This is a genomic window from Paenibacillus sp. NRS-1782, from assembly GCF_050467685.1.
Lineage (GTDB): Bacteria > Bacillota > Bacilli > Paenibacillales > Paenibacillaceae > Paenibacillus > Paenibacillus terrae_A.
Window position 1 is genome coordinate 1 of record NZ_JBITPH010000036.1, and the last position, 56,425, is coordinate 56,425.

67 protein-coding genes, 1 rRNA gene, 1 pseudogene and 1 other annotated feature are annotated in these 56,425 nt (G+C 46.1%); of the genes and pseudogenes, 68 read left to right on the top strand and 1 reads right to left on the bottom strand.

Annotation, left to right across the window (positions count from 1 at the left end; translation table 11 throughout):
- The first annotated feature begins 110 nt into the window (after window positions 1–110).
- The 68 genes from rrf to rpsI all read left to right on the top strand — a co-directional run bounded on the left by rrf (window position 111) and on the right by rpsI (window position 54,089).
- Window positions 111–227, top strand: a 5S ribosomal RNA gene (gene rrf, locus ACIFQM_RS13265).
- A gap of 161 nt (window positions 228–388) precedes the next feature.
- On the top strand, window positions 389–1,576 hold the full coding sequence (locus tag ACIFQM_RS13270; protein ID WP_430038491.1) for a GNAT family N-acetyltransferase: 1,188 nt from the start codon (window positions 389–391) through the stop codon (window positions 1,574–1,576).
- 569 nt (window positions 1,577–2,145) lie between these two features.
- Window positions 2,146–2,610 (top strand): CtsR family transcriptional regulator, encoded by a 465-nt coding sequence (locus ACIFQM_RS13275; RefSeq protein ID WP_430038492.1) that lies wholly within the window; start codon window positions 2,146–2,148, stop codon window positions 2,608–2,610.
- 63 nt (window positions 2,611–2,673) lie between these two features.
- The gene (locus tag ACIFQM_RS13280; protein WP_430038494.1) at window positions 2,674–3,198 is read left to right on the top strand and encodes a UvrB/UvrC motif-containing protein; all 525 of its coding nucleotides are present in this window, start codon (window positions 2,674–2,676) and stop codon (window positions 3,196–3,198) included.
- Window positions 3,199–3,227: 29 nt separating this feature from the next.
- Entirely contained in the window at window positions 3,228–4,292 is a 1,065-nt protein-coding gene (locus ACIFQM_RS13285) for a protein arginine kinase (RefSeq protein ID WP_430038496.1), read from the top strand.
- 44 nt (window positions 4,293–4,336) lie between these two features.
- Complete coding sequence (gene clpC, locus ACIFQM_RS13290; protein WP_430038498.1) at window positions 4,337–6,781, top strand: ATP-dependent protease ATP-binding subunit ClpC; 2,445 nt, start codon at window positions 4,337–4,339, stop codon at window positions 6,779–6,781.
- A 300-nt stretch (window positions 6,782–7,081) separates the two neighbouring features.
- The gene (radA, locus tag ACIFQM_RS13295; RefSeq protein WP_134912279.1) at window positions 7,082–8,455 is read left to right on the top strand and encodes a DNA repair protein RadA; all 1,374 of its coding nucleotides are present in this window, start codon (window positions 7,082–7,084) and stop codon (window positions 8,453–8,455) included.
- A gap of 12 nt (window positions 8,456–8,467) precedes the next feature.
- A complete protein-coding gene (gene disA, locus ACIFQM_RS13300; protein ID WP_014278336.1) occupies window positions 8,468–9,544 on the top strand; it encodes a DNA integrity scanning diadenylate cyclase DisA in 1,077 nt (358 codons plus the stop codon).
- Between the two features lie 54 nt (window positions 9,545–9,598).
- Complete coding sequence (gene pssA / locus ACIFQM_RS13305) at window positions 9,599–10,345, top strand: CDP-diacylglycerol--serine O-phosphatidyltransferase (RefSeq protein WP_430038500.1); 747 nt, start codon at window positions 9,599–9,601, stop codon at window positions 10,343–10,345.
- Window positions 10,346–10,535: 190 nt separating this feature from the next.
- Entirely contained in the window at window positions 10,536–11,621 is a 1,086-nt protein-coding gene (locus tag ACIFQM_RS13310; protein WP_430038502.1) for a PIN/TRAM domain-containing protein, read from the top strand.
- Between the two features lie 70 nt (window positions 11,622–11,691).
- Window positions 11,692–12,390 (top strand): 2-C-methyl-D-erythritol 4-phosphate cytidylyltransferase, encoded by a 699-nt coding sequence (gene ispD, locus ACIFQM_RS13315; protein WP_430038565.1) that lies wholly within the window; start codon window positions 11,692–11,694, stop codon window positions 12,388–12,390.
- Complete coding sequence (gene ispF, locus ACIFQM_RS13320; protein ID WP_430038504.1) at window positions 12,387–12,878, top strand: 2-C-methyl-D-erythritol 2,4-cyclodiphosphate synthase; 492 nt, start codon at window positions 12,387–12,389, stop codon at window positions 12,876–12,878. Before ispD ends, ispF begins: the two co-directional genes overlap by 4 nt.
- A gap of 24 nt (window positions 12,879–12,902) precedes the next feature.
- Entirely contained in the window at window positions 12,903–14,363 is a 1,461-nt protein-coding gene (gene gltX, locus ACIFQM_RS13325; protein WP_430038506.1) for a glutamate--tRNA ligase, read from the top strand.
- Between the two features lie 485 nt (window positions 14,364–14,848).
- On the top strand, window positions 14,849–15,529 hold the full coding sequence (gene cysE / locus ACIFQM_RS13330; protein ID WP_430038508.1) for a serine O-acetyltransferase: 681 nt from the start codon (window positions 14,849–14,851) through the stop codon (window positions 15,527–15,529).
- A 24-nt stretch (window positions 15,530–15,553) separates the two neighbouring features.
- Complete coding sequence (gene cysS, locus ACIFQM_RS13335; RefSeq protein ID WP_430038510.1) at window positions 15,554–16,957, top strand: cysteine--tRNA ligase; 1,404 nt, start codon at window positions 15,554–15,556, stop codon at window positions 16,955–16,957.
- On the top strand, window positions 16,954–17,412 hold the full coding sequence (locus tag ACIFQM_RS13340) for a Mini-ribonuclease 3 (protein WP_430038512.1): 459 nt from the start codon (window positions 16,954–16,956) through the stop codon (window positions 17,410–17,412). Before cysS ends, ACIFQM_RS13340 begins: the two co-directional genes overlap by 4 nt.
- Window positions 17,413–17,471: 59 nt before the next feature.
- Complete coding sequence (gene rlmB, locus ACIFQM_RS13345; RefSeq protein ID WP_404521548.1) at window positions 17,472–18,218, top strand: 23S rRNA (guanosine(2251)-2'-O)-methyltransferase RlmB; 747 nt, start codon at window positions 17,472–17,474, stop codon at window positions 18,216–18,218.
- 4 nt (window positions 18,219–18,222) lie between these two features.
- The gene (locus ACIFQM_RS13350) at window positions 18,223–18,744 is read left to right on the top strand and encodes an NYN domain-containing protein (protein ID WP_430038515.1); all 522 of its coding nucleotides are present in this window, start codon (window positions 18,223–18,225) and stop codon (window positions 18,742–18,744) included.
- A gap of 177 nt (window positions 18,745–18,921) precedes the next feature.
- Window positions 18,922–19,566 carry an RNA polymerase sporulation sigma factor SigH gene (gene sigH, locus ACIFQM_RS13355; RefSeq protein WP_014278325.1) on the top strand — a complete coding sequence of 215 codons (645 nt, stop codon included), beginning with the start codon at window positions 18,922–18,924 and terminating at the stop codon, window positions 19,564–19,566.
- Window positions 19,567–19,899: 333 nt separating this feature from the next.
- A complete protein-coding gene (gene rpmG / locus ACIFQM_RS13360) occupies window positions 19,900–20,049 on the top strand; it encodes a 50S ribosomal protein L33 (RefSeq protein WP_023990562.1) in 150 nt (49 codons plus the stop codon).
- Window positions 20,050–20,069: 20 nt separating this feature from the next.
- Window positions 20,070–20,261: a preprotein translocase subunit SecE gene (gene secE, locus ACIFQM_RS13365; RefSeq protein ID WP_044647199.1), complete on the top strand. Its 192-nt coding sequence runs from the start codon at window positions 20,070–20,072 to the stop codon at window positions 20,259–20,261.
- Window positions 20,262–20,283: 22 nt separating this feature from the next.
- Window positions 20,284–20,817, top strand: coding sequence for a transcription termination/antitermination protein NusG (gene nusG / locus ACIFQM_RS13370; RefSeq protein WP_014278324.1), 534 nt, complete (start codon window positions 20,284–20,286; stop codon window positions 20,815–20,817).
- Between the two features lie 73 nt (window positions 20,818–20,890).
- Window positions 20,891–21,316 (top strand): 50S ribosomal protein L11, encoded by a 426-nt coding sequence (gene rplK, locus ACIFQM_RS13375; protein ID WP_014278323.1) that lies wholly within the window; start codon window positions 20,891–20,893, stop codon window positions 21,314–21,316.
- 88 nt (window positions 21,317–21,404) lie between these two features.
- Window positions 21,405–22,097: a 50S ribosomal protein L1 gene (gene rplA / locus ACIFQM_RS13380; RefSeq protein WP_014278322.1), complete on the top strand. Its 693-nt coding sequence runs from the start codon at window positions 21,405–21,407 to the stop codon at window positions 22,095–22,097.
- Window positions 22,098–22,165: 68 nt separating this feature from the next.
- Window positions 22,166–22,317, top strand: a sequence feature (ribosomal protein L10 leader region).
- Between the two features lie 72 nt (window positions 22,318–22,389).
- The gene (gene rplJ / locus ACIFQM_RS13385) at window positions 22,390–22,893 is read left to right on the top strand and encodes a 50S ribosomal protein L10 (protein WP_430038518.1); all 504 of its coding nucleotides are present in this window, start codon (window positions 22,390–22,392) and stop codon (window positions 22,891–22,893) included.
- 67 nt (window positions 22,894–22,960) lie between these two features.
- Complete coding sequence (gene rplL / locus ACIFQM_RS13390) at window positions 22,961–23,326, top strand: 50S ribosomal protein L7/L12 (protein WP_025685943.1); 366 nt, start codon at window positions 22,961–22,963, stop codon at window positions 23,324–23,326.
- Window positions 23,327–23,475: 149 nt separating this feature from the next.
- Window positions 23,476–24,090, top strand: a complete 615-nt coding sequence (locus tag ACIFQM_RS13395; RefSeq protein ID WP_430038520.1) for a class I SAM-dependent methyltransferase — start codon at window positions 23,476–23,478, stop codon at window positions 24,088–24,090.
- A gap of 342 nt (window positions 24,091–24,432) precedes the next feature.
- Window positions 24,433–27,978, top strand: a complete 3,546-nt coding sequence (gene rpoB / locus ACIFQM_RS13400) for a DNA-directed RNA polymerase subunit beta (protein WP_430038522.1) — start codon at window positions 24,433–24,435, stop codon at window positions 27,976–27,978.
- A gap of 145 nt (window positions 27,979–28,123) precedes the next feature.
- Window positions 28,124–31,738: a DNA-directed RNA polymerase subunit beta' gene (gene rpoC, locus ACIFQM_RS13405; RefSeq protein WP_430038524.1), complete on the top strand. Its 3,615-nt coding sequence runs from the start codon at window positions 28,124–28,126 to the stop codon at window positions 31,736–31,738.
- A 229-nt stretch (window positions 31,739–31,967) separates the two neighbouring features.
- Complete coding sequence (locus tag ACIFQM_RS13410; RefSeq protein WP_430038526.1) at window positions 31,968–32,219, top strand: ribosomal L7Ae/L30e/S12e/Gadd45 family protein; 252 nt, start codon at window positions 31,968–31,970, stop codon at window positions 32,217–32,219.
- A 143-nt stretch (window positions 32,220–32,362) separates the two neighbouring features.
- Window positions 32,363–32,785, top strand: a complete 423-nt coding sequence (gene rpsL, locus ACIFQM_RS13415) for a 30S ribosomal protein S12 (RefSeq protein ID WP_007432587.1) — start codon at window positions 32,363–32,365, stop codon at window positions 32,783–32,785.
- Between the two features lie 50 nt (window positions 32,786–32,835).
- Window positions 32,836–33,306 (top strand): 30S ribosomal protein S7, encoded by a 471-nt coding sequence (gene rpsG / locus ACIFQM_RS13420; protein ID WP_007432586.1) that lies wholly within the window; start codon window positions 32,836–32,838, stop codon window positions 33,304–33,306.
- Between the two features lie 47 nt (window positions 33,307–33,353).
- On the top strand, window positions 33,354–35,432 hold the full coding sequence (fusA, locus tag ACIFQM_RS13425; RefSeq protein WP_430038527.1) for an elongation factor G: 2,079 nt from the start codon (window positions 33,354–33,356) through the stop codon (window positions 35,430–35,432).
- 94 nt (window positions 35,433–35,526) lie between these two features.
- On the top strand, window positions 35,527–36,717 hold the full coding sequence (gene tuf / locus ACIFQM_RS13430) for an elongation factor Tu (protein ID WP_430038529.1): 1,191 nt from the start codon (window positions 35,527–35,529) through the stop codon (window positions 36,715–36,717).
- 340 nt (window positions 36,718–37,057) lie between these two features.
- On the top strand, window positions 37,058–37,366 hold the full coding sequence (rpsJ, locus tag ACIFQM_RS13435; RefSeq protein ID WP_005544556.1) for a 30S ribosomal protein S10: 309 nt from the start codon (window positions 37,058–37,060) through the stop codon (window positions 37,364–37,366).
- Between the two features lie 32 nt (window positions 37,367–37,398).
- Window positions 37,399–38,022 (top strand): 50S ribosomal protein L3, encoded by a 624-nt coding sequence (rplC, locus tag ACIFQM_RS13440; protein ID WP_430038531.1) that lies wholly within the window; start codon window positions 37,399–37,401, stop codon window positions 38,020–38,022.
- A 26-nt stretch (window positions 38,023–38,048) separates the two neighbouring features.
- Entirely contained in the window at window positions 38,049–38,672 is a 624-nt protein-coding gene (rplD, locus tag ACIFQM_RS13445; RefSeq protein ID WP_013312160.1) for a 50S ribosomal protein L4, read from the top strand.
- Complete coding sequence (gene rplW, locus ACIFQM_RS13450) at window positions 38,672–38,962, top strand: 50S ribosomal protein L23 (RefSeq protein WP_013312159.1); 291 nt, start codon at window positions 38,672–38,674, stop codon at window positions 38,960–38,962. The genes rplD and rplW overlap by 1 nt, the downstream gene beginning before the upstream one ends.
- 30 nt (window positions 38,963–38,992) lie before the next feature.
- Window positions 38,993–39,823, top strand: a complete 831-nt coding sequence (gene rplB / locus ACIFQM_RS13455) for a 50S ribosomal protein L2 (protein ID WP_134912313.1) — start codon at window positions 38,993–38,995, stop codon at window positions 39,821–39,823.
- A 72-nt stretch (window positions 39,824–39,895) separates the two neighbouring features.
- Window positions 39,896–40,174 (top strand): 30S ribosomal protein S19, encoded by a 279-nt coding sequence (gene rpsS / locus ACIFQM_RS13460; RefSeq protein ID WP_044647210.1) that lies wholly within the window; start codon window positions 39,896–39,898, stop codon window positions 40,172–40,174.
- 36 nt (window positions 40,175–40,210) lie between these two features.
- Window positions 40,211–40,543, top strand: a complete 333-nt coding sequence (rplV, locus tag ACIFQM_RS13465; RefSeq protein WP_354455247.1) for a 50S ribosomal protein L22 — start codon at window positions 40,211–40,213, stop codon at window positions 40,541–40,543.
- 13 nt (window positions 40,544–40,556) lie between these two features.
- Complete coding sequence (gene rpsC, locus ACIFQM_RS13470) at window positions 40,557–41,222, top strand: 30S ribosomal protein S3 (protein ID WP_044647211.1); 666 nt, start codon at window positions 40,557–40,559, stop codon at window positions 41,220–41,222.
- 2 nt (window positions 41,223–41,224) lie between these two features.
- Window positions 41,225–41,659 carry a 50S ribosomal protein L16 gene (rplP, locus tag ACIFQM_RS13475; RefSeq protein WP_137060421.1) on the top strand — a complete coding sequence of 145 codons (435 nt, stop codon included), beginning with the start codon at window positions 41,225–41,227 and terminating at the stop codon, window positions 41,657–41,659.
- Entirely contained in the window at window positions 41,649–41,846 is a 198-nt protein-coding gene (gene rpmC, locus ACIFQM_RS13480; protein ID WP_014278310.1) for a 50S ribosomal protein L29, read from the top strand. Before rplP ends, rpmC begins: the two co-directional genes overlap by 11 nt.
- A gap of 50 nt (window positions 41,847–41,896) precedes the next feature.
- Window positions 41,897–42,160: a 30S ribosomal protein S17 gene (gene rpsQ, locus ACIFQM_RS13485; protein WP_430038535.1), complete on the top strand. Its 264-nt coding sequence runs from the start codon at window positions 41,897–41,899 to the stop codon at window positions 42,158–42,160.
- 34 nt (window positions 42,161–42,194) lie between these two features.
- Window positions 42,195–42,563 carry a 50S ribosomal protein L14 gene (gene rplN / locus ACIFQM_RS13490; RefSeq protein ID WP_007432573.1) on the top strand — a complete coding sequence of 123 codons (369 nt, stop codon included), beginning with the start codon at window positions 42,195–42,197 and terminating at the stop codon, window positions 42,561–42,563.
- Window positions 42,564–42,599: 36 nt separating this feature from the next.
- Window positions 42,600–42,953 carry a 50S ribosomal protein L24 gene (rplX, locus tag ACIFQM_RS13495; protein WP_013312155.1) on the top strand — a complete coding sequence of 118 codons (354 nt, stop codon included), beginning with the start codon at window positions 42,600–42,602 and terminating at the stop codon, window positions 42,951–42,953.
- A 31-nt stretch (window positions 42,954–42,984) separates the two neighbouring features.
- Window positions 42,985–43,530: a 50S ribosomal protein L5 gene (gene rplE, locus ACIFQM_RS13500; protein WP_430038537.1), complete on the top strand. Its 546-nt coding sequence runs from the start codon at window positions 42,985–42,987 to the stop codon at window positions 43,528–43,530.
- 76 nt (window positions 43,531–43,606) lie between these two features.
- Window positions 43,607–43,792 carry a type Z 30S ribosomal protein S14 gene (locus ACIFQM_RS13505; RefSeq protein ID WP_013312154.1) on the top strand — a complete coding sequence of 62 codons (186 nt, stop codon included), beginning with the start codon at window positions 43,607–43,609 and terminating at the stop codon, window positions 43,790–43,792.
- A gap of 31 nt (window positions 43,793–43,823) precedes the next feature.
- Window positions 43,824–44,222 (top strand): 30S ribosomal protein S8, encoded by a 399-nt coding sequence (gene rpsH / locus ACIFQM_RS13510; protein ID WP_014278308.1) that lies wholly within the window; start codon window positions 43,824–43,826, stop codon window positions 44,220–44,222.
- A 33-nt stretch (window positions 44,223–44,255) separates the two neighbouring features.
- Complete coding sequence (gene rplF / locus ACIFQM_RS13515) at window positions 44,256–44,798, top strand: 50S ribosomal protein L6 (RefSeq protein ID WP_430038539.1); 543 nt, start codon at window positions 44,256–44,258, stop codon at window positions 44,796–44,798.
- Between the two features lie 115 nt (window positions 44,799–44,913).
- The gene (gene rplR, locus ACIFQM_RS13520) at window positions 44,914–45,282 is read left to right on the top strand and encodes a 50S ribosomal protein L18 (protein ID WP_010348806.1); all 369 of its coding nucleotides are present in this window, start codon (window positions 44,914–44,916) and stop codon (window positions 45,280–45,282) included.
- 27 nt (window positions 45,283–45,309) lie between these two features.
- Complete coding sequence (rpsE, locus tag ACIFQM_RS13525; RefSeq protein ID WP_013312151.1) at window positions 45,310–45,807, top strand: 30S ribosomal protein S5; 498 nt, start codon at window positions 45,310–45,312, stop codon at window positions 45,805–45,807.
- Window positions 45,808–45,819: 12 nt separating this feature from the next.
- Complete coding sequence (gene rpmD / locus ACIFQM_RS13530) at window positions 45,820–46,005, top strand: 50S ribosomal protein L30 (RefSeq protein ID WP_430038542.1); 186 nt, start codon at window positions 45,820–45,822, stop codon at window positions 46,003–46,005.
- Window positions 46,006–46,048: 43 nt separating this feature from the next.
- A complete protein-coding gene (gene rplO, locus ACIFQM_RS13535; protein ID WP_013312149.1) occupies window positions 46,049–46,489 on the top strand; it encodes a 50S ribosomal protein L15 in 441 nt (146 codons plus the stop codon).
- A complete protein-coding gene (secY, locus tag ACIFQM_RS13540) occupies window positions 46,489–47,787 on the top strand; it encodes a preprotein translocase subunit SecY (protein ID WP_025685931.1) in 1,299 nt (432 codons plus the stop codon). The genes rplO and secY overlap by 1 nt, the downstream gene beginning before the upstream one ends.
- A 90-nt stretch (window positions 47,788–47,877) precedes the next feature.
- Window positions 47,878–48,522 (top strand): adenylate kinase, encoded by a 645-nt coding sequence (locus tag ACIFQM_RS13545; protein WP_430038544.1) that lies wholly within the window; start codon window positions 47,878–47,880, stop codon window positions 48,520–48,522.
- Between the two features lie 5 nt (window positions 48,523–48,527).
- Window positions 48,528–49,067 carry a M24 family metallopeptidase gene (locus tag ACIFQM_RS13550; protein ID WP_430038546.1) on the top strand — a complete coding sequence of 180 codons (540 nt, stop codon included), beginning with the start codon at window positions 48,528–48,530 and terminating at the stop codon, window positions 49,065–49,067.
- A gap of 9 nt (window positions 49,068–49,076) precedes the next feature.
- Complete coding sequence (locus tag ACIFQM_RS13555; RefSeq protein WP_430038548.1) at window positions 49,077–49,385, top strand: KOW motif-containing protein; 309 nt, start codon at window positions 49,077–49,079, stop codon at window positions 49,383–49,385.
- A gap of 2 nt (window positions 49,386–49,387) precedes the next feature.
- Complete coding sequence (infA, locus tag ACIFQM_RS13560; RefSeq protein WP_006212898.1) at window positions 49,388–49,603, top strand: translation initiation factor IF-1; 216 nt, start codon at window positions 49,388–49,390, stop codon at window positions 49,601–49,603.
- Between the two features lie 118 nt (window positions 49,604–49,721).
- Window positions 49,722–49,835, top strand: coding sequence for a 50S ribosomal protein L36 (gene rpmJ, locus ACIFQM_RS13565; protein ID WP_003333770.1), 114 nt, complete (start codon window positions 49,722–49,724; stop codon window positions 49,833–49,835).
- A 21-nt stretch (window positions 49,836–49,856) separates the two neighbouring features.
- Window positions 49,857–50,225 (top strand): 30S ribosomal protein S13, encoded by a 369-nt coding sequence (gene rpsM / locus ACIFQM_RS13570; protein WP_007432560.1) that lies wholly within the window; start codon window positions 49,857–49,859, stop codon window positions 50,223–50,225.
- Between the two features lie 19 nt (window positions 50,226–50,244).
- Window positions 50,245–50,640, top strand: a complete 396-nt coding sequence (gene rpsK, locus ACIFQM_RS13575) for a 30S ribosomal protein S11 (protein ID WP_013312144.1) — start codon at window positions 50,245–50,247, stop codon at window positions 50,638–50,640.
- Between the two features lie 135 nt (window positions 50,641–50,775).
- Window positions 50,776–51,720, top strand: coding sequence for a DNA-directed RNA polymerase subunit alpha (locus ACIFQM_RS13580; protein WP_014278300.1), 945 nt, complete (start codon window positions 50,776–50,778; stop codon window positions 51,718–51,720).
- Window positions 51,721–51,754: 34 nt separating this feature from the next.
- Window positions 51,755–52,120: a 50S ribosomal protein L17 gene (rplQ, locus tag ACIFQM_RS13585; protein WP_013312143.1), complete on the top strand. Its 366-nt coding sequence runs from the start codon at window positions 51,755–51,757 to the stop codon at window positions 52,118–52,120.
- A gap of 150 nt (window positions 52,121–52,270) precedes the next feature.
- Window positions 52,271–53,056, top strand: coding sequence for a tRNA pseudouridine(38-40) synthase TruA (gene truA, locus ACIFQM_RS13590; RefSeq protein ID WP_430038550.1), 786 nt, complete (start codon window positions 52,271–52,273; stop codon window positions 53,054–53,056).
- Between the two features lie 182 nt (window positions 53,057–53,238).
- Complete coding sequence (gene rplM, locus ACIFQM_RS13595; protein ID WP_014278298.1) at window positions 53,239–53,676, top strand: 50S ribosomal protein L13; 438 nt, start codon at window positions 53,239–53,241, stop codon at window positions 53,674–53,676.
- A 20-nt stretch (window positions 53,677–53,696) separates the two neighbouring features.
- Window positions 53,697–54,089, top strand: coding sequence for a 30S ribosomal protein S9 (gene rpsI, locus ACIFQM_RS13600; RefSeq protein WP_013312140.1), 393 nt, complete (start codon window positions 53,697–53,699; stop codon window positions 54,087–54,089).
- 363 nt (window positions 54,090–54,452) lie between these two features.
- On the opposite strand, the pseudogene ACIFQM_RS13605 reads toward rpsI, so the two are convergent.
- Window positions 54,453–56,149 (bottom strand): annotated as a pseudogene (locus ACIFQM_RS13605) (NAD-dependent malic enzyme).
- Window positions 56,150–56,425 lie beyond the last annotated feature (276 nt).

Sequence of the window (56,425 nt, forward strand, 5' to 3'; positions counted from 1 at the left end):
TAACCTTGAAGGTATGTAGAAGATACATACGACAAGCGCATGGATATTCATTCACACAATTAGTGATGAATTGAATACCCGTACGGAAGAATTTACGATGTAAATTCATGTTTGGTGGCGATAGCGGAGGGGTTCCACACGTACCCATCCCGAACACGACCGTTAAGCCCTCCAGCGCCGATGGTACTTGGACCGCAGGGTCCTGGGAGAGTAGGACGTCGCCAAGCAAAAGTCAAAATAACCATGATCTCTTTTAGATTGTGGTTATTTTTTTGTGTTTTTACTATAACATCTGTTCCTAAGGTTGACAGAGAACGAAGGCTTTGCGACACTCTAAGGGTGTGATCTTTTCGAGGAAGTCCAAGTATACGAGCGAGGTGACGAAGTTATGGAAATCAGACAATTACAACGTGAGGAATTTGAAGCTGCTATAGAGTTATCTCAGTATGCTTTTCAGTTTACATTATCCCCCGAGGATCTAGAGAAATCGAAGAAGAAATTCAAACCAGAACAAACATGGGGGATATTTGGTGGAAATGAATTGAACGCGAAGCTGACTGTGCTACCGTTACAGGTATACATACAAGGTCAGGTTTTTGACATGGGGGGTATTGCTGGTGTGGCAACATGGCCGGAAAAGCGACGCGGTGGTCTGGTTTCACGCCTTTTAACGCATGTGCTTGAAGAGATGAAGGTCGCGGGACAGAGCCTTTCTTTTCTACACCCTTTTTCCTTTGCCTTCTACCGTAAATTTGGGTGGGAAACGTATATAGAATACAAAAAGTATATTATTCCGATTGATAAATTTCCTGCCAAGCTTAAAACCGAAGGTACGGTCAAACGGGATGTGAAAGATATTTCTGAGCTGGACCATGTGTATCAAGCATATGCTTCGCGTTATAATGGTACGCTGGTACGAGATAAGGAATGGTGGCAAGAGCGGACATTAAATAAGAACTACCGGACCGCAGTGTATTACTCTGAAGCAGGAAATCCTCAGGGATATGCACTCTACAAAATTGAAGATAAGCAGCTGAATTGCGACGAACTGGTATATCTTAATGAGACGGCACGGCGGGCGTTGTGGACGTATTTTGCAAATCATGATTCGATGGTAACCCAGGGTAAATTCATTTACATTCCGGCCGATGACAATCTGCCATTTCTGCTAGATGATCCACGAATTCAGCAGGAAACAGTGCCTTATTTTATGGGCCGTATTGTTGATGCAGCTGCTTTTGTGGAGAAATATCCTTTTGAGGCCATTGGAGAGGAAACACGTTTGACCTTACATCTGACAGACCATTATGCTCCATGGAATGAAGGAATATGGACATTAACGGTCAACGCGGAAGGGCAAGGACATTTGGACAGAGTGGATTCAAGCAGTTCTTCTGAGGACGGCATAGAAGCTGACTTGAGTGTGGGAATCCAGTCGCTGACCACCCTGATGCTTGGCTATCAGCGGCCTGATGATCTGCATAAGTGGAGTCGTATTACAGGGCGCGGTGAGTCTGTGTCTGCATTAGAACGTGTAATACCGGTAAAACAAACACTCCTGCTGGATTTTTTCTAATTGGTAATGCTCTTAAATGTTCTTGAGCCTTCATTTTTTAGGAAGTCTGTCTTAAATACCTTGCATGAGGTGTGGATGATTTTAACGACATTTTTTCAGAACTCTTTCCGTAAAGGGAAGAGTTTTTCTTGTATTGTATAAAACATAATTAGATTGCGGAAAATGATATTGACCCCTTGGCAAAAATATATTTTGTGCTATAATGTGAATATAGTCAAAGAAAGTCAAAGTCAATGGAGCCTATCACGCTTCTTTTGATTGGTGTGAATACGCTGAGTTTTTAGCCGTATGCAATACATTGACCCTAACACAGCATGCAAAGACAGACCTGATTTGTAGATAAACGTCACTGTAATCTCATGAGCATGAGGGTAGGTGTATGATTTATTACGAATAAAGGTCACACTAGAAACTAAACGGGTGTTTTTAAGTGAGGTAGGAGGGCTAATTGGCCTCAATACTGGCTTAGATTCGTGACTTTACCGTTTGGTTAAGTTCAATATACGGCGGACTCTGTGGAGCGTGAAATGTACTGAATATTTGCGTTTCCGTTAGTGGAGGATGATGAAATGCGCAATGTTTCCGATATTATTGAACAATATTTGAAGAGCATATTGCTGGAAAGTCCCAAAGGTTTAGTGGAAATTCAGCGCAATGATTTGGCTGACCGCTTTTCCTGCGTGCCGTCGCAAATTAATTATGTAATCAGTACCCGTTTTACGCTGGAAAAAGGCTATGTGGTGGAAAGCAAACGCGGTGGTGGGGGTTACATTCGCATTCAGCGAATTCAACTGCCTGCTCAACATGCGATTCATACACATCTCCATCAAAGCATTGGAGAGGAAATTAGCCAATCGGCAGCGGAAGGGCTGATTTATCAGCTGGAAGAAGCACAATTTTTAAGTAAAAGGGAAGCTAGTTTAATGAAGGCTGCTTTATCAAGGGACACATTATTGCTGAAACTTCCCTATCGTGACCAGCTACGGGCAAGGTTGCTTAAGGCTATGCTAATTTCGTTGCTGGTGGCCAGATAGCGTGTGATTTAAGATTTAGATGTAGGGATTTGTAAAAATCCCGACGCTGAAGGAGGTGCTTTTATGCTGTGCCAAGAATGTAATATACGGCTGGCAACTTTGCATTTCACCAAAATTGTGAATGGCGAAAAGACAGAGTTTCATATTTGTGAGACGTGTGCGAAGGAAAAAGGGGAGATGATCCCTGGTACACCTAACGGCTTTTCAATTCATAGCTTGTTGTCGGGTATGCTGGATTTTGAATCCAGCACAAAGAGCCAGTCGCCAGGCCATAGCGGTCCGCAAAATCTGCAATGCAAGGATTGCGGTATGACTTATGCACAGTTCAGTAAGCTGGGGCGCTTTGGGTGTCCGTCGTGCTACCAATATTTTGATAGCCGCCTTGACCCTTTGTTCAAGCGTGTGCATGGCAGTACGAGCCATGTGGGCAAGGTTCCGGTTCGCACCGGAGGCCGATTGAAGGTTAAACGGCAAATTGATGATCTGAAAAAAGAGATGCAACAGCATATTGTACAGGAAGAATTCGAGTCTGCCGCTGAGCTTAGGGATCAAATCAGAAAGCTTGAAAAAGAAATAACTGAAGAGTAAAGTTTGTGAAGAGTAGGAGGGAATGCGTAATGCCCAATATCCGATTTACGGAAAAGCCGCTAAGTGATTGGATGCGTGGTGAAGCTGCGGATTCGGAGATTGTCATTAGCAGCCGGGTGAGAATTGCGCGTAACTTGCAGCATCTGCCTTTTCCGATACTTGCTACCAACCAGCAGTCGGAAGAAGCACTTCAACGCTTGACGGATATCCTTCAGTATGATGATTTAGGCCGCTTTGGTACCTTTCATACCCTGAAAATATCCGAGTTGGATGAGATCGACAAGCAGGTACTGGTTGAGAAGCATTTGATTAGCCCTAATTTGGCGAACGAATCTCGTAACGGCGCTGTTTTGATTAGCGATGATGAATCGGTTAGTGTTATGATAAACGAGGAGGATCATCTGCGTATCCAGTGCTTATATCCGGGATGTCAGGTTAGAGAAGCTTGGGAACGTGCTACGGTTATTGATGATGCATTTGAGGCGCATGTCGATTATGCATTTGATGATCGTAGAGGCTTTCTGACCAGTTGTCCGACAAATGTTGGCACAGGGATGAGAGCTTCGGTGATGATGCATCTGCCCGCATTGGTTATGACTCATCAGATTAATCGAATTTTATCCGCTGTATCACAGGTAGGTCTTACCGTTCGCGGTATTTATGGTGAAGGAAGCGAAGCGGTCGGCAATCTGTTTCAGGTATCCAATCAGATTACACTGGGACAGACCGAAGCGGAAATTATCGAAAATCTGCATGGCGTTGTACTGCAAATTATAGAGCATGAACGTTCCGCCAGGGAACGACTGATGGATGAGTCCATACTGCGGATTACAGATCGGGTGATGCGTTCATTCGGTATTTTGTCATATGCAGCGGTACTTGAATCCAAGGAGGCCGCACAGCGGTTGTCTGATGTACGTCTTGGCGTGGACTTGGGGATTTTGGAGCGTCCATCCACCTCAGCGATGAATGAGCTGAATGTGATGACGCAACCCGGATTTCTGCAAAAAAGCTTTGGTGATAAAATGAACACCGATGAGCGCGATATGTACCGGGCGAAGCTGATCCGGCAAAAATTAGGCACAACCCTTTAATATATAGAATGATCTGAAATACACACTGTGGAGGTGCAGGATATATGATGTTTGGAAGATTTACGGAACGCGCACAAAAAGTGCTTGCCTTGGCTCAGGAAGAAGCTGTTCGATTGGGACACAACAACATTGGCACAGAGCACATTTTGCTTGGCCTCATTCGTGAAGGTGAAGGAATTGCAGCGAAAGCCTTGGTTGGTTTAGGACTGGGACTGGAAAAAATTCAGGATGAAGTGGAAACGCTGATTGGACGCGGTCAAGAACAACCGACGAACATTGCCTATACTCCACGCGCCAAAAAGGTCATCGAGCTGTCTATGGATGAAGCTCGTAAGCTGGGCCATACCTATGTAGGTACGGAGCATATTTTGCTTGGTCTTATACGTGAAGGGGAAGGTGTAGCAGCCCGTGTACTGAATAACCTGGGTATCAGCCTGAATAAAGCTCGTCAGCAAGTCCTTCAATTGCTCGGCAGCAGTGAGGCTGTTTCCAGCCATCATGGTGCTCCAGCTAATGTCAGCACACCAACGCTGGACAGCTTGGCACGTGATTTGACGGCATCTGCGAAGGAAAACAACCTGGACCCTGTCATTGGGCGCAGTAAGGAAATTGAACGTGTAATTCAGGTGCTCAGCCGCCGTACAAAGAACAATCCGGTGCTGATCGGTGAGCCAGGAGTAGGTAAAACAGCAATTGCCGAAGGATTGGCGCAAAAAATTATTGCCAATGAGATTCCCGAAACGTTGCGCGACAAGCGCGTAATGACACTCGATATGGGCTCTGTGGTAGCAGGCACTAAATATCGTGGTGAATTTGAGGATCGTTTGAAAAAGATTATGGACGAGATTCGTCAAGCAGGAAACATCGTATTGTTCATTGATGAGCTGCATACGCTGATTGGTGCTGGTGGAGCTGAAGGTGCCATTGATGCCTCCAACATTTTAAAGCCTGCTTTGGCACGTGGCGAGCTGCAATGCATCGGTGCGACAACACTGGACGAATACCGCAAATATATTGAGAAGGATGCTGCTTTGGAACGTCGCTTCCAGCCGATTACGGTAGATCAGCCTTCTCCAGAAGAAGCTATTCAAATCTTGTATGGCCTGCGTGATCGTTATGAAGCGCATCACCGCGTGAAAATTACGGATGAAGCCATTGAAGCGGCAGTAAAATTGTCAGATCGTTATATCACCGACCGCTTCCTGCCGGATAAAGCAATTGACCTTATTGATGAAGCAGGTTCCAAGGTAAGGCTGAATTCCTATACGGTACCGCCAAACCTGAAACAGCTGGAAAACCGTCTGGAAGATATCCGTAAGGAAAAGGATTCGGCAGTACAAAGCCAAGAGTTCGAAAAGGCGGCTGCATTGCGTGATACAGAGCAGAAAATTCGTGAAGAGTTGGATGTTACGAAAAACCAATGGAAAGAGCAACAGGGACGTACAGATTCCGAAGTAACACCAGAGGATATTGCTCAGGTCGTTGCGATCTGGACAGGTGTTCCGGTTAGCAAGCTGAAAGAGGAAGAAACGCATCGCTTGTTGAACATGGAAGAATTGCTGCATGAGCGGGTCATTGGGCAGGATGAAGCAGTTAAGGCAGTTAGCCGCGCTATTCGTCGGGCACGTGCCGGACTGAAAGATCCGAAACGTCCAATCGGCTCCTTTATTTTCCTCGGTCCAACCGGGGTTGGTAAAACTGAGCTGGCACGCGCGTTGGCTGAATCCATGTTCGGAGATGAAAATGCGGTTATCCGAATCGATATGTCCGAATACATGGAGAAGCATTCCACGTCCCGTCTGGTAGGAGCGCCTCCAGGATATGTTGGATATGAAGAAGGCGGCCAATTGACTGAGAAGGTACGTCGTAAACCTTACTCCGTCGTACTGCTGGATGAGATTGAAAAAGCACATCCAGAAGTGTTCAACATTCTTCTCCAAGTGCTGGAAGACGGACGTCTGACGGATTCCAAAGGTCGTGTTGTCGATTTCCGCAACACACTCATCATCCTTACATCCAATGTGGGTGCACAGGCGATCAAACGTAACTCCACGCTCGGTTTTACAGCTGTTGTGGACGCTGGAGCGGATTATGATAACATGAAGGGCAAAGTGATGGATGAACTGAAGAAAAGCTTCCGTCCCGAGTTCTTGAACCGGATTGATGAAATTATCGTTTTCCATTCTCTCGAAGAAAAACACATTGCCGAAATCGTGTCCCTCATGTCCGAAGAGCTGCGTAAGCGTCTGAATGAGTATGGGGTGGACTTTGAATTGACAGACAAGGCTAAGGCATTCCTTGCGAAGGAAGGCTTTGATCCGGCGTATGGTGCGCGTCCATTGCGTCGTGCAATCCAGAAGCATATCGAGGACCGTCTGTCCGAGGAGTTGCTGTCGGGTAATATCACTAAAGGTGATTCTCTCTTTATTGATGAGGAGAACGGTGCATTGAGCGTTACGAAAAAGGATAACGTATCCGCGAAGTCATGAGCAGGCCATAAAAGTTAACGATAATCATCGGCTTTTGCCCAAAAAAGACAGAGGTATGCTAGGTTAACACAATAAAAGAGGTCCGAAAGGGTGTCACGCAGGCTGAAAAGCTATGGCGAGGGCACCCTTTTTGTGTATAAGTACTGTGGAGAGGTCGGATAAGAGCTTTGGAAAAGTTTGTGATACCGCTTTACGTCCGCCAAGCTTCAATGGTAAACTTTTATTGTTACAGCTCTTTCCGAGCTGTGTGAAGATAATCCGACATTGATCGTTGTCAAATAAGGAGCCAAGGAGCAAAGTATGGCTAAAGTGAAAACTAAATTTTCCTGTACGGAGTGCGGTTATGAATCGCCCAAATGGTATGGAAAATGTCCCGGATGCCAGGCATGGAATTCCATGGTGGAGGAAACGGAAAGCGTTGTAAAAACTCAAGGAATGGGTTCTTCCCTTCTTACTCATAGCACAAAAGATAAACCGCTCCCTATTATCGAGGTGGAGAGTGGCAAAGAAGCGCGAATTTTGACGGGTATTGGCGAATTGAATCGCGTGCTCGGGGGAGGCGTGGTGCCAGGTTCACTGGTTCTGGTGGGCGGTGATCCAGGGATTGGAAAATCTACGCTTATGCTACAGACATCGAATGAGCTGGCCTTAACCGGTTTAAAGGTGCTGTATGTGTCAGGTGAGGAATCAGTCCGTCAGACGAAGCTGCGTGCAGACCGTCTAGGTGCCTTGTCTCCCAACCTATACGTATTATGTGAGACGAATTTGGAGACGATTGAAGAAGCGGTGGACAGCTTGAAACCGGAGTTTCTGGTGATTGACTCTATCCAGACTGTATATTTACCTGAGGTAACGAGTGCGCCGGGGAGTGTAGCACAGGTGCGGGAGTGTACTTCACGTTTTATGCGGATTGCCAAGGGATTAGGTATTGCAACGGTGCTGGTAGGACATGTGACCAAGGAAGGGGCCATTGCAGGCCCGCGTCTGTTGGAACATATGGTCGATTGCGTGCTTTATTTTGAAGGAGAGCGTCACCATACGTATCGGCTATTGCGTGCAGTTAAAAACCGCTTTGGTTCTACGAATGAAATTGGTATTTTTGAAATGGCTGAAAGCGGCTTGCGTGAGGTGTCGAATCCTTCGGAGCTGTTTCTGTCCGAACGACCGCTGGGGGTGGCTGGTTCGACTGTTGTCGCCAGTATGGAAGGAACACGACCTGTATTGGTTGAGCTACAGGCGCTGATTGCGACCACGCATTTTCCTTCTCCACGCCGAATGGGTACAGGGGTTGACCATCATCGAATGGGATTGATTATAGCCGTGTTGGAAAAGCGGATGGGCATGTTTTTGCAAAATCAGGATGCGTATCTAAATGTGGCCGGAGGCGTAAAGCTGGATGAACCAGCGGTGGACCTGGCAATTGCGGTGAGTATTGCTTCCAGTTTTCGAGATGCGCCTACCAAGCCGTACGATGTGATTTTTGGCGAGGTGGGGCTGACGGGTGAGGTGCGTGCTGTATCCAGAGCGGAGCAGCGTGTGCGGGAAGCGGAGAAGTTGGGTTTTAAACGGGTGATTATGCCGGAGAAGAGTCTGAAGGGCTGGACGCATCCGAAAGGGATACAAATTGTAGGAGTAGGAACGGTGGCAGATGCATTGGCAGCCGCATTAGATTAGGGGGCAATGAGAATGAAAGAAGCGAGCCAACTGGATAAAATGAATGATTTGCTGCGGCTTGTGGCACCGGGAACTCCCTTTCGCGACGGACTGGAAAACGTGTTGCGCGCCAAAACGGGCGCTCTTCTGGTCGTTGGCTATAGCCCGGAGGTAATGGAGGTCGTGGACGGCGGCTTCTCGATTAACTGTGATTTTTCGCCGAACTATTTGTATGAACTGGCTAAGATGGACGGCGCAATCATACTGAGTGAGGATCTGAAACGGATATTATACGCAAATACGCAACTGATTCCCGACTCTTCCATCTCATCAATTGAAACGGGAATTCGGCACCGGACAGCGGAGCGGGTTGCCAAGCAAACTGGCAAGTTGGTCGTGTCCATTTCTCAGCGGCGTAATATTATTACGTTATACCAGGGAACGTTGCGATATGCGCTCAAGGAAATCGGGGTTATTTTAACGAAAGCTAATCAGGCCATTCAGACGCTGGAAAAGTATAGATCCGTGTTGGGGCAAGCCTCAACGAATTTGACGGCATCTGAATTTGAAGAGTTGGTGACTATGCCCGAGGTCGTAAATGTGATCCAACGGATTGAAATGGTGTTGCGCATCAAAATGGAAATCAAACGATTTATCAACGAGCTTGGGAATGAGGGCCGTTTGATTAGCATGCAGATGGATGAGCTTGTCAGTAATATTGAGGAAGAGGCTTGGCTGCTGTATAAGGATTATGCCAAAGACGATAGCGATGAGAAAATCCGTGGAATTATTTTGGGGCTCAAGCGTTCCACGGACGACGAGCTACTGGATGTGAATCATATTGTGCGTTTGCTGGGTTACCCGTCTTCGGCTGCGACATCAGAAGAATATATCGTGGCGCGCGGCTATCGGGTGCTGAACAAAATACCGCGTCTACCGAATGTAATTATTCATAATCTGGTGGAGCGGTTTGGACGGTTTCCGCATGTCATGACAGCGACGATTGAAGAACTGGATGAAGTGGATGGCATTGGAGAAGTCCGTGCACGTACCATTAAAGAGGGACTCAAACGATTGCAGGAACAGGTTTTCATTGACAGACAGATGTAAATGTAATACAGTGAAAGGATTATAATGGAACAATTCATATATTGAGGTGAAGAGATGATTACCAAGTCAATTCCGAACATGTTTACCTTGGGTAACTTGTTTCTCGGAATGATCGCCATTTTATTGGCCGTAGATGGAAAATACAGTCTTGCCGCTATTATGGTTATTGTCGCCATGCTGTTGGACGGACTGGATGGACGAGTGGCCCGGGCGTTGAATGCCCAGAGCGAATTCGGTAAAGAACTGGACTCCTTATCAGATATGATATCTTTTGGTGTAGCTCCCGCAGTTATTATGTACATGGTTGCTTTTCATGATGCTAACTCGGCTTTGGCCTGGACGGTTACGGCTATTTTTCCGATGTGCGGAGCGTTACGTTTGGCTCGTTTTAATGTACGTCCCGGTGTACCGGGTTATTTTACAGGCTTGCCGATTCCGGCAGCAGGTGGTGTGTTAGCCACTTTGTCCTTATTCCATAACGATATTTCCCTGTTATACATGTCGATTGCAATGTTGCTCGTCTCTTATTTGATGGTCAGCTCAATGAAATATCCGAACTTAAAAAAAGTGGGTCTTCCAAAGAAAGCGATCTGGATCGCTCCATGGGTTGTGGTTGTTGCCGTTGTACTGGCGGTTAAATTCCCGGATCAATTATCGAAGCTGATTTTCGTACCGTTGGTGCTGTATGCTTTGTATGGCATGAAACTTAATATCCGTAAGCTGTCACGTAGACGTGGGCGCGGTCGGGGACGCTCCACTCAGGAAGAACAGGATGATCAATATCGTCATTCACAGCATTAGTATTAAGCGAAAAAACAATTAAGCATTTATTTCCTTGGATCATTCAGGGAAATAAATGCTTTTTTTATGCATAAAAATCAAATACATAGGGTTAGTCGGGTGAAAATTGGATCATACTGGTAAGGAAAGTGGTGTATATCCAATAAATACAGGGTATATGAACAGAAAACAAAGGAGGTATAGAGACTCGATGTGGAGAAAGGCTATTTTAACTTTTACAGGTTTGTGCGGAGCGTGGTTCGGCTATACGTTATACCATCGGGTAGGAGGTATCGTATCATGGTTGCCCGATTGGTTGAGTGATGGTTCTTTAATGGGAATGGCTGTTTGGATGGTTGCGGGAGCTGTGTTGTTTATGGCTGGATGCTCACTTGCCGGAACAGCTGTGGCCAATCGATTACAACAGGGAATCGAAGGTTTGGTACGGATTCCGATGAACGAGATGATGGCAGGTGCGATTGGATTAGCGGTGGGCTTGATCCTTTCCTTAGCGGTTTACCCGCTCTTGTCATGGCTGGGGGCACCAGGTCAACTGATTCAAACGGCCGTTACCATCGTATGCGGATATGTGGGATTGATGGTCGGACTGGAAAAGCGGGACGAGCTGTCCTCATTTTGGAGTTCGGGTTTTTTTGGTCGAGGTACGGGCGTGGAAGAACGCAAGCTGGAGGAACATAAAATTTTGGACACCAGTGTTATTATAGACGGGCGTATTGCGGATATTTGCAAGACTGGTTTTATCGAAGGAACGATTGTTATTCCCGAATTTGTGCTGGAGGAGCTTCAGCATATTGCAGATTCGTCGGATTTGCTCAAGCGTAACCGCGGGCGGCGAGGTCTGGATATTTTGAATAAAATCCAAAAAGAGTTGGATGTAAATGTATTGATTTACGAAGGCGATTTTGAGGAGATTTCAGAGGTCGACAGCAAATTGGTCAAGCTGGCAAAGGTGCTACAGGGTAAGGTGGTAACGAACGATTTTAACCTGAATAAGGTGTGTGAGCTTCAAGGTGTATCGGTACTGAATATTAATGACCTGGCAAATGCAGTGAAGCCTGTAGTGCTGCCCGGTGAGGAAATTATGGTGCAGATTATCAAAGATGGTAAGGAGCATGGGCAAGGTGTGGCCTATCTGGATGATGGTACAATGATCGTTGTGGAAGGCGGTCGTGACTACATCGGTTCTCTGATGGAGGTGTTGGTTACGAGTGTACTTCAGACCTCTGCGGGCCGTATGATTTTTGCCAAACCGAAATTATTGGAAAAAGCTCAATAAACGCGGTATGATGAAGTAGATGTGTAATCATACGGATCGTCCAAGTGCGATCAAGGCAGGAGTCATTTCAATGAACAATCGGGTAGGAGTCGTCATTGTGGCGGCTGGGCGCGGCTCCCGTATGGGAACGCCGGAAAGCAAGCAGTTTTTGCTTTTGCGGGACAAGCCCATCTTCATACATACACTTGAGATATTCGCAGCCATGCCCGAAGTGAATGAAATGGTGATGGTGACGGGGGCAGAGGATGTCGAGCGCTGTCAAGAATGGATTCGTCAATACCGAATCGGCAAGGACGTGCAGGTGGTGGCTGGAGGCCGTGAACGTCAGCATTCCGTATATCGCGGTCTTAGGCATCTGCAAGCAGATTGGGTGATGGTGCATGATGGTGTGCGCCCACTCATTCAGCCTGAGCTTGTACGTTCATGTCTGGAAACAGCTATGCGTACCGGTGCTTCTGTAGCGGCGGTGCCTGTAAAGGATACAGTCAAGCAAGTGAACGGGGATGGTATCATTACAGCAACGCCGGATCGCCGAAGTCTGTGGAGCATTCAAACGCCACAGACTTTTCGTCTTTCCGATCTGCTGCGAGCTTACGAGGAAGCGGAGCAGGCAGGAGTTTTGGGGACAGACGATTCGATGCTGGTGGAGCGATTAGGTATTCCAGTCACTGTCGTTCAGGGCAGCTATAAAAATATCAAAATTACCACGCCTGAGGACCTGGATATGGCGGAGTTATGGGTAGATACAGAGGGAGAGGATATCAGATGATCAGAGTGGGACAAGGGTTTGACGTTCATCAGTTGGTGGAAGGAAGGCCGTGCATTATCGGAGGCGTAAATATTCCTTATGAAAAGGGATTACTGGGTCATTCCGATGCTGACGTGCTGTTGCATGCGGTTAGCGACGCCATTCTGGGCGCGCTCGGTCTGGGTGACATCGGGAAGCACTTTCCGGATAACGATCCGGAATTCAAGGATGCCGACAGTCTCAAGCTGCTGGAGCATGTATGGAGTTTGGCCAAAGAGCGGGGATACCGCTTGGGGAATATTGATTCTACGATTATTGCGCAAAAGCCCAAAATGGCATCTTATATCCCGCAGATGAATGAAGTTATCGCTCGTGCGCTGGAAGCAGAGGAACCTTCCCAAGTGAACGTCAAGGCAACTACGACGGAGCAGCTTGGCTTTGCCGGGCGGGGTGAAGGAATCGCGGCTCAATCGGTTGTCTGTCTTGTAAAGGGTATGCTATCATCTTGAGAACTTAGATTTGGAGGAGATTGTATGAACACGGTAGTTCGTGTACGTTATGCCCCAAGCCCAACAGGGCATCTGCATATTGGAAATGCCAGAACGGCATTATTTAATTATTTGTATGCTCGGAACCAAGGTGGCAAGTTTATTATCCGTATTGAAGATACAGATGTGAAGCGTAACATTGCAGGTGGGGAAGAAAGCCAGCTTAAATATCTGAAATGGCTGGGTATGGATTGGGATGAAAGCGTGGATGTCGGGGGAGAGTATGGACCTTATCGTCAGACCGAGCGCCTGGATATATACAAAACGTATTGGCAGGATCTGCTGGATCGTAGCTTGGCTTACCGCTGCTACTGTACCGAAGAAGAACTGGAACGCGAACGTGAAGAACAGACGGAACGTGGGGAGACACCACGCTACTCCGGGAAACACCGTGATCTGACGGAGGAACAGTGTCAGGCATTCGAAGCGGAGGGTCGTGTACCAAGTATCCGTTTTCGCGTACCAGAAGATCGCGAATATACGTTTAATGATATGGTCAAAGGCCAAATCACGTTCAATTCGAAGGAAAGCGGCGATTTTGTTATCGTCAAAAAAGATGGTATTCCGACATATAACTTTGCAGTGGCGGTGGACGATCATTTGATGAAAATATCGCATGTGCTGCGAGGCGAGGATCATGTCTCCAATACACCGCGACAATTGATGATCTTTGAAGCGCTTGGCTGGGAGCCTCCAATCTTTGGTCATATGACACTGATCGTGGGCGATGATCACAAAAAGCTTAGCAAACGCAACGAGTCCATTATTCAGTTTATGGAGCAGTACGACAAGTTGGGCTACTTGCCAGAAGCTATATTCAATTTTATTGCGCTGTTGGGTTGGTCCCCGGAAGGCGAAGAAGAAATTTATGACCGGGAGCAATTGATTTCGATTTTTGATCCCAACCGTTTGTCCAAAAGTCCGGCTGTCTTTGATACCAACAAGCTGGCTTACCTGAACAATCATTATATTAAAAAAGCCGATCCTGAGCGGATTGCCAGCATGGCGATTCCTCATTTGCAAGCAGCGGGGCTGTTACCGAATGAATTATCTGCGGAGCAGCAGGACTGGGCCAAGGCTCTTGTTCGCTTGTATCAGGAACAAATGAACTCTGCGTCCGACATTGTGGCTTTGTCTGAGTTGTTTTTCCGTTCGCATCTGGAGCTTGATACGGAAGCTGCGGCTGTGCTGGCTGAAGAGCAGGTTCCTGAGGTGCTTAAAGCTTTTGCTGGCAAGGTGGAAGCGAGTGAGGAATTTACGGCTCCACAAATGGCCAAGCTGATCAAGGAAGTTCAAAAGGAAACCGGCTTTAAAGGGAAACAGTTGTTTATGCCGATTCGTGTGGCCCTTACAGGTCAAACTCATGGACGAGATTTGAATGAAACGATCTTTTTGCTCGGACGTGACAAGGTACTGGACCGTCTCAGGGCACAAATTAAAGGCTGATATTTCTTGTCAATTTGTTGTCTTTTCGCTATAATGACTCCATTGATACGGATTGATATTTGCGTGTAAAGGCTGAGAACAGGAGAAGTACACTGCATAAGGGCATTTGCCAGAGAGGACGGCCGAGGGGAACCCCGGGGCTGGAAGCCGTCCAGATGACCTGCGGAGGAAATGCACCTGGGAGCCGTGCGCCCGAACCCTAATTAGCGTCGACTGCTGATATGGCAAGGGTGTGCCGAATCGTTCTCGTTACCGGACGCCAAAGACGGGCTTCTCTGCTTATATGCAGCAGGTGTGCCTGAAGCAGAGTGGGACCACGTTCATGCGTCTCTGCAGCTTAGGCTGCGGAGGCGCTTTTTCATTTTTTTCAGACTCAAGCTCGTTAAAGGTGGAAAATGTCGAAGTGTGCTGACGAATGTGAAAATTGGCGAAATATGGAGTTGTGTGAAGATGCGGCAAGGAAATGGGGGAAATAGGAGGGCGACATGTTCAGACATATCAAATCCGACATTCAAACTGTTTTGGATAATGATCCGGCCGCCCGGAGTAAGCTGGAGGTTGTTTTTACGTATTCCGGCGTTCATGCCCTTTGGGCACACCGAATCGCACATTGGTTTTATTTGCGAAAGTGGTGTACTCTAGCCCGTGTTATATCTCAGGTATCGCGGTTTATGACAGGGATTGAAATTCACCCCGGCGCTCGTATCGGAGATCGACTGTTCATTGACCATGGTATGGGAGTGGTCATTGGTGAAACCTGTGAGATCGGCGACGATGTTGTGTTATACCAGGGGGTCACTCTTGGAGGGACGGGGAAAGAGAAGGGGAAGCGCCATCCCACCATTGGGAATAATGTTGTTATAGGCTCCGGCGCAAAGATATTGGGCTCTTTTACAATTGGGGCGCAGTCCAACATTGGCTCCAACTCGGTTGTACTTAAAGAGGTTCCGCCAAACAGTACGGTGGTGGGGATTCCGGGGCGAGTGGTCAGACAGGATGGCAGACGTCCAGACCGACTTAGTCACCAACTGCCTGATCCGGTTGTGGATTCTATGCGGGAGCTTCAATTGGAAATCGAACGATTACGTGCAGAATTGTCTGATTTGAAGGATGAGCAATCTGATAAGAAACATCAGGTGACTCAAGAGAATAAACTACAAGGATAATTTTCATGAGGGAGGAATATAACGATGCCGCTTCAAATTTATAATACGATGTCGAGGAGCCGAGAGCCTTTTGTTCCACTGGAGTCTGGAAAGGTTAAAATGTATGTATGCGGACCTACCGTGTATGATTACATTCATATTGGTAATGCAAGACCTGTAATTGTGTTTGACGTGGTGCGCAGCTACCTGGAGTATTTGGGCTATGATGTGAACTATGTGGTGAATTTTACGGATGTCGATGATAAGCTGATCCGCAAAGCTAGGGAACTTGATATGGATGTTCCGGCAGTTGCCGAGAAATTTATTGCAGCCTACCATGAGGATCTGACAGGATTGAATGTCCCTGCCGCCACTATGAATCCACGTGTAACCGAGAGTATGGATCTGATTATTGATTTTATCAAGGAACTGGTAGATAAAGGATATGCCTATGAGAATGATGGCGATGTGTTCTATAGGACGAAAAAATTCAAATGCTACGGTCAGTTGTCGGGTCAGAATCTGGAGGAGCTTCAGTTTGGGATTCGCATTCATGTGGATGAACGTAAGGAAAATGCCGAGGATTTTGTACTCTGGAAGGCTGCCAAGCCAGGAGAAATTTATTGGTCAAGTCCTTGGGGCGACGGCCGCCCAGGCTGGCATATCGAATGCTCTGCCATGGCCCGCCACTATCTGGGGGATACGCTGGATATTCACGGGGGCGGACAAGATTTGCAATTCCCACATCATGAATGCGAATGCGCACAATCCGAGGTGATCACGGGTAAGCCATTGGCTCGTTACTGGATGCATAACGGATATATTCGCATTGATAATGAAAAAATGTCGAAATCACTCGGTAATGGTATTTTGGTTAAAGATTTGCGTGTTCGTCACAAGCCCGAGGCTTTACGTTATTTTATGCTGTCGACGCATTACCGGAATCCGTTAAACTACAATTATGAGACGATGAATCAGGCGGAGAACAGTGTCGAGCGGATTGCCAATGCAGTGGCCAACGTGCAGCATCGTTTAGCTAATGCGTTGAAGGGTAATGAAGAAGTATCGACCGAGTTGCAAACGAAGCTTGACGAAATTTTGCAGCAGTTTGTCGAAAAAATGGATGATGATTTCAATACGCCTGATGCGATTACTGCTGTATTCGAATGGGTTAGCGAAGCCAACCATTTGTTGCAGCGTGACGTGGTCAATCAGGCAGAATTGCAGGCGGTGCTGCATACCTTTCATTCGATGAATAATGTACTTCGCATATATTCGGAACCAAAAGAAGAGCTGCTGGATGATGAAATTGAGCAGTTAATTGCAGAACGTGTCGAAGCTCGTAAAACCAAGAACTGGGGCAGAGCCGATGAAATTCGCGATCTGCTCGCTGTCAAAGGAATCGTGCTTGAGGATACAGCGCAGGGTATGCGGTGGCGGCGAAAATGAGTGATAAGCCATTGAACATGGAGGCTTCGGAAGGTGCGGGAAACTGGTTCCCGTATCCTGCGTCCAAGCCAGCCCGCCTGATGCCGCCGATTGCACTGGCTTACATTGGCGATGCTGTGTATGAGGTCGCGGTGCGGCAATATTTGCTGGCGCAGCCCAATCTGCGCCCGAACCATTTACATCGGCGGGCCACAGGGCTGGTCTCTGCCAAGGCGCAGAGCCGTATGCTCGTGCTGCTGGAGACGGTGCTGACGGAGGAAGAACGTGATATTGTCAGACAAGGCAGAAATGCCAAGTCGGGAAGCCTGCCCAAAAATGCGGATGTACTTGAGTATCGTCATGCTACTGCGCTGGAGGGATTGTTTGGCTTTCTTTATTGTGACGGGCGTTTGGACAGAATGAGAGAATTGATTACGTATGGTATTGCACAAATGGAAAATACAGAAAAATCTTAATTTGGGAACGTCGGATCAAATGCGTCAAATATCCGCCGTTTCCCGGGAGGAAGCTAGATATGGAAGAGGAATGGATTGCCGGTAAGCATTCGGTAACGGAGGCGCTTCGCTCAGGCAGAACGATAAATAAGATATGGATTGCGGATAATGCACAAAAGCATCTGACATTGCCCATTACGGCTGAGGCTAAAAAAGCGGGGATCATTGTTTTACAGGTGGACAAGCGCAAGCTTGATCAAATGGTTCCAGGAATACAGCATCAGGGAGTGGTCGCACAGGCTGCACCTTTTGCCTATGCTGAAGTGGAAGAACTGCTTGCAACTGCCCGTAGTAAGGGAGAAGAGCCGTTTTTGATCCTATTGGATGAGATTGAAGATCCACATAATCTGGGGTCTATCCTTCGGACAGCGGATTGCACAGGGGCACATGGCGTAATCGTGCCGAAAAGACGTTCAGCGGCAGTAACTGTAACGGTGTCCAAAACATCAGCGGGGGCAGTTGAGTATGTTCCGGTGGCGCGTGTGAACAATTTGGGACAAACCATCGACCGTCTCAAAGAGGAAGGCGTATGGGTAGTTGGCACAGATGTGACAGCTACGGACCCGGTTTTTGGAAATGGTGTATTCACAGGGCCAGTTGCTATCGTCATTGGTAACGAAAATAAAGGGATGGGCCGTTTGATCCGCGAGAAATGTGACGTGCTCGTTAAGCTGCCGATGGCTGGGCAAATCAATTCCCTGAATGCTTCTGTAGCCGCAGGTGTCGTGATGTACGAAGTGTTGCGCGGACGACAGGCACGGGGCTAATGATATGGCTGACACGCGGGATGTTCTGCTTGTGGACGGTTACAATATAATTGGAGCCTGGCCCGAACTTTCCGCACTGGTACAATCTGGTATGCAGGAAGCGAGGGACAGACTGCTTGAACGACTCGCGGATCATCAGGCGTATTCCGGCAGAAGAGTCATCGTCGTTTTTGATGCTTACCGGGTGCCAGGATTGGGTAAAACGTATTCCCAGAGTAAAGTACAGATTTATTTTACTAAAGAAAAAGAGACCGCTGACGAGTGCATCGAGCGATTGGTTCGGGAGCTAGGCAGCCGGAGAAGAAGTATTTATGTAGCAACAAGTGATCAGGTGGAACAACATGTCGCTTTTGGGCAAGGAGCGCTCAGGGTGTCTGCGCGTGAGCTTCTGATTGAGATTGAGGAATCTGAAAAGGAAGTGAAAAAGCGGATAGAGCAGGATAGCGCTAAGTTGTCCCGCAATTCGCTGGATGTCAATCTGCGCCCGGAAATTCGAAAGCTGTTTGAGCGCTGGAGAAGAGAATAGTCCAGAGAATGAAAATCCATTCATTGGACACTTCCCCATTTTGAAACCATTTACAATTTTGTTAGCGCTCTTCTTTTTTAGGCTGTTGTGGTTGACGGTATCAGGTTACATCGCGTATACTTGTCGTATATTTGAGAGAGTAACGGGTATCTTGCGTTGCAGCCGGAGGGATTGTTAGTGAGTGTGGACCTCAAGGATATCATGTTGTCAAAGTTTGATTACAAAAATGATGAAGACATTGTCGGAGCAGTCCATGAAGGTGATGGGGAGGCACTGGAGTTTCTGATTAATAAATATCGGAACTTCGTGCGGGCCAAGGCTAGATCCTACTTCCTGATCGGTGCTGATCGCGAGGATATTATTCAGGAGGGCATGATTGGCCTCTACAAATCTATTCGTGATTTTAAGGGAGACAAGTTTGCTTCGTTCAAGGGCTTTGCCGAGCTGTGCATTACAAGACAGATTATTACGGCAATCAAGACGGCCACACGACAAAAGCACATTCCTCTGAATTCTTACGTATCTCTGGACAAGCCCATTTATGATGAAGAGTCGGATCGAACGTTACTGGACGTGATTTGCGGAACACAGGTAAGTGATCCTGAAGAGCTAATTATCAATCAGGAAGAGTTTGTGGGCCTTGAGGATAAGATGTCCGAGATTCTGAGCGAGCTGGAACGGAAGGTACTTATGCTGTATCTGGACGGACGTTCATATCAGGAAATTGCCGAGGACCTTGACCGCCACGTGAAATCTATTGATAATGCGCTGCAACGGGTCAAGCGCAAACTTGAAAAGTATTTGGAAGTAAGGGATAGCTGAAAGTAGAGGCTGGCAGGGAAAAGGCTCGAGTCTGAGTCTTTTTTTATTCGTTAAGGGCAGGATATGCAGGTTTATATGTGTTAAGAATGATTTATACTGAAAAAGATAAATAATAGATATCGCATGGATCTTGGAGAGGTTTTTCAGAGATGACTTTTAAAGGATGAACAGATGTTAAAATGCACCACAGCCGGGACCGCGAAATGTATACAAACATTCGTTGACATGCAAAACCGCGTGTGATAAAGTGTTTTAGGTAGGCCTAAATTCGCGGTTTTTTTTAGGATCAATTATGAGACTTCCGGTGTTGGATGTCTTCGGGAGGTGCACATCATGCGGGTAATTATTACTTTGGCTTGTACAACATGCAAACAAAGAAATTACACAACGACGAAAAACAAGCGTAATCACCCCGACCGCATGGAGATGAAGAAATTCTGTAAGTCCTGTAACGAACAGACTTCTCATCGGGAAACTAGATAGTTTTTGGAGGTGTAGTCGGCGTGAAACGCAGTTTCAAGTCTCTGTTTTCCTTTTTCTCTGAAAGCTGGGCTGAACTCAAGAAGGTTCGCTGGCCCAATCGTAAAGAACTGACCAACTATACGCTGATTGTCATTGGGACGATTGCGTTTGTCACGATTTATTTTTGGGTTCTCGATATCGGCATTTCCGCTGCGATCGAAGCGATTATCTAGGAAGGGTTCCAGGTGGCTTGATATGGAAAAAAGATGGTACGTCGTTCATACCTATTCAGGGTATGAGAACAAAGTCAAAGCCAATTTGGAGAAACGCGTTGAGTCCATGGGCATGGAGGACAAGATTTTCCGCGTTCTTGTTCCAATGGAAGAAGAACTGGTAACCAAGGACGGTAAGAAAAAGACCGTTATGCGTAAAGTTTACCCTGGTTATGTCTTGGTCGAAATGGTTCAAACTGATGACTCTTGGTATGTTGTGCGCAACACACCAGGTGTTACGGGATTTGTAGGATCAACAGGCTCGGGTTCCAAACCGACAGCTTTGCTTCCAGAAGAAGTTGAACAGATTCTGAAGCATATGGGCATGGTAGAGCCGAAACCGAAGATCGAATTCGATGTTAAGGAATCCGTGCGAATTAAAGTTGGTCCTTTTGCGAATTTTGTGGGCTCCGTGGAAGAAATTTTGGTTGAGAAGAGCAAGCTTAAGGTTCACGTCAACATGTTTGGACGGGAAACCCCGCTTGAGTTGGATTATACTCAGGTGGAGAAAATATAGATTTTTCTTACAGGTTTCTTGTGGGAGGATCATTAGGTCCGTCTACCACTATTGAGTCAAGGAGGTGTCATCCGTGGCAAAAAAGGTAATCAAAATGGTAAAACTGCAGATCCCTGCAGGTAAAGCTAATCCAGCGCCTCCAGTAGGTCCAGCTTTGGGTCAAGCAGGTGTCAACATCATGGCATTCTGTAAAGAGTTCAATGCTCGTACTGCTGATCAAGCAGGCCTGATCATCCCGGTTGAAATTTCGGTGTTTGAAGATCGTTCTTTTACGTTCATCACCAAAACTCCACCGGCTGCTGTGCTGTTGAAAGTTGCTGCTAAAATCGAAAAAGGTTCCGGTGAACCGAACAAAACGAAAGTTGCAACTGTAAATCGCGCTACCGTTCGTCAAATTGCTGAGCAAAAAATGCCTGATCTTAACGCAGCTTCCGTAGAATCGGCAATGCGTATGGTTGAAGGTACTGCTCGCAGCATGGGTATCACCATCGTAGACTAATTTTTATTAGTCTACGTGTGCCGGCAGTTTGACTGTCCGGCAAGTGTGGGAGGAATATCCGCTAATACCACATAAGGAGGAAAAGATTATGGCTAAACATGGTAAGAAGTACTTGGAAGCCGCTAAGCTGATCGACAGCGAAGCGACTTATGAGCCTTTGGAAGCCGTTGAATTGGTGAAAAAAGGCGCAACTGCTAAATTTGACGAAACTGTTGAAGCAGCAGTCCGTCTGGGCGTAGATTCCCGTAAACAAGACCAGGCTGTTCGTGGTGTTGTTGTCCTGCCGCATGGTACGGGTAAAACACAACGTGTTCTGGTATTTGCAAAAGGTGACAAAGTGAAAGAAGCCGAAGCGGCTGGCGCTGATTTTGTTGGCGATCAAGATATGATCAACAAAATTCAACAAGGCTGGTTTGAATTCGACGTCTGCGTTGCGACGCCTGATATGATGAGTGAGGTTGGTAAACTGGGGCGTTTGCTCGGTGGTAAAGGCTTAATGCCAAACCCTAAAGCAGGCACAGTTACTTTCGACGTTGCCAAGGCTGTTCAAGAAATTAAAGCCGGTAAAATCGAATACCGTCTCGACAAAGCGGGTCAAATTCATGCGCCAATCGGCAAAGCTTCCTTCAGTGCTGAACAACTGAACGAGAATCTTAAAGCTTTGATCGAAGCCTTGAACCGTGCGAAGCCAGCGGCTGCTAAAGGTGTATACCTGAAAAACATCGCTATTTCTTCGACTATGGGACCAAGTGCTCGTGTGAACGCATCTGTTTACAAATAATATTTTGATTGACACGTTCAATTGATTTTGTTATTCTGTAAAAGTTGTGAGTCCGTGTGACTGACCATTAAAGTTGAATATGCTTACCGTAGACAGTAGGTGCCTTCGGGCTTAATTTCCTACCGAGGTGTTATGATAGAACGTTTCATGTGACGGGCTCGTCCCGTCCATGTAGATTTATCAAGCCTTCGTACTCTACGGAGGCTTTTTTCATGCTCATGAAGATAGCTTTGGACGACCACCGGATAGGTTGGTCGAGCAGAGCGGATAAATTGATCAGGAGGTGTACAGTTTGGCAAATGCAAAAGTGATTCAAGCAAAACAAGAAGCTGTTGAAGTTGTAGCTGCAAAATTGCGCGAGAGCGTAACGACTGTGGTTGCTGACTATCGCGGTCTGAATGTTGGCCAAGTAACTGAGTTGCGTAAGCAGCTTCGCGAAGCAGGAATCGAATTTCAAGTGCTGAAGAACACGCTGCTCCGTCGTGCAACTGCGGCAGCAGAATTGACTGAACTGGACGCAGTATTGACAGGTCCTACTGCAATCGCGTTCGGTAAAGATGATGCAGTGTCTGCAGCTAAAATCTTGAATGATTTCGCTAAGAAAAATACTGCGCTGGAACTGAAAGGTGCAGTTGTAGAAGGTCGCGTTATCGGTGTTGAGGAAATTAAAGCGCTGGCAGAACTGCCATCCCGCGAAGGTCTCCTTTCCATGCTCCTCAGCGTGCTTCAAGCTCCTATGCGCAACATCGCGCTTGCGGTTAAAGCTGTTGCAGAAAAAGAAGAGCAAAGCGCATAAGTTAAGGATTAAAGCTGTTGTATAGCAGATTAAAACAAAAAATAAGAATTTAAATGGAGGTTCAACCATGAGTAAAGAACAAATCTTGGAAGCGATTAAAGGTATGTCCGTATTGGAACTGAACGATCTCGTGAAAGCAATCGAAGAAGAATTCGGCGTAACTGCAGCAGCTCCAGTAGCTGTAGCAGGCGGCGCAGCAGGTGGCGCAGCAGAAGCTGAGCAATCCGAGTTCGACGTAATTTTGACAAGCGCTGGTGCTTCCAAAATCAACGTTATCAAAGCAGTTCGCGAAATCACAGGTCTTGGCCTGAAAGAAGCAAAAGAACTGGTTGACAACGCTCCAAAACCACTGAAAGAAAAAATCGCGAAAGAAGAAGCTGATTCCTTGAAAGCAAAATTGGAAGAAGCGGGCGCTTCCGTAGAAGTGAAATAATTGACTGCTATCTAGCAGACAATGCACTAAAACAAACCCCTTGAGGTGATCTTCAAGGGGTTTGTTGCTGTAAATCGGCAGTACAAGCATGTCTGAAACGTGATAGTGAAGGCTATGATGGTATTACCAACCAAAGGAGGTGGTCATGAATGTCTGATCATTATTACTCCAAACGGCCAGAAACGGCGCATGAACGGCGGAGCCTCGAAACAGTGCTGCGGGGGCGGACATACCATTTTGCCAGCGATTCAGGTGTTTTCTCCAAGCAGGGAATTGATTACGGTAGCCGTGTGTTAATTGAGGCGATACAACTTCCTGCACAGGCTTCGGTGCTGGATGTAGGGTGCGGCTATGGACCGATTGGTTTGACGGCAGCGACGCTTGTACCGAATGGTCACGTTACAATGGTAGATATTAACGAGCGAGCCGTTCAACTGGCAATAGAGAATGCGGAACGGAATGGGATTACCAATGTGACCATAAAGCAAAGTGATCTGTTTGAGCAAGTGAAAGCTGATCGTTTTGACGTGATTCTAACAAATCCACCTATACGTGCGGGTAAGGAAACGGTTCATACCATTTTCGAGCTTGCTTATGAACATCTAAATGAAGGTGGAGCTTTGTGGGTGGTTATTCAGAAAAAGCAGGGTGCCCCTTCGGCAAGCGCTAAAATGGAGAGCCTTTTCGGACGTGTGGAGGAAGTTACGAAGGATAAAGGTTACCGTATTTTGAAGGCGGAAAAAAGTTTTAGAAAAATGCAATAGGACCATTGACTTGAATCCTGGTCTGTGATACTATTATAAAATGTCAGTATTAGGATGCCCTCCATGGCTTTAGTTTGATGAAATGTCAATAGGTTTATGCGTAGAAGGGGATAGTATCTATACCTATTACGTATAATACAATCATTTTGGGCAAATCTACAAGTGATGAAGATCTTCCGGTAAGAGGATTCTGCAGATACGTCGCTCTTTTTTCGAATGAATTCGAGTAAGGGCTTTTCTGTATTTGTGGATTGAATCTTCTGTCTGTGTCTTATTATAAGGTCACAAACAAAGGTTCGCAATGAATTTTTAAAGTGAGTAGACATGAGGGGTGAGTTTAAGTTGGCAGGACATCTTGTTCAATATGGTCGACGCACTCGGCGCAGTTATGCACGTATTAACGAGGTACTCGAGGTTCCGAACCTGATTGAGATCCAGCAAAAATCCTACGATTGGTTTTTGGAGGAAGGATTGCGTGAAATGTTTCGGGATATTTCGCCAATTCAGGATTTTACAGGAAATCTGATTTTGGAGTTTATCGATTATTCTCTCGGAGAACCCAAATATACCGTTGACGACGCAAAGGAACGCGACGTTACGTATGCAGCACCGCTTCGGGTAAAAGTCCGGCTTATTAATAAAGAGACCGGGGAAGTGAAAGAGCAGGAAGTATTCATGGGAGACTTCCCGCTGATGACTGATACGGGTACGTTTATTATTAACGGTGCGGAACGGGTTATTGTCAGCCAGTTGGTTCGCTCTCCCAGCGTCTATTTCAGCACAAAAGTCGACAAGAATGCGAAAACAACATACACCGCAACGGTAATTCCTAACCGGGGGGCTTGGCTCGAACTGGAGATGGATGCGAAGGACATTATCTATGTCCGGATTGACCGTACCCGTAAAATTCCGGTTACGGTGTTGCTGCGTGCGCTTGGCTTTGGCACTGATGCTGAGATTCTGGATTTGCTCGGCAATGACGAATATATCCGTAATACTCTTGATAAAGACAACACGGACTCTACGGAAAAAGCGCTGATTGAGATTTATGAGCGTCTTCGTCCGGGTGAGCCACCTACACTGGATAATGCAAAGAGTTTGCTCGTTGCACGCTTCTTTGATCCAAAACGTTATGATCTGGCCAACGTAGGCCGTTACAAAATCAATAAAAAGCTTCACATCAAAAACCGTCTGTTCAATCAACGACTTGCTGAGACTTTGATTGATACGACAACCGGTGAAATCATCGCTGAAGCAGGACAAATGGTGGATCGCCGCCTGTTGGACGAGATTTTGGCCCAGCTTGAGGAGTCGGTAGGACACCGTACGTATCATGTTGCTACTGGTGTGCTGGAAAGCAACGATATTCCTCTTCAAACAATCGACATATTCTCGCCGATTGAGGATGGTAAAGTTGTAAAACTGATTGCCAACGGAAATATTGATAAATCGGTTAAAAACATTACGCCTGCCGATATTATTTCCTCCATCAGTTATTTTATTAACTTACTTCACGGAATCGGAAGCACGGACGATATTGACCATTTGGGCAACCGTCGTTTGCGTTCTGTCGGTGAATTGCTCCAGAACCAGTTCCGTATCGGTTTATCCCGTATGGAACGCGTGGTGCGCGAAAGAATGTCGATTCAGGATGCTAATGTAATTACGCCGCAGGCGCTGATTAACATACGCCCAGTAATTGCTTCGATTAAGGAATTCTTTGGTAGCTCCCAGCTGTCCCAGTTTATGGATCAGACGAATCCGCTTGCCGAATTAACACACAAACGTCGTTTGTCCGCACTCGGACCCGGCGGTTTGACACGCGAACGCGCGGGTATGGAAGTACGTGACGTCCATCCGAGTCACTATGGCCGTATGTGTCCTATTGAGACACCAGAGGGACCAAACATTGGTTTGATCAACTCCTTGTCTACCTTCGCACGTATCAACGAGTATGGATTTATCGAAGCTCCTTATCGTTGGGTAGATCCTAAAACCGGAAAAATTACAGACCAAATTGATTACCTGACGGCTGATGAAGAAGATAACTACATCGTAGCCCAGGCAAATGAGGAACTGACAGAGGACAGCACCTTTAAGGAAGAAGTTGTCATTGTTCGTTACAATAAGCAGTCTGATAACATCATTCCAATGGCAAGTAGCCGTGTTGACTATATGGACGTATCGCCTAAACAGGTCGTGTCCGTGGCAACTGCACTGATTCCGTTCTTGGAGAACGATGACTCCAACCGTGCGTTGATGGGTTCCAATATGCAACGGCAGGCCGTTCCTTTGTTGATTCCGAAGTCTCCTTTGGTCGGAACAGGAATGGAACATAAGGCTGCGAAAGATTCTGGGGTATGTATTGTATCCAAATACGACGGTGTAATCGAACGTTCTTCAGCTAACGAAATTTGGCTGCGTCGCATCGAAACAGTAGATGGTTCTGAAGTGAAGGGCGACATAGTTAAGTATAAATTGCACAAATTTATGCGTTCAAACCAAGGAACATGCATTAACCAACGTCCGATCGTCAATAGAGGCGATGTGGTGAAAGCTGGCGATATTCTCGCAGATGGTCCTTCCACAGAGATGGGCGAGCTGGCATTGGGACGTAACGTTGTCGTTGCCTTCATGACTTGGGAAGGTTACAACTACGAGGATGCGATCCTTTTGAGTGAGAAGCTGGTTAAGGAAGATGTATACACCTCCATTCATATTGAGGAATACGAATCCGAAGCCCGCGACACGAAGCTTGGACCAGAAGAAATCACCCGTGATATTCCGAATGTCGGTGAAGAAGCGCTCCGTAATCTGGATGAGCGTGGAATTATCCGCATTGGTGCCGAAATCGGCGCAGGTGACATTCTCGTTGGTAAAGTAACACCTAAGGGTGTAACGGAGCTGACAGCCGAAGAGCGCCTCTTGCATGCGATCTTTGGTGAGAAGGCACGCGAAGTTCGCGACACTTCTTTGAGAGTTCCTCACGGAACAGACGGGATTGTTGTGGACGTCAAAGTATTTACACGTGAGAATGGCGACGAACTGCCACCAGGCGTAAACCAACTGGTTCGTGTATACATTGCTCAAAAACGTAAAATTTCCGAAGGCGATAAAATGGCCGGACGTCACGGTAACAAGGGTGTCGTTGCCCGTATTTTGCCTGAAGAAGATATGCCGTTCCTTCCGGACGGTACACCAGTACAGGTCGTTCTGAATCCGTTGGGTGTACCTTCACGGATGAACATCGGACAGGTGCTTGAAATTCATCTGGGTATGGCTGCAATGCGTCTTGGTATTCATGTGGCAACGCCTGTATTCGATGGTGCCAAGGAGTATGACGTGTTCGATACGATGGAAGAGGCAGGTATGCAGCGCAATGGTAAGACGGTATTGTATGACGGACGTACAGGTGATCGTTTTGAACGTGAAGTTACTGTCGGTGTCATGCACATGATCAAACTGGCGCACATGGTTGACGATAAAATCCATGCTCGTTCTACGGGCCCTTACTCTCTCGTTACGCAACAGCCGTTGGGTGGTAAAGCTCAATTTGGTGGTCAGCGCTTCGGTGAGATGGAGGTATGGGCACTGGAAGCCTACGGTGCGGCTTACACGCTTCAGGAAATTTTGACTGTCAAATCTGATGATGTGGTTGGACGTGTTAAAACATACGAATCCATCGTCAAAGGTGAAAATGTACCTGAACCGGGTGTACCTGAATCTTTCAAGGTCTTGATCAAAGAGCTGCAAAGCTTGGGTATGGACGTGAAGATTTTGTCTGGAGACGAACAAGAGATCGAAATGAGAGAGCTTGATGATGAAGATGATACAGCCAGCGACAAGCTGAGTTTGAATCTAGAAGGCTCTGAGGTTAGCGTAGAGTAGTCTCTGTCGCTGACTGAATCATATCAGCTTTGTTATATGCCTCGATCCATTCTCTACAGAATGGATCGAGCTTCTTGATACCGCCCGGTGCTGCCGGGCGGTATCAAACCTAAAAACTCAGGATTTGGTTAAGGAGGGTTGCTCCTTGTTGGACGTTAACAATTTCGAATATATGAAAATCGGGCTTGCTTCCCCCGAAAAGATTCGTTCTTGGTCCCGCGGAGAAGTCAAAAAACCGGAGACGATTAACTATCGTACGCTTAAACCGGAAAAAGAAGGACTATTTTGCGAGAAAATTTTCGGACCTACGAAAGACTGGGAATGTCATTGCGGTAAGTACAAGCGCGTGCGCTATAAAGGTGTTGTCTGTGACCGTTGTGGCGTTGAGGTTACCCGCGCTAAGGTTCGTCGTGAGCGTATGGGTCACATCGAGCTGGCTGCCCCTGTATCGCATATTTGGTACTTTAAAGGCATTCCGAGCCGTATGGGTCTTGCTCTTGATATGTCTCCAAGATCTCTGGAAGAGATCATTTACTTCGCATCTTATGTTGTAACTGATCCAGGAGATACGCCATTGGAGAAAAAGCAACTCCTGTCCGAGAAAGAATACCGCAGCTACCGTGAAAAATACGGCTACGGATTCCAGGCAGGTATGGGTGCTGAAGCGGTTAAGAAGCTCCTTCAAGATTTGGATATAGACAAAGAACTGGAATTTCTGAAAGAAGAGCTGCGTACAGCTCAAGGTCAACGCCGCAACCGTGCGATCAAGCGTCTTGAAGTGATTGAGGCGTTCCGTAACTCCGGCAACCAGCCGGACTGGATGATCATGGACGTGCTGCCTGTTATTCCTCCTGAGCTTCGTCCGATGGTACAGCTGGATGGTGGACGTTTTGCTACCTCTGACCTGAATGACTTGTACCGCCGTGTTATTAACCGTAACAACCGTCTGAAACGCCTGCTAGATCTGGGTGCTCCGGATATTATCGTACAAAATGAAAAACGTATGCTGCAGGAAGCTGTTGACGCCCTGATCGATAATGGTCGTCGTGGCCGCCCTGTTACAGGTCCGGGTAACCGTCCATTGAAATCCCTCAGCCACATGCTGAAAGGTAAACAAGGACGTTTCCGTCAAAACTTGCTCGGAAAACGTGTTGACTACTCCGGTCGTTCCGTTATCGTGGTAGGTCCGTACTTGAAAATGTATCAATGTGGTTTGCCGAAAGAAATGGCATTGGAACTGTTCAAACCTTTTGTTATGAAAGAACTTGTGAACAAAGGTCTTGCACACAACATTAAGAGTGCGAAACGTAAAGTAGAGCGTGTGAGCGCAGAAGTATGGGATGTGCTCGAAGAAGTAATCAGGGAGCATCCGGTTCTTCTGAACCGTGCCCCTACGCTGCATAGACTCGGTATTCAGGCGTTTGAACCGATTTTGGTTGAAGGTCGTGCAATCCGTTTGCATCCGCTCGTATGTACGGCATACAATGCCGACTTTGACGGTGACCAAATGGCGGTTCACGTTCCATTGTCTGCGGAAGCCCAAGCAGAAGCTCGTTTGCTCATGCTGGCATCCGGTAACATTTTGAATCCGAAAGACGGCAAACCTGTTGTTACTCCTTCCCAGGATATGGTCCTTGGTTCTTTCTATCTGACTATGGATAACAAAGAAGAAGAAGGTAGCAACATGATCCTTCGTAACATGAACGAGGCTATATCGGCTTATCAACGCGGTACAGCGGGTCTTCATGCTCGTGTAGCTATTCCGGTTAAAGCTTTGAATAAAACGAGCTTTACGGAAAAACAACAGGGTGCGATGCTGATCACCACGGTTGGTAAAATTATCTTTAATGAAATTTTCCCGGCCAGCTTCCCGTACATCAATGATGCTACCCGTGCTAACCTGCTTTATGGTACTGCGGAGGAATTCTTTGTTTACGAGAAGGGTGTAAATCTTACAGATGCGATTCAAAATGCTCCGCAAGCTAACGGGGTAGGTAAGGATTACCTTGGTAACATTATTGCCCGTTGCTTTGAAACTTACCATACAACAGAAACAGCTGTGATTTTGGATAAAATTAAACAGCTTGGTTTTACGTATTCTACTCGTTCAGGCGTAACTGTTGCTGTATCGGACGTTATCGTGCCAGTGGAAAAACAAGGAATTCTTAAAGGTTCTGAGGACAAAGCGCAAGTCGTAACGAATCAATACCGTCGTGGTTTGATTACGAACGAGGAACGCTATGACCGGATTATTGATATTTGGTCCAAAGCGAAAGATGATATTACCGAAGTGCTGATGAAGTCCATGGATCGCTATAACTCCATCATGATGATGGTAGACTCCAAAGCGCGGGGTAACAAATCACAGATTACCCAGCTCGGCGGTATGCGTGGTCTGATGGCGAATCCATCCGGTCGTATTATCGAACTCCCAATTAAATCGAACTTCCGTGAAGGTTTGACAGTACTCGAGTACTTCATCTCCACTCACGGAGCGCGTAAAGGTTTGGCGGATACAGCGCTACGTACGGCTGACTCAGGTTACCTGACTCGTCGTCTTGTCGATGTGGCGCAGGATGTTATCGTGCGTGAAGAAGATTGCGGAACGGACAAAGGCTTTACAGTAAGCCGTATTCAGGATGGTAAAGAAGTTATTGAGGATCTGTATGACCGTCTGGAAGGCCGTTATTGCTTTGAAACGGTACGTCATCCGGAGACTGGTGAGATTTTGGCTGGCCGCAACGAATTGATTGATTCCGACAAAGCGGAAGCAATTGTTAAAGCTGGTGTACAAAAGGTTCAAATTCGTTCTGTACTGAGCTGTCGTGCCAAACATGGCGTCTGCAAGAAATGCTACGGTCGCAATCTGGCTACTGGCAAACACGTTGAGATTGGTGAAGCAGTTGGTATTATCGCGGCACAATCCATCGGTGAACCAGGAACTCAGCTTACAATGCGTACATTCCATACTGGCGGTGTAGCGGGCGACGATATTACACAAGGTTTGCCGCGTATTCAGGAGCTTTTCGAAGCGCGTAATCCTAAAGGTCAGGCAACCATCAGTGAAATTGACGGTACAGTTAAAGAAATTCGTGAAGGCAAAGATCGCCGTGAGATCGACATTCAGGGTGAAGCTGAAACGAAAACTTATTCGGTTACGTATGGTTCTCGTCTGCGCGTAAGCGAAGGCATGACTGTTGAAGCCGGGGATGAACTGACAGACGGTTCAATCGACCCTAAAGAAATGCTGCGCATTAAAGGTATTCGCGGGGTACAGAACTATATCCTTCAGGAAGTTCAACGTGTATACCGGAATCAGGGCGTAGAAATCAATGATAAGCACGTGGAAGTTATGATTCGTCAAATGTTGCGTAAAATCCGTATCCTTGATGCGGGGAATACAACACTGCTTCCAGGCTCTTTTGTTGATGTGCACGAGTATGAAAATGCCAACAAGACAGCGATTCTCAGCGGTCAAGAGCCAGCGGTAGCCAAACCGGTTCTGCTTGGTATCACCAAGGCATCTCTGGAAACTGACTCCTTCTTGTCAGCAGCTTCCTTTCAAGAGACCACACGCGTGCTGACCGATGCAGCAATAAAAGGCAAAGTCGATCAGTTGCTTGGTCTGAAAGAGAACGTTATTATTGGTAAGTTGATCCCTGCAGGTACAGGAATGAACCGTTACCGCAGTGTGAAATTTGCCCAACCGGAGGGGGAGCAATCCTCGTCCGAAGAACTCGAACCGATTTCGGCCGAGTAATATAACGTTAACAAATGGCATGATGGGCCCGGAACATCTTTCTCTGATGAGCTTTTAGATTATGCTCTATTAGACGGTGTTCCGGTGCTTTTTTCTTGAAATGTATTGTATAGCTTTGTTAAGTAGACTATAGTCGATAATTTTCTTGACATTGCTTATAGTCAATGCTAATATAGCAAAGGTGCGTGAGCAGCCTATATGCTATTGTGTCTTTTCGGAGGAATGAGATATGTCTAAAGATCAGGGACTGCAAGATGCTCATGTCAAAATCGGTACCAAACAAACCATACGTATGGTCGAATTGGGCTTCGCCTCTGAAGTATATGTGGCAGAAGACGCAGATCCACGTCTCACTTCCAACATCATTGCTTTGTGCAACAAGCAAGGAGTCAAGGTGACTCTTGTAGATACAATGAAAAATCTCGGGGCAGCATGTGGGATTGAAGTGGGAGCGGCTATGGCTGCTATCGTAAAACAATAGGGTAAGGAACGTTTTTGTCTGAGAGAATGAATTCTTGGCGGCAAAGACTTTTCATTTGTTCTTTTATGAACCGCCTGGGTCTGTGGGCTTAGAAATGGTTTGTGAAGCAACAGGAAAAATTGAGGAAGGGGGTGGCAACCACAATGCCAACTATTAACCAACTGGTTCGTAAAGGACGTCAAGCCAAAATCGAGAAATCGAAATCACCGGCTTTGCAAAAAGGTTTTAACGCCTTGAAACGTGAAGCTACCGACATCAGTGCCCCGCAAAAACGCGGAGTATGCACTCGTGTAGGTACTATGACTCCAAAAAAACCAAACTCCGCACTTCGTAAATATGCTCGTGTTCGTTTGACGAACCGTGTAGAGGTGACTGCTTACATTCCGGGTATCGGACATAACCTGCAAGAACACAGCGTAGTGCTGATTCGCGGGGGTCGTGTAAAAGATCTTCCAGGTGTACGTTACCATATCGTTCGCGGTGCTTTGGATACTGCAGGCGTAAACAACCGCATGCAAGCTCGTTCCAAATACGGCGCAAAACGCCCTAAAGCTAAAAAATCCTAATGAATATAAACCGAATAAATCGGTTTAACATGTAAGAAAGGGGGATATCCATGCCACGCAAAGGTCCAGTTACCAAAAGAGACGTGTTGCCAGATCCGGTATATAACAGCAAGTTGGTTACCCGCCTGATCAACCGCATCATGCTCGACGGAAAACGAGGCGTTGCTCAAAGCATTCTGTACAATGCGTTCAAGCTTATCCAAGAACGTACGGGGAATGACCCGATGGAAGTTTTTGAAGCAGCTATTAAGAATATCATGCCAGTCCTGGAAGTTAAAGCACGCCGTGTCGGCGGTGCCAACTACCAAGTACCAATCGAGGTAAAACCAGAAAGACGTACTTCCCTGGGTTTACGTTGGCTCGTAAACTACTCCCGTAACCGCGGCGAGAAAACGATGGAAGAGCGTTTGGCAGCTGAAATTATTGACGCTTCCAACAACACAGGCGCTTCCGTGAAGAAACGCGAAGATACACACAAAATGGCTGAAGCGAACAAAGCGTTTGCTCACTATCGTTGGTAGGATTCAGCTCAAAAAAATAACTTCAATTTTGAAGGGAGACCCATTTCATGGCAAGAGAGTTCTCCTTGACGAATACACGTAATATCGGGATCATGGCTCATATTGACGCGGGTAAAACCACAACAACAGAGCGGATCTTGTTCTACACAGGACGTACGCACAAAATCGGTGAAGTTCACGAAGGCGCTGCGACAATGGACTGGATGGAACAAGAACAAGAGCGCGGAATCACGATTACTTCCGCTGCGACGACCGCTGCCTGGAAAGGTCACCGCGTCAATATCATCGACACCCCGGGGCACGTTGACTTCACTGTTGAAGTTGAACGTTCCCTTCGTGTATTGGACGGAGCAGTTGGTGTTTTCAGTGCGAAAGAAGGCGTTGAGCCTCAGTCCGAAACCGTATGGAGACAGGCTGATCGCTACGGCGTTCCACGGATCGCATATGTAAACAAAATGGATATCATTGGTGCCGACTTCCTGAATGTTGTCTCTGACATGCGTGATCGCCTTCAAGCGAACGCAGTTGCGATTCAATTGCCAATCGGCGCAGAAAATGATTTTACTGGTATCATCGATATCGTTGAACAAAAAGCTCATATGTACAAAGATGATCTTGGTCAAGATATCGAAGAAGTTGAAATTCCTGCGGAATTCAAAGATAAAGTTGAAGAACTCCGTAATGAATTGATTGAGAAGGTTGCTGAACTGGACGAAGATTTGACAATGAAATACCTGGAAGGCGAAGAAATTTCGGTTGCCGAAATTAAAGCCGCTCTCCGTAAAGGTGTTGTAGAAGTTAAGATCTTCCCAGTTATCTGTGGATCTTCTTACCGTAACAAAGGTGTTCAGCTGATGCTGGATGCTGTTCTCGATTACTTGCCAGCTCCTACTGACGTGCCAAGTATTCTAGGGCATCTGGAAGATGGTACGGAAGTTGAACGTCACTCTTCCGATGAAGAGCCTTTCTCCGCATTGGCCTTCAAAATCATGACGGATCCTTACGTTGGTAAGCTGACATTCTTCCGCGTATACTCCGGTGTTCTTCAATCGGGTTCATACGTATTGAATGCAACAAAAGGCAAGCGCGAACGTATCGGACGTATTCTTCAAATGCATGCGAACAGCCGTCAAGAAATCACTGTAGTCTACTCCGGTGATATTGCGGCAGCCGTAGGTTTGAAAGATACAAGTACAGGTGATACACTGTGTGATGAGAAGAATCCAGTTATTCTCGAATCCATGAATTTCCCTGATCCGGTTATCGAAATCGCAGTTGAGCCTAAAACCAAAGCTGACCAAGATAAAATGTCTGTTGCCCTTGGTAAATTGACCGAAGAAGATCCAACTCTTCGCGCTCATACTGACGAAGAAACAGGTCAAACCATCTTGGCAGGTATGGGCGAGCTTCACCTTGATATCATCATTGACCGTATGCGTCGTGAGTTTAAGGTGGAAACCAATGTGGGTAAACCACAGGTTGCTTACCGCGAAACGTTCCGTGCTCCAGCACGTGTTGAAGGTAAATTCGTTCGTCAATCCGGTGGTCGTGGTCAGTATGGTCACGTATGGGTTGAGTTCGAACCGCTTGAGCCAGGTACTGGTAGCCAATTCGAAAGTAAAGTAGTCGGCGGCTCTGTTCCTAGAGAGTACATCGCTCCTGCTCTTGCTGGTATTGAGGAACAAATGAAAAACGGCGTTATCGCAGGCTTCCCGCTTGTGGACGTTAAAGCTACAATTGTGGACGGATCATACCATGATGTCGATTCCAATGAAATGGCGTTTAAAATTGCCGGATCAATGGCGCTGAAAGCAGCGAAAGACAAATGTAAACCGGTATTGCTTGAGCCGATCATGAAAGTTGAAGTAACGGCTCCTGAGGAATACATGGGTGACGTAATGGGTATGTTGAACTCCCGTCGTGGTCGGATTGAAGGTATGGATTCCCGTAGTGGAGCTCAAATCATTCGTGCGAAGGTGCCTTTGTCCGAAATGTTCGGATACTCGACTACACTTCGTTCCGGTACACAAGGACGCGGCGTTTTCTCTATGGAGCTTTCTCATTATGAAGAAGTTCCGAAGAGCATTGCTGAAGAGATCGTTGCCAAAACCAAGGGCGGCGAGTAATACAATGTATCAGCTGACTGGTATAATCAAGGTTTTTCCAAGAGGAAGCCGGCAGCCTAAAAATAAAACAAGTTATTGAGGAGGAATTGTTCAAATGGCAAAGGCTAAGTTTGAACGTAACAAACCGCACGTTAACATCGGTACTATTGGTCACGTCGATCATGGTAAAACTACTTTGACTGCTGCAATCACAACTGTATTGTCCAAAACTTACGGTGGTGCTGCTGTAGCATTCGACCAAATCGATAAAGCTCCAGAAGAGCGCGAACGCGGTATCACAATCTCCACAGCACACGTGGAGTACGAAACACCTAACCGTCACTATGCACACGTTGACTGCCCAGGTCACGCCGACTATGTTAAAAACATGATCACTGGCGCTGCACAAATGGACGGAGCGATTCTGGTTGTATCCGCAGCTGACGGCCCAATGCCGCAAACTCGTGAGCACATCCTGTTGTCCCGCCAAGTAGGCGTTCCTTACATCGTTGTATTCCTGAACAAATGTGACATGGTTGAAGACGAAGAGCTGTTGGAACTGGTTGAAATGGAAGTTCGTGACTTGCTGAGCGAATATGACTTCCCAGGCGACGACACTCCAATCATTCGCGGTTCCGCTCGTGAAGCTCTGCAAAACCCAGAGGGCGACTATGCTAAGAAAATCGTTGAAATGTTCGAAATAATCGACACTTACGTCCCAACTCCAGAACGCGACACTGACAAGCCTTTCTTGATGCCTGTCGAGGACGTATTCTCCATCACAGGTCGTGGTACAGTTGCTACAGGCCGTGTAGAGCGTGGTACTATTAAAGTGGGCGAAGAAATCGAAATCATCGGTATTCAAGAAGAATCCCGTAAATCCGTAGTAACAGGCGTAGAAATGTTCCGCAAATTGCTTGACTCTGCTCAAGCCGGCGATAACATCGGCGCATTGCTTCGTGGTGTAGATCGTGCACAAATCGAGCGTGGCCAAGTATTGGCTAAACCAGGTTCTGTTAAACCTCATACAGAATTCTCTGCTCAAATCTACGTTTTGACTAAAGAAGAGGGTGGACGTCACAAGCCTTTCTTCACTGGTTACCGTCCACAGTTTTACTTCCGTACAACTGACGTAACTGGTATCATCACTTTGCCAGAAGGTTCCGAAATGGTAATGCCTGGTGACAACATCACAGTTACTGTTCAACTGATCAACCCAATCGCTATCGAAGAAGGAACTAAGTTCTCTATTCGTGAAGGTGGACGTACAGTTGGCGCTGGTGCGGTAGCAACAATCACAAAATAAGAGGCTTTGGCCTTTAAATAATGCAACATTGTACTGGAACGAGTAACATTGTATTGGAACGGAGCTAAAAGAAGCCCCCGCCCTGGTGCGGGGGCTTTTCTCTTGAATAAATCGCGAGCTGCGAGTGCAACTGTATCTTTTCAAAATAAGATACATTGTTTTTTTTCGTTTTTGCTTGCAATAGGCAGAACTATTAGATATAATAACTAATGTTGTTTGTGACTGTGCGATGATGTGAGAGGTTACTGACACACCCGGCCCCTTTGCCATGGGAGGGATGTCGGAAAATTTTCACGGAGTATGTCCGATACCAAATTGGGCGATAAAAGGAGGGACTAAAATGGCAAAGCAAAAGATTCGTATTCGTTTGAAAGCTTACGACCACAGAATTCTTGATCAATCCGCTGAGAAAATTGTTGAAACAGCTAAACGTTCGGGCGCAGGTGTATCTGGACCCATTCCGCTGCCAACTGAAAAACAAATCATTACTATTCTCCGTGCGGTACACAAGTACAAGGATTCCCGGGAACAGTTCGAAATGCGCACACATAAGCGTCTGATCGACATTGTTAACCCGACTCCACAAACTGTGGATGCCTTGATGCGCTTGGACCTGCCGTCCGGTGTAGATATCGAAATTAAATTGTAATTTGTGATTAGGAAAAGAAAAGAGGTGTCAACATGAAAGGTATCTTAGGAAAAAAACTCGGAATGACTCAAGTGTTTACCCCTGAAGGTAACGTACTTGCTGTTACGGTTATCGAAGCGGGCCCTTGTGTTGTTCTGCAAAAGAAAGATCTGGAAAACGATGGATATGAAGCTATTCAACTCGGTTTCTCTGATAAAAAAGAAAAAAGATCCAATAAACCTGAAGCGGGACATGCGAAAAAAGCAAATACTGCACCTAAGCGCTACGTTCGTGAACTTCGTGGCATCGACCTTGCTGCGTACGAGGTTGGCCAAGAACTGAAGGCTGATGTCTTCACAGAAGGCGAATTCGTTGACGTAACAGGTATATCTAAAGGTAAAGGTTTTGCCGGCGTTATCAAACGTTGGGGACAAAGCCGCGGACCAATGGCACACGGCTCGCGTTACCACAGAGGTCCAGGTTCGATGGGCTCCATTCAAGCTAACCGCGTTCCTAAAGGTAAACACCTGCCAGGACACATGGGGCATGAAACGGTAACGATCCAACGCCTTGAAGTTGTTAAGATCGATACAGAACGTAATGTATTGCTCGTGAAGGGCTCCATTCCAGGACCTAAAAACAGCTTCATTAAAGTATTAGAAACGGTGAAAAAATAAACAACTGAAGAAAGGAGGAACACAAAATGCCAAAAGTAGCACTTTTTAATATTAGCGGCAGCCAAGTTGGTGAAATTGAATTGAACGACGCAGTATTCGGTATCGAACCGAATAAACACGTTCTTCATGACGCTGTTGTTATGCAATTGGCTTCCCTGCGTCAAGGTACTCACAAAGTAAAAGGACGTTCTGAAGTACGTGGTGGCGGACGTAAACCTTGGAAACAAAAAGGTACTGGCCGCGCTCGTCAAGGTTCGATCCGTGCACCGCAATGGGTTGGTGGCGGTACTGTATTTGGTCCGACTCCACGCAGCTATGCTTACAAATTACCTAAAAAGGTTCGTCGCTTGGCGATCAAATCGGCTTTGTCTTCTAAAGTGATTGAGAATGAAATCATCGTATTGGACGCTCTTACACTGAACGGACCTAAAACGAAAGAATTCGCAGCCATTTTGAACAACCTTAAAGCTGACCGTAAAGCATTAATCGTAGCCCCAAGCTATGATGATAATGTGGCACTGTCCGCTCGTAATATTCCTGGTGTGAAGTTTGTAGCCGCAGACGGCATTAATGTTCTTGACGTGCTTGGACACGACAAACTGATCATTACGAAGGAAGCAGTTCAGAAGGTAGAGGAGGTGCTCGCGTAATGAAGGATCCTCGTGATATTATCAAACGTCCGGTTATCACCGAACGTACGGCTGGTATGATGAATGACTTGAAATACGTTTTCGAGGTAGACATTCGTTCCAACAAAGTCGAAGTTAAAAAAGCAATCGAAGCGATCTTTAACGTGAAAGTAAGTAACGTAAACACGCTTCGTGTTCCTGCAAAACCAAAACGCTACGGACGTCATTCCGGCTATACGAGCGAGTGGAAAAAAGCGTTCGTAACGCTGAGCAAAGATAGTAAGCCGCTTGAGTTTTTTGAAACGGTATAATTGAAACTGTAAAGTAAGGAGGGAAACTCAGTGCCAATTAAAAAGTATAAACCGACGTCCCCGGCCAGACGCGCTATGTCTGTATCTACTTTCGAAGAGATCACAACTAATCAGCCCGAGAAATCGTTGCTGGCGCCTCTGAGCAAGCAAGCTGGACGTAATAACCAAGGTAAAATTACGGTTCGTCATCATGGCGGTGGACACAAACGTAAATACCGTATTATCGACTTCAAACGTAACAAAGATGGAATACCGGGCCGCGTTGCTACGATCGAATATGATCCGAACCGTACGTCCAACATCGCACTTATCCACTATGTGGATGGTGAAAAACGTTATATCATCGCTCCTAAAGGCTTGAAAGTAGGGGACGAAGTGGTTTCCGGCGTAGGTTCCGATATCAAAATCGGTAACTCTTTGCCTTTGGAGAACATTCCAGTAGGTACGGTTATTCACAATATCGAATTGAAACCGGGCAAAGGTGGTCAACTCGTTCGCGCTGCCGGTACGGAAGCCCAGCTTCTTGGTAAAGAAGAGAAGTATGTTACAATCCGTTTGACTTCTGGTGAAGTTCGTCGCGTTCTGAAAGTTTGCCGCGCTACAATCGGTTCTGTTGGTAACGAAGACCATGAATTGGTGAAGATCGGTAAAGCCGGACGTAGCCGTTGGTTGGGACAACGTCCTGAAGTTCGTGGTGTTGTAATGAACCCTAATGATCACCCACACGGTGGTGGTGAAGGTCGCGCTCCAATAGGACGTAAATCTCCAATGTCTCCATGGGGTAAACCAACCCTTGGTTACAAAACGCGTAAAAAAGGCAAAGCATCTGATAAATACATCGTTCGTCGTCGTACTAAGTAATAAGATGTGCGCTTAAGTCGCACGTTAACATATTAAGGAACGACAACGTTTTAACGAAGGGAGGATTCATACATGGGTCGCAGTCTCAAAAAAGGACCATTCATTGATGGTTACTTGTTGAAAAAAGTAGAGGTTTTGAACGAATCGGACAAAAAAGTTGTGATCAAAACTTGGTCCCGTCGCTCTACAATTTTCCCGCAATTTATTGGACATACGTTTGGTGTATACGATGGTCGTAAACATGTGCCAGTATACGTAACGGAAGATATGGTAGGACACAAATTGGGCGAATTCGCTCCAACACGTACCTATAAAGGCCATTCGGATGACGATAAAAAAACAAGAAGATAATCAACACAGCGTAGTGTTTGAGAGGAGGTAAACTCAATGGAAGCAAAAGCACATGCTAAATCCGTACGGATTTCCGCTCGTAAAGTTAAACTCGTTATTGATTTGATTCGCGGCAAGCAGGTTGGTGAGGCGATCGCAATTCTTCGCCATACTCCGAAATCCGCTTCTCCAGTCGTTGAGAAGCTGTTGAACTCTGCTATTGCAAATGCAGACCACAACTACTCTTTGGACGTGAACAACTTGGTTGTATCGCAAGTTTTTGTGAACCAAGGTCCTACAATGAAACGGTTCCGCCCGCGTGCAATGGGACGTGCAAGCCGCATCAATAAACGCACCAGTCATATTACTTTGGTGGTATCTGAAAAATAAGGAGGGAAAACGTGTGGGCCAAAAGGTAAATCCAATCGGACTCCGAATCGGTATTATCCGTGATTGGGAATCCAAATGGTATGCAGGCAAAGATTTCGGTGATCTTTTGCTAGAAGACGTTAGAATTCGTGAACATCTGAAAAAAAGATTGAAAGATTCCGCTGTATCCCGTGTTGAAATCGAGAGAGCAGCTAACCGTGTCAACGTAACGATTCACACTGCGAAGCCTGGTATGGTTATCGGTAAGGGTGGTTCCGAAGTTGAAAACTTGCGTAATGAAATCACTAAAATCGCAGGCGGTAAAAAGGTACACATTAATATTTCTGAAATTAAAAATCCTGAGCTGGATGCAATCTTGGTTGCTGAGAGCATTGCACAACAATTGGAACGTCGTGTTTCTTTCCGTCGTGCTTTGAAACAAGCGATCCAAAGAACTATGCGTTCTGGAGCAAAAGGAATTAAAACTCAAGTAGGCGGACGTCTTGGCGGTGCCGAAATCGCTCGTTCCGAAGGGTACAGCGAAGGAACAGTTCCACTGCATACGCTTCGTGCCGACATTGATTACGGTACAGCGGAAGCTCATACAACTTACGGCCGTATTGGCGTAAAGGTATGGATCTATCGTGGAGAGGTTCTTCCTCCAGCTAAGAAACAAGCTCCTCAGGAAGGAGGCAACTAATCATGTTGGTACCAAAACGCGTAAAACATCGTAAGCAACAACGTGGTCATATGAAGGGTCGTGCAAAAGGCGGTACTACACTGAACTTTGGTGAGTATGGTTTGCAAGCTACTGAACCTTCATGGATTACTAACCGTCAGATCGAAGCTGCTCGTATTGCGATGACTCGTTACATCAAACGTGGTGGTAAGGTTTGGATTAAAATTTTCCCTGACAAACCAATTACTCAGAAGCCTCTTGAGGTTCGTATGGGTAGTGGTAAAGGTAACGTAGAAAAATGGGTTGCAGTAGTGAAGCCAGGAAAGATCATGTTCGAGCTTGCTGGTGTTCCGGAAGAGGTTGCTCGTGAAGCAATGCGTCTTGCCGCTCACAAACTGCCAATCAAAACTAAGTTTGTGAAACGTGAAGAATTGGGTGGTGAAGCAAATGAAGGCTAGTGAATTTCGCAACCTAACCACTGCTGAAATTGAACAAAAGATCTCTGGGTTCAAAGAAGAACTCTTTAACCTTCGTTTTCAACTCGCTACCGGTCAGCTTGATAACCCGACTCGGATCGGCGATGTACGTAAGGAAATTGCTCGTGCTAAAACCGTGATCCGCGAAAGAGAACTTGGGATTAGCTAAGATATCAGACCGGGTGGAGATTCCGCCTGTAATTAGGAAGGAGGCCAACAATGAGCGAACGTAATGCCCGTAAAGTGTTAGTCGGTAAAGTAGTCAGCGATAAAATGGACAAAACGATTGTAATTGCTGTAGAAACTTACAAAAAACATAATCTCTACCATAAACGCATTAAAGTAACAAAGAAATTTAAAGCTCATGATGAAAACAATACCGCACAAATTGGTGATACTGTTAAAATCATGGAAACTCGCCCTTTGTCCAAAGACAAAAACTGGAGACTGGTCGAAATCGTTGAAAAAGCTGTTATAATCTAATGTAGTGTAGTTTTTCCGAAAGGAGGATAAATAAATGATTCAACCATTTACACGTTTGACTGTAGCTGACAATTCCGGCGCGAAGGAACTGATGTGTATCCGTGTGCTCGGTGGTACGGGACGTCGTACAGCTCAAATTGGTGACCTGATCGTTTGTTCCGTAAAACAAGCAACACCAGGCGGCGTTGTCAAAAAGGGTGATGTAGTAAGAGCGGTTGTCGTTCGTACTAAACGTTCTATCCGCCGTAAAGACGGTTCCTACATCGGATTTGACGAGAACGCAGCAGTGGTCGTTAAAGAAGACAAGAGCCCACGTGGTACTCGTATTTTCGGACCAGTTGCTCGCGAGCTTCGTGACAAGGACTTCATGAAAATCGTTTCCTTGGCTCCGGAAGTGATCTAAATTCACCTTAAAATGTGCCCGTAGGAGGTGTACGAAATGCCAAAAGTGAAAAAAGTTCTGGAATCTCATAACAACAAGCTGCACGTCAAAAAAGACGATACTGTTCTGGTGATTACAGGTAAAGATAAAGGAAAAAAAGGTCGCGTTATCGCTGCTTACCCTCGTCAAAACCGTGTGCTTGTGGAAGGTGTTAACATGATTAAAAAACACCAAAAGCCTAATCAGCTGAATCCACAAGGCGGCATCATCGAGAAAGAAGCTCCGATTCACGTTTCCAACGTTATGCACATTGATCCGAAGAGCGGAAAAGTAACTCGTGTTGGTTACAAAGTATTGGACAACGGAAAAAAAGTGCGCATTGCAAAACGTTCTGGCGAAGTGATCGACTAATTATTTTTTAATGAAAGGAGGTCTATGATTCATGGCAACAACAAGAATGAAAGAGCGTTTCTTGAAAGAAATCACTCCTGCCTTGATGCAGAAGTTCAGCTATACATCGGTAATGCAAGTGCCTAAAATCGAAAAGGTTGTAATCAACATGGGTGTTGGCGACGCAGTCCAAAACTCCAAAGTGCTTGATTCGGCTGTGAACGACATGCAGTTGATTGCTGGTCAAAAACCAGTAGTCACTCGCGCAAAAAAATCTATTGCAGGTTTTAAATTGCGTGAAAACATGCCGATCGGTGTAAAGGTAACACTTCGTGGTGAGCGTATGTATTACTTCTTGGACAAATTGTTCAACATCACGCTTCCTCGCGTACGTGACTTCCATGGTGTTTCGACAAAAGCTTTCGATGGACGTGGTAACTACACGCTTGGTCTGAAAGAACAGTTGATCTTCCCGGAAATCGAATACGATCAAGTTGATAAAGTTCGTGGTATGGACATCGTTATCGTAACGACTGCCAAAACTGACGAAGAGTCCCGTGAGCTTCTGACTCAGCTGGGCATGCCTTTCGCAAAGTAATGTTGGCATATCGTTTCGGGCGTCTGATATAAAAGACACCCTGTTCTCCGAAACTATTTAGGAGGTGTCAGGCTAAGTGGCAAAAACTTCAATGAAAGTCAAACAACAACGCACACCAAAGTTTAAAGTTCGTGCTTATACTCGTTGCGAGCGTTGTGGTCGTCCACATTCGGTGCTGCAAAAGTTTAAGATCTGCAGAATTTGCTTCCGTGAATTAGCTTATAAAGGCCAGATTCCTGGCGTGAAAAAAGCAAGCTGGTAAAAAGTCTGTTTGGGAAGGAGGTTTATACACAATGACTATGTCTGATCCAATTGCAGATATGCTTACTCGTATTCGTAACGCGAACACAGTTCGTCACGAAACAGTAGAAATGCCTGCATCTACAATGAAAAAACAAATCGCCGACATCCTGAAACGTGAAGGATTCATTCGTGATGCGGAATTTGTTGAAGATAGCAAACAAGGGATCATCCGTGTTTTCTTGAAATACGGTGCAAACAACGAACGTGTTATTACAGGTTTGAAAAGAATCAGTAAACCAGGTCTTCGCGTTTACACGAAGAGCAATGAGATTCCACGCGTTCTGGGTGGGCTCGGGATCGCGATCATTTCGACATCCAAAGGTATCATGACCGACAAAGAAGCGCGTCAGTCTAAAGCCGGCGGAGAAGTGGTTTGCTACGTTTGGTAAGATAACGTTTAAAAGATAGGAGGTGCAACAGATATGTCCCGTATTGGTCGTAAGCCAATCACAGTACCAAGTGGTGTTGACGTAACTTTGAACAACACAGCGATCACAGTTAAAGGTCCTAAAGGAACATTGACTCGTGAGCTTCATAAAGACATGTCCGTTACTGTGGAAAACAATGAAATCAACGTAATTCGTCCTTCGGACAACAAAATTCACCGTTCTTTGCATGGAACAACCCGCAGCGTTGTCAACAACATGGTAAGTGGTGTAACTGAAGGGTTTTCAAAATCTCTGGAGCTGGTTGGGGTCGGATATCGTGCAAGCAAATCCGGAGATAAAATCGTTCTGAACGTTGGGTACTCTCATCCGGTTGAAATCACACCGGAAGCGGGCATCGAATTCGAAGTTCCTTCGAACACTAAAATCATCGTTCGCGGAATTGATAAAGAGCGTGTAGGTGCCTACGCTGCTAAAATTCGTTCCGTTCGTGAACCTGAGCCGTATAAAGGTAAAGGGATTAAATACGAAGGCGAGCGCATCATTCGTAAAGAAGGTAAAGCCGGTAAGAAGAAATAAGTTTCTTACCGACTTTGTGCGGTCTTTCTACCGGAAAGACTTCGTACTTCTTTTTTACCCAGTGCGTCTTAGTATAAAGCTTTAAAAGGCAAACTGAAGGGAGTGAAAACTTAAGATGATTACAAAACAAGATAAAAATAAAGCACGTGTCAGAAGACATCTGCGTGTACGTAAGAAAATCGAAGGTACGGCTGTTCGTCCTCGTCTGAACGTGTTCCGTTCTTCCAAACATATCTACGCACAATTGATTGATGATGTAGCTGGTGTAACATTGGTATCTGCATCCACTATGGATAAAGAACTGAGCAGTGAAATCAAAAGCGGTGGTAGCGTAGAAGCAGCTCGTAAGGTTGGCGAACTCGTTGCTAAACGTGCAAAAGAAAAAGGTCATGCTAACATTGTATTTGACCGTGGTGGATACTTGTATCATGGACGGATTCAGGCTTTGGCTGATGCAGCTCGCGAAGCAGGCCTTGAATTCTAAGACATTTCTCAAAAGGAGGTTAACGACTTGCGTGTAGATCCGAACACTTTGGAACTGACTGAAAGAGTAGTAAATATTAATCGCGTAGCTAAAGTTGTCAAAGGCGGACGCCGTTTCAGCTTTAGTGCTCTGGTAGTAGTAGGCGACGGTAACGGCTGGGTAGGCGCTGGAATCGGTAAAGCTGGCGAAGTACCTGATGCGATTCGCAAAGGTATTGAAGATGCTAAGAAAAACCTGGTTCACGTTCCACTCGTAGGAACAACTATTCCTCACCTTGTTACAGGTAAGTTCGGTGCTGGCCGGGTTCTGTTGAAACCGGCATCGGAAGGTACTGGAGTTATCGCTGGCGGTCCGGTTCGTGCTGTACTGGAACTTGCTGGTGTAGGTGATATCTTGACAAAATCTCTAGGTTCTTCGAATTCCATGAACATGGTCAATGCGACATTGGAAGGTTTGTCCCGCTTGAAACGCGCTGAAGAGGTTGCAAAATTGCGCGGCAAATCCATCGAAGAGCTGCTGGGCTAAGGAGGGAATGTCATGGCGAAATTAGAAATTACCCTCGTTCGTTCGTTGATCGGTCGTCCTGGTACTCAAAGAACGACTGTTAAAACGCTCGGCTTGCGTAAAATCAACCATAAAGTAATTCAACCCGACAATCCAGCGATTCGCGGGATGATTAATAAAGTTAGCCATTTGGTTTCTGTTAAAGAAATTGAGGCTTAAGAAATAAAGCATTTTAACAATAATCAAGGAGGTGCAACGAACGATGAAGTTACATGAGCTTTCCCCAGCTCCAGGCTCCCGCAAAGAACGTAAACGTTTGGGTCGTGGTCCTAGTAGCGGTACGGGTAAAACTTCTGGTCGTGGTCATAAGGGTCAAAACGCTCGTTCCGGCGGTGGTGTACGTCCGGGCTTCGAGGGTGGTCAAAACCCACTGTATCGTCGCTTGCCTAAACGCGGTTTCGTAAATCCTACTCGTAAAGAGTATGCGGTTTTGAATATCGAAGATTTGAACAGTTTTGCAGCAGGTACAGAAGTAAGCCCTGAGTTTTTGCTGAACAATGGCATTGTGAAAAACGCGAAATCCGGAATTAAAATTCTGGGTAACGGTGAAATCACTGTGAAATTGACAGTTAAAGCGAACAAGTTCTCTCAATCTGCGGTAGAGAAAATTGAAGCTGCCGGCGGTAAAACCGAGGTGATCTAATGTTCAAGACCCTGAAAAATATATGGCGGGTTGAGGATCTTAGAACCCGAATCCTGTTTACCCTGTTTATACTGTTTGTATATCGTATTGGCTCCTTCGTGCCGGTTCCCGGCGTGAACAAGCAAGTCTTTACTTCTCAGGATCAGGCAGGAAGCGAGTTGTTTGGACTCCTTAACACCTTCTCAGGGGGCGCTTTGTATCAGTTCTCGATCTTCGCCCTCGGGATTATGCCATATATTACAGCGTCCATCATTGTACAGTTGCTGTCAATGGACGTTATTCCGAAACTTGCGGAATGGGCTAAACAAGGAGAGCATGGTAAAAAGAAGTTGGCTCAACTTACACGGTATGGTACGGTAATACTGGGCTTGATTCAAGCATTCGGAACGTCGATCGGCTTTAACCGACTGTATGGTGCAGCGATGATTCCAGGAGCCACTTTTGCAGATTATCTGGTGATAGCTATTGTGCTTACAGCAGGAACTACGTTCCTTATGTGGCTAGGTGAGCAAATTACCGAAAAGGGAATCGGCAACGGTATCTCTATCGTTATCTTTGCAGGGATCGCGGCAGGTATTCCAAGACATATTCGGACGGTTGTAGAATCCCAGTTTATTCAGGCAGATCAGCTGTTTATGAATATTCTGAAGGCAATTATTATTGCTTTGGTGATTATTCTGATTATCGTGGGTGTTATCTACATCCAGCAAGGTATTCGGAAAATTCCGGTACAATACGCCAAACGTGTAGTTGGCAACAAAATGTACGGTGGCCAGAATACGCATATTCCGATGAAAATTAATGCGGCAGGCGTTATTCCGGTAATCTTTGCGGTATCATTGCTGCAATTCCCGACAATTATTGCGAGTTTTTGGGCAGATCATGCTTGGGCGAAGTGGATTACCACTTACTTGTATTATGACAAGCCGCTGGGTATGGTTTTGTATGTCGTAATGATTATCGGTTTCACATTCTTCTATACCTTTGTACAGATGAATCCGCAGCAAATGGCCGACAACATGAAGAAAAACGGCGGTTATATTCCGGGAATTCGTCCGGGTAAAGCCACGGAGAAATACCTGACACGAGTAATGTCACGTTTGACAATGACAGGAGCCTTGTTCCTGGCAGTCATATCCGTATTGCCGGTATTCTTCGGTTCGCTTTCGGGCTTGCCTCGTTCCGTGCAAATTGGCGGTACTTCATTGCTCATCATTATCGGTGTAGCATTGGATACGATGAAGCAGATCGAAAGCCAACTGATCAAACGCCATTACAAAGGCTTCATCAACAAATAGGCAACAGGTTCCGGCTTAGGATGTTCGCATACTTACCGGCACCTTTTGTGCTGTTTCTTGTGTAGGGGTCGTCTTGAGGAGTGACAGATTGTGAATATTTTAATCATGGGCCCTCCGGGGGCTGGTAAAGGTACACAAGCAGATGTCATTGTGAAGGAATTCGGCATTCCTCATATCTCGACAGGTGATGCGTTTCGCCTGGCGATGAAACAGGGAACACCTATTGGCATTAAAGCCAAGGAATATATCGACAAGGGTGAACTTGTTCCAGATGATGTAACGATTGGCATCGTTGAAGAACGACTGCAACAGCCGGACTGTAAGAAAGGTTTCTTGCTGGACGGTTTTCCAAGAACTTTGGCTCAAGCTAAAGCCTTGGATCAAATCTTGGGTCGTTTGGATACGAAGCTTGATGATGTCATCAACCTGAAAGTGGATCGTGACAAATTGTTGGTACGAATCACAGGACGGCGAGTTTGCAAAATCTGTGGAACTAGCTATCATGTTGTCTTTAATCCTCCGAAGGTTGAAGGCATTTGCGATAAAGATGGCGGGGAGCTCTATCAACGCCCTGACGATAACGAGGATAGCGTAAGAACACGACTTGACGAATATAGTAATAAAACAGCACCACTCCTCACGTTTTATGAGAACCAGAATCTTCTGCGTCACATTGACGGAGAACAGGATATTGATGTGGTTTCCAAAAATATCGTGTCCTTGTTGCGGGGTTAGCTGTAATGATCATTTGCAAGTCGGGGACGGAATTAAGCTTTATGAGGAAAGCTAAGAGAGTGGATACGGAAACGAATCATTTCTTGGTGGAACACATCGAGCCCGGTATGACGACCGGTGAACTTGATCATTTAGCTGATCGGTATATTTGCAGTCAAGGAGCTGTGCCGTCTTTTAAAGGTTATAACGGTTTTCCTGCCAGCATTTGCGCTTCAGTCAACGAACAACTGGTGCACGGATTTCCCGGCAAACGCAAGTTAAACAAAGGCGATATCATCGCAAAGACTCGCCAGTTTACAATGTCGCATACCATTCGGCAATATATTGAGAATCCAAGCCGTGGTATTCCCGAACAGGGGCCGAGGCTGAAAACCGGCATGGTGCTGGCTATTGAACTCATGGTTCGTATAGGTTCTCGCCATGTAGGGGCGCTGGAAGACAACTGGACGGTCGTAACGGTGAACGTGGCCTCTCGTGCTCGTAACGAGCAAGCGGTGGCGGTCACAACGGACGGCATGGACATTTTCACGAAACTGAGTGCGTAGGTGATTTGAATGATTCAGCAAGGAAACCTGCAAATCGGTCAGCTGGTGAAGATTCTGAAAGGCAGAGATGTTGGACAGATTGCGGTTGTCGTTTCTATAGCGGACAGCAGGTTTGTATATATTGCGGATGGGGACAAACGAAAGTTTGATCAGTCGAAGAAGAAAAACGTTCTTCATCTGATGCCTCAGACCAAGATTAGTAGCGAGGTTGTAAACAGTTTAAACGAAAGCGGTCGGGTGACAAATGGAAAGCTGCGTCATGCAGTGAAAACATTCTTGGAGTCGTCCGAATACCAAGCTGAAGAGAAAGGAGACTGACTTTGGCCAAAGAAGATGTCATTGAGGTTGAAGGTACGGTAATCGAGCCACTGCCGAACGCTACGTTCAAGGTAGAGCTGGAGAACGGTCATCAAATTCTTGCACATGTTTCCGGAAAACTGCGGATGCACTTTATCCGTATTTTGACAGGTGACAAGGTGGTTGTACAGTTATCGCCTTACGATTTAACTAAAGGCCGTATTACGTACCGCAAGTAATTCATGCAGGTTTAATTAAACGTACGTCATATAAAAAAAACTTGTTTTGCTCGGCAAAACGATGTGAATGTTCACGAAGCGAGTTTTACTAGGGTAAAGCTTGGAGGAGGTAATCAACATGAAGGTAAGACCTTCTGTAAAACCTATTTGCGAGAAATGCAAAGTCATTCGCCGTAAAGGGAATGTAATGGTTATTTGCGAAAATCCGAAACACAAACAAAAACAAGGTTAATAGAAGGGGGTGTAGCGTAAAATGGCTCGTATAGCTGGTGTGGATTTGCCACGTGACAAACGCGTTGAGATCGCCTTGACTTACATTTTCGGAATCGGTAAAACGACTTCTCAGAAAATTTTGAAGGAAACAGGCATCAGTGCAAACACGCGTGTTCGTGATTTGACTGAAGATGAAGTGAGCAAATTACGTGAAACGATCGACAAAGAAGTTAAAGTAGAAGGCGATCTGCGTCGTGAAATTTCCTTAAATATTAAACGTCTGACTGAGATTGGCTGCTACCGTGGTGTTCGTCACCGTCGTGGATTGCCTGTTCGCGGACAACGTACCAAAACTAATGCTCGTACCCGTAAAGGTCCTCGTCGGACTGTAGCGAACAAAAAGAAATAAGAAGGGAGGATAACATTCAATGGCTAAACCGAAAAAAGTCGTACGTACAAAACGCCGTGACCGTAAAAATATCGAGACTGGCGTGGCACACATCCGTTCCACGTTCAACAACACGATCGTTACGATCACAGATCCACACGGTAACGCAATCTCTTGGGCCAGCTCAGGCGGCATGGGATTCCGTGGTTCCCGTAAATCTACTCCATTCGCAGCTCAAATGGCCGCAGAAACAGCTGCTAAAGCTGCTATGGAACACGGCATGAAGACTGTCGAAGTCATGGTTAAAGGACCAGGTGCAGGACGCGAAGCAGCAATCCGCTCTTTGCAAGCAGCTGGACTGGAAGTTAACCTGATTAAAGACGTAACTCCGGTACCTCATAACGGATGCCGTCCTCCAAAACGTCGTCGCGTCTAATGAGATTTCTCCTCTGCGTGTAGTATAAATCCGGCACAAACTGCCAAGAATGGATGTTTAGGTATACTACATGATAGACTATGGATAAGGTGAATGTTTCATATAGGAGCGACGTTTTGAAGGAGGGATATTGCAGTGATAGAAATCGAAAAGCCGAAAATTGAGACGGTAGACGTCAATGATGATGGCACCTATGGAAAATTCGTAGTAGAACCGCTGGAACGCGGGTACGGTACGACGCTGGGAAACTCGCTTCGCCGTATTCTGTTATCCTCGTTACCGGGGGCAGCAGTCACATCGGTTCAGATCGATGGAGTTTTGCACGAATTTGCAACGGTTCCCGGTGTGAAGGAAGACGTAACGGAGATCATACTGAACCTGAAAGCTTTATCGCTTAAAATCCACTCGGATGAAGAGAAAGTACTCGAAATCGATGCGGAAGGCGAAGGAGTTGTAACAGCAGGAGATATCCGTGCGGACAGTGATGTGGAAATTCTTAATCCGGATCTTCACATTGCTACGCTCGGACCGGGTTCGAGACTTCACATGCGTATTTTCGCCAATCGCGGTCGTGGTTACGTTAAGCAGGATCGGAATAAACGTGATGACCAGCCGATCGGCGTCATTCCCGTCGACTCCATCTACACTCCGATTTCACGTGTTAACTACGGCATTGAAAATACGCGTGTCGGCCAGGTTACGAATTACGACAAGCTGACACTTGAGGTTTGGACTGACGGAAGTATTCGCCCTGAGGAAGCAGTAAGCCTTGGAGCAAAAATTTTGACCGAGCATGTGATGTTGTTCGTAGGTCTAACCGACGAAGCAAAAGATGCTGAAATTATGGTCGAAAAAGAAGAAGACAAGAAAGAAAAAGTTCTTGAAATGACGATCGAAGAGTTGGATCTCTCCGTCCGTTCATATAACTGCCTTAAGCGCGCTGGTATCAATACGGTACAAGAACTCACTACTAAATCTGAAGAAGATATGATGAAGGTCCGCAATCTGGGCCGCAAATCTTTGGAAGAAGTACAAGAGAAGCTCGAGGAACTTGGTTTAGGACTTCGTACGGAAGAATAGTACAGCAACGTTTTTGTGAAGGAGGGGAAACTACATGGCATACCAAAAATTGGGCCGTAACTCCAGTGCCCGTAAAGCTTTGTTTCGTGATTTGGTAACCGATTTGTTCTTGTACGAGCGTATCCAAACTACTGAGGCTAAAGCGAAAGAAGTTCGTTCTATTGCTGAAAAACTGATCACTAAAGCGAAAAAAGGAGATCTGCACGCACGCCGTCAAGTGGCTGCGTTCGTTCGCCGTGAAACTTTGGATGGTGAGCAGGATGCAATCCAAAAGCTGTTTAGCGAATTGGCTACACGTTACACTGAGCGTCCAGGTGGATACACTCGTATCTTAAAATTAGGACCTCGTCGTGGCGATGCCGCTCCAATGGTATATCTGGAACTGGTTGACCGCGCGTAAACAGGCGAAGATGAGGGAAGGGTGGACAGAATCGGCTTGATTCTGAACAGCCCTTTTTTTCTCTTGGAGGAGTCCTGAAGGGCTTCTCCTTTGTTATGTTCGGTTATTCCTTATAAGGCCAGTGAATACCCCTGCAAAGGTGTGAGAAACATGCGGAATTTGTGCATGAAGGTGAACTATGACGGAACCCGCTATGATGGCTTTCAAACGCAGCCCAATGGTAATACCATTCAGGACTATCTTGAAAATGCTATTTACTCATTGACGGGCGAACGTCTTAAAATCACAGGCTCAGGCCGCACAGACGCCGGTGTACATGCATATGGACAGGTATTCAATTTTCATACTGAATCACCGATCCCGATACAGCGCTGGTGTCTGGCACTCAATGCCTGGCTGCCTCGTGATATCATCGTTACGGATGCGAAAGAGGTGCCGTTGTCCTTTCATGCACGCCGTATGGCGAAGCGGAAGACGTATCGGTACAGCATTAATGCGAACCGGTTTCCGGACATCTTTCACCGTCGTACAGAGGCACATCACCCAACGAGTTTGGATATACGAGCGATGGAGGAAGGGCTGGCCCATTTGATCGGTACTTTTGACTATACATCGTTCGCATCCCGACGTTCCCAGAAAACGAATCATGTCCGCACCATTTACGAAGCCTACATGACGGTAGACTATTCCTTTTCACGTCCGGGTTCGGATGATCAGGGAATTATTCATACGTATATTACAGGCAGTGGTTTTTTGCAGCACATGGTTCGGATCATTATGGGGACTTTGTTGGAAGTGGGAGAAGGCAAAAAATCGTCGGATGATATTCCTTCCATTTTGGAGGCTAAAAACCGCTCAAAGGCTGGTCCTACGGCCGTTGGACATGCTTTAATCCTCTGGAATGTGGAGTACGACGAAAATAATAAAAAACATTGATTTTACCCTTGCAGAATTGATGTTTATCCTGTAATATAAAAGTTGTGTTTTCTTAATGGCTTTCCCACAGCCCCAATTAAGACGATCACTTTCAAACACATCTAATCCATCAATAATGCAGCAACTTAACGAACGAAGATAAATGATGATTTCTGTTAACGAACTTAAGGAGGAAACTTTTCATGCGTACTACGTATATGGCGAAGCCAAATGAAGTTGAGCGCAATTGGCACATCATTGATGCCGAAGGCAAAACGCTCGGCCGTCTGGCAAGCGAAGCGGCTGCGTTGATTCGCGGCAAACACAAGCCACAGTTTACACCACATGTGGACACAGGTGATTTTGTTGTTGTAATCAATGCGGAGAAAATCGTATTGACTGGTAAGAAAATGGAGAAGAAGAAATACTACCGTCACTCCCTGCATCCGGGTGGTCTGAAAGTAACGGTTGCACAAGACATGGTTAAGAACAAGCCTGAGCGTATGCTGGAATTGGCTGTTCACGGTATGCTTCCTAAAACTCGTCAAGGCGAGAAAATGAAGCTGAGACTTAAAGCTTACAAAGGCGCAGAGCATCCACATGCAGCACAAAAACCTGAAGTTTACGAACTTCGCGGATAATTAAAAGGGAGGACAGTTTCATGGCACAAGTACAATACTATGGGACAGGTCGTCGTAAACATTCGGTAGCTCGTGTTCGTCTCGTACCGGGTGAAGGACGCATTGTCATCAACAAGCGTGATATTAATGAATATTTCGGTTTGGAAACACTCAAACTGATCGTAAAACAACCATTGAACCTAACTGAAACAGTGGGTAGTTATGACGTACTCGTTATCGCTCATGGTGGTGGTATCTCTGGTCAAGCGGGCGCAATCCGCCACGGTATTTCCCGTGCTCTGCTGAAAGCAGATCCGGAATTCCGTCCAGCTTTGAAAAAAGCAGGCTTCTTGACTCGTGACCCACGTATGAAAGAACGTAAAAAATATGGTCTCAAAGCCGCTCGTCGTGCACCACAGTTCTCGAAACGTTAATATTTCGAATACAGAAGAACCTTTTCCTTATGGAAAGGGTTCTTTTGTATTTTTATAAATATTTTTTGAAAATATCCACATGTGGATAAGTGCTAAAGCTGCCTTAACTAGAACGTTTGATTCATCCTCAACCCAGCGATTAACCAGATAGTAAAGTGTAGGAGTGAATTATAAAGCGTATGGACACAAAATAACCGCCTTGATTGCAAGGAACACTCGAAGTTGTCCACGTTGTGATCAAAGACAGTTATGTTATTCACAATCGTATTTGTTTATTTCAAATTCAGATATCCCGTTGTGTTCATAACCTGTGACTAAATATGATACGAAGTGAATACTCAATCATACTTCCGTATAATCGTCTTAGCTTAGCGCAGTTACACGTCTATAGTTCGGTTTCCACATGAGTTCACGAAGCGGCTGCTCTATATGATCTGGTTGGGCACTGGCTGTACCGTCCTGTAAAGCTGCCTTTGCCACGGCTAAGGCTACAGCAAAGGATACCTCTTTCAGCTTGTGTTCACTGGGTAGAAGGGCGCTTCCAGGCTTAGTGCTGTCCACCATCTCAGCCACAGCATTTGCAGCGGCGGTACACATACCTTCGGTGATCGTCTTGGCCTGTACTGCAATCGCGCCAAGCCCCAATCCTGAGAACACAAATGCATTGTTTAATTGTCCGATTTCATAAACCGTCCCGTCATAGGTGATAGGCTCAAAGGGGCTTCTAGTAGTGATAAGCGCCCTACCTTGTGCCAGCGACTCAGATCCTCTGGAATTGCCTCTGCGAGCGCTGTAGGGTTAGGCATAGGCATGATGATAGGCCGTTCAACGAGATTAGCCATTTCTTTTATAGTTTTCTCTGAGAAAGCACCATGTACACCTGAGGTGCCGATCAGTATAGTAGGCTTAATCTGACGAATGACCTCAATTAGAGAGATTTTACCGTCATCTGATCGCGCCCATGAACATACTTCGTCTTCGGAACGCAAATAGGGTTTCTGAAAGTCGAACATATTCTCCATCCCCTCGGTTAACAGCCTTCGGTAATCATAAGCCCAAAAACGTTGGCTGCTTTCCTTCTCAGACAGTCCTTGCTTTATCATAGCATCTCGAATCTGGTCGGCATTTCCAATCCCTGCGGCACCTGGGCCGAAAATAAGAATTCGTTGCCCCTGTAATGGAATTCCCGTCACCTTTAACGCCGAAATAACAGCTGCTAATATAACCGCACCTGTTCCTTGTATGTCATCATTAAACGTGAGAATATGTTCTCCGTACTCTTCCATAATATTGCGGGCGTTAACATTACCCATATCTTCTCAATCAAGAAGTAAATTCGGGAACTGTCCCCATGTATGCTGTACAAATGCATCAATACAACGGTCATACTGCTCTCCACACATCCGCTGTTGTCGATTACCGAAGTAGAGAGGGTCTTGTAGCAATTTTTCATTTTTAATCCCAACATCTAATACGATAGGTAGCACACGCCCCGGACTAATACCAGCTGCCACTGTATACATTGCTAACTTACCTATGACGATGTTAATGCCTCCCACACCCCAATCCCCAATACCGAGTATGCTTTCGGAGTTAGTAACCACGATTAAGTCTACATCGTCAGCGCTCAATTGCGTGTTGGCAAAAGCCTGTGCGATGCCGTCCACATTATTAATGGAAAGATATACCGCACCGGGACGATGATACTCATGGCTGTATTCCTGAATAGCTTGACCTACGGTTGGTGTATAGACAATCGGAAGCATTTCGCTTAGGTGATCCGTAAGGAGACGATAGTATAAGACCACATTCCGATGATACAAGTCATTTAGCGAAGCATTCTTACGCAGCATGGTTGGTTGAGCGAAACTGCTTATACGCACGTTCGGCCTGCTCTTCCAAGGTCAGGACCGTCGTAGGCAGTATACCTTCAAGCCCTAACTACTTGGTTCATTCGGTCTAAAGGCAACACCCTTGTTTAAAAGCAGATTAGTGAGTACATCTTTTCCTTTGAGCGGAGTAGCGAGTGAACCGTCTTCGTTGACGTAAAAAGCTTCCATTCAAGTAAACCTTCTTTCTTCGACTAATTACCTTTAGTTTCCAAGTAACCTTAGGATCATTCCCAAATGAACTGTATAAGAATATTTTATATAAAGTCAATGAACCTGGTCGAATGCCGGGGATAGGGTTATAGAATGCTGACAGAACAACCTTCCTGCTGATTTCAGACTGAGTAATGTTTATATCAGGCCCACATACTGTGGATTGACAATGAATATGAAAGTTTTATACTTTATTTATTCTTATTAGTTTAGTCGGCTTTTGGAACATGGTAC

Coding starts and splice junctions, on each gene's coding strand:
- ACIFQM_RS13270 (WP_430038491.1), top strand. CDS start 389: ATGGAAATCAGACAATTACAACGTGAGGAATTTGAAGCTGCTATAGAG.
- ACIFQM_RS13275 (WP_430038492.1), top strand. CDS start 2,146: ATGCGCAATGTTTCCGATATTATTGAACAATATTTGAAGAGCATATTG.
- ACIFQM_RS13280 (WP_430038494.1), top strand. CDS start 2,674: ATGCTGTGCCAAGAATGTAATATACGGCTGGCAACTTTGCATTTCACC.
- ACIFQM_RS13285 (WP_430038496.1), top strand. CDS start 3,228: ATGCCCAATATCCGATTTACGGAAAAGCCGCTAAGTGATTGGATGCGT.
- clpC (WP_430038498.1), top strand. CDS start 4,337: ATGATGTTTGGAAGATTTACGGAACGCGCACAAAAAGTGCTTGCCTTG.
- radA (WP_134912279.1), top strand. CDS start 7,082: ATGGCTAAAGTGAAAACTAAATTTTCCTGTACGGAGTGCGGTTATGAA.
- disA (WP_014278336.1), top strand. CDS start 8,468: ATGAAAGAAGCGAGCCAACTGGATAAAATGAATGATTTGCTGCGGCTT.
- pssA (WP_430038500.1), top strand. CDS start 9,599: ATGATTACCAAGTCAATTCCGAACATGTTTACCTTGGGTAACTTGTTT.
- ACIFQM_RS13310 (WP_430038502.1), top strand. CDS start 10,536: ATGTGGAGAAAGGCTATTTTAACTTTTACAGGTTTGTGCGGAGCGTGG.
- ispD (WP_430038565.1), top strand. CDS start 11,692: ATGAACAATCGGGTAGGAGTCGTCATTGTGGCGGCTGGGCGCGGCTCC.
- ispF (WP_430038504.1), top strand. CDS start 12,387: ATGATCAGAGTGGGACAAGGGTTTGACGTTCATCAGTTGGTGGAAGGA.
- gltX (WP_430038506.1), top strand. CDS start 12,903: ATGAACACGGTAGTTCGTGTACGTTATGCCCCAAGCCCAACAGGGCAT.
- cysE (WP_430038508.1), top strand. CDS start 14,849: ATGTTCAGACATATCAAATCCGACATTCAAACTGTTTTGGATAATGAT.
- cysS (WP_430038510.1), top strand. CDS start 15,554: ATGCCGCTTCAAATTTATAATACGATGTCGAGGAGCCGAGAGCCTTTT.
- ACIFQM_RS13340 (WP_430038512.1), top strand. CDS start 16,954: ATGAGTGATAAGCCATTGAACATGGAGGCTTCGGAAGGTGCGGGAAAC.
- rlmB (WP_404521548.1), top strand. CDS start 17,472: ATGGAAGAGGAATGGATTGCCGGTAAGCATTCGGTAACGGAGGCGCTT.
- ACIFQM_RS13350 (WP_430038515.1), top strand. CDS start 18,223: ATGGCTGACACGCGGGATGTTCTGCTTGTGGACGGTTACAATATAATT.
- rpmG (WP_023990562.1), top strand. CDS start 19,900: ATGCGGGTAATTATTACTTTGGCTTGTACAACATGCAAACAAAGAAAT.
- nusG (WP_014278324.1), top strand. CDS start 20,284: ATGGAAAAAAGATGGTACGTCGTTCATACCTATTCAGGGTATGAGAAC.
- rplA (WP_014278322.1), top strand. CDS start 21,405: ATGGCTAAACATGGTAAGAAGTACTTGGAAGCCGCTAAGCTGATCGAC.
- rplL (WP_025685943.1), top strand. CDS start 22,961: ATGAGTAAAGAACAAATCTTGGAAGCGATTAAAGGTATGTCCGTATTG.
- ACIFQM_RS13395 (WP_430038520.1), top strand. CDS start 23,476: ATGTCTGATCATTATTACTCCAAACGGCCAGAAACGGCGCATGAACGG.
- ACIFQM_RS13410 (WP_430038526.1), top strand. CDS start 31,968: ATGTCTAAAGATCAGGGACTGCAAGATGCTCATGTCAAAATCGGTACC.
- rpsL (WP_007432587.1), top strand. CDS start 32,363: ATGCCAACTATTAACCAACTGGTTCGTAAAGGACGTCAAGCCAAAATC.
- rpsG (WP_007432586.1), top strand. CDS start 32,836: ATGCCACGCAAAGGTCCAGTTACCAAAAGAGACGTGTTGCCAGATCCG.
- fusA (WP_430038527.1), top strand. CDS start 33,354: ATGGCAAGAGAGTTCTCCTTGACGAATACACGTAATATCGGGATCATG.
- tuf (WP_430038529.1), top strand. CDS start 35,527: ATGGCAAAGGCTAAGTTTGAACGTAACAAACCGCACGTTAACATCGGT.
- rpsJ (WP_005544556.1), top strand. CDS start 37,058: ATGGCAAAGCAAAAGATTCGTATTCGTTTGAAAGCTTACGACCACAGA.
- rplC (WP_430038531.1), top strand. CDS start 37,399: ATGAAAGGTATCTTAGGAAAAAAACTCGGAATGACTCAAGTGTTTACC.
- rplD (WP_013312160.1), top strand. CDS start 38,049: ATGCCAAAAGTAGCACTTTTTAATATTAGCGGCAGCCAAGTTGGTGAA.
- rplW (WP_013312159.1), top strand. CDS start 38,672: ATGAAGGATCCTCGTGATATTATCAAACGTCCGGTTATCACCGAACGT.
- rpsS (WP_044647210.1), top strand. CDS start 39,896: ATGGGTCGCAGTCTCAAAAAAGGACCATTCATTGATGGTTACTTGTTG.
- rplV (WP_354455247.1), top strand. CDS start 40,211: ATGGAAGCAAAAGCACATGCTAAATCCGTACGGATTTCCGCTCGTAAA.
- rplP (WP_137060421.1), top strand. CDS start 41,225: ATGTTGGTACCAAAACGCGTAAAACATCGTAAGCAACAACGTGGTCAT.
- rpmC (WP_014278310.1), top strand. CDS start 41,649: ATGAAGGCTAGTGAATTTCGCAACCTAACCACTGCTGAAATTGAACAA.
- rpsQ (WP_430038535.1), top strand. CDS start 41,897: ATGAGCGAACGTAATGCCCGTAAAGTGTTAGTCGGTAAAGTAGTCAGC.
- rplN (WP_007432573.1), top strand. CDS start 42,195: ATGATTCAACCATTTACACGTTTGACTGTAGCTGACAATTCCGGCGCG.
- rplX (WP_013312155.1), top strand. CDS start 42,600: ATGCCAAAAGTGAAAAAAGTTCTGGAATCTCATAACAACAAGCTGCAC.
- rplE (WP_430038537.1), top strand. CDS start 42,985: ATGGCAACAACAAGAATGAAAGAGCGTTTCTTGAAAGAAATCACTCCT.
- rpsH (WP_014278308.1), top strand. CDS start 43,824: ATGACTATGTCTGATCCAATTGCAGATATGCTTACTCGTATTCGTAAC.
- rplF (WP_430038539.1), top strand. CDS start 44,256: ATGTCCCGTATTGGTCGTAAGCCAATCACAGTACCAAGTGGTGTTGAC.
- rplR (WP_010348806.1), top strand. CDS start 44,914: ATGATTACAAAACAAGATAAAAATAAAGCACGTGTCAGAAGACATCTG.
- rpmD (WP_430038542.1), top strand. CDS start 45,820: ATGGCGAAATTAGAAATTACCCTCGTTCGTTCGTTGATCGGTCGTCCT.
- rplO (WP_013312149.1), top strand. CDS start 46,049: ATGAAGTTACATGAGCTTTCCCCAGCTCCAGGCTCCCGCAAAGAACGT.
- secY (WP_025685931.1), top strand. CDS start 46,489: ATGTTCAAGACCCTGAAAAATATATGGCGGGTTGAGGATCTTAGAACC.
- ACIFQM_RS13550 (WP_430038546.1), top strand. CDS start 48,528: ATGATCATTTGCAAGTCGGGGACGGAATTAAGCTTTATGAGGAAAGCT.
- ACIFQM_RS13555 (WP_430038548.1), top strand. CDS start 49,077: ATGATTCAGCAAGGAAACCTGCAAATCGGTCAGCTGGTGAAGATTCTG.
- rpmJ (WP_003333770.1), top strand. CDS start 49,722: ATGAAGGTAAGACCTTCTGTAAAACCTATTTGCGAGAAATGCAAAGTC.
- rpsM (WP_007432560.1), top strand. CDS start 49,857: ATGGCTCGTATAGCTGGTGTGGATTTGCCACGTGACAAACGCGTTGAG.
- rpsK (WP_013312144.1), top strand. CDS start 50,245: ATGGCTAAACCGAAAAAAGTCGTACGTACAAAACGCCGTGACCGTAAA.
- rplQ (WP_013312143.1), top strand. CDS start 51,755: ATGGCATACCAAAAATTGGGCCGTAACTCCAGTGCCCGTAAAGCTTTG.
- truA (WP_430038550.1), top strand. CDS start 52,271: ATGCGGAATTTGTGCATGAAGGTGAACTATGACGGAACCCGCTATGAT.
- rplM (WP_014278298.1), top strand. CDS start 53,239: ATGCGTACTACGTATATGGCGAAGCCAAATGAAGTTGAGCGCAATTGG.
- rpsI (WP_013312140.1), top strand. CDS start 53,697: ATGGCACAAGTACAATACTATGGGACAGGTCGTCGTAAACATTCGGTA.